Raw genomic sequence first — 57,671 nt, 5'->3', positions numbered from 1 at the left:
ATCAACATCACCTTGAAAATGAATATTTCCTGTTTGTAATGTAACATCTCCACGATGATCCAATTTGGGAATAATAGCAAGCTTGATATGACGACCCTGAGTAATAACTTCTGGCATTCCTGTACGGGTAGCGGTCACTTCTAATCCATCTTGAGACAATTGTATACCTTGCCCTGTTAGTAAAATAACACCGGTGACAGGAGGAGCAGGTACAGATTCTCCAAAAATATTCAATCCATTCGTACCGATAATCGGTGGATGAACGATACCTATCAAATCACCATCATCTACACAAGGAAACTCTTTGATTTCACGATAATCGATCGTTCCATTTTCACGCATTTTAGGCTGTACTTTACGTGTTTTGGTATCGACTTTAATCTCAAAGTGTCCATTTGTTCCTGCTACAGGCGGTTTTCCTTCTCCGATCAGAAATGTACCATTAACTGTAGTCATACAAGCATGTTTAATTTCATCATGATCCAAACCATAGATCACTTTTTGCTCAATCAATTGTTTGCGTACTGCTATCGGTTCGATAGGAATATACTGCTTCTCTTCTTCGGCTCTAAGCACCAATCTTAATGTCGGTTGCGCAGAAATAATTTTTCGGACAATTCGATAACCTACTTCGATATTCAAGTTGACCTTCATCGCTTTATCATCTATATGAAGATGCCATATAGGTTCTACGACTTTGTCTTCCACTTCATATCGTATAATATCGGTAGTAGCTAGCTTTACAGTTTCTCCTGCTATAATAGGCACATCATTAATCCAGAGGTACACATTGTCTGTTGTGCTAATACTGGGTTGCTGGTGCCCTTGTGAATGAAAATATATCATTCCTTCTTTTACCCATATTTTTCCTTCTGTTTCCTCTATAGAAGGTGAATCTAATGGTTGTTCAACATGTAAAGCTAGCATATTATTAATCGTTTCAGCTTCTGCTAATAATATAGGCAATGACTGCTCTGTATCATCAGCCGTCTGCTCGGTGATTTCTTCTGTTTTTAAAGTGACTTTGACGACTGCTTGTTTGGAATACAACCCTAACATGCCTTTGGCTTCACTTTCCATCACTTCAATACTGACTTGTTGCTTGGTTGCATCGAGTAAAGATAGTGCTTGTTCTACCGCTTCTTGTACTGTTTTGGCCCTAGCTATTACACTGCGCTCCATCAGGGTACCTCCTCTATCCCTTGCTTAGGGTAACTCGATCGAAATAATACAAACATCGTCTTTACGATGCTGAATCAAACGTTCTAACTTTACAACAAACGCTTCATTTTCTAAATAGTGTAGACTTTGAGCATAATGCTCTAGCTTTTCGATACCTGCATGAATAGAAACACCTGGCTTTTCGACTAATCCATCGGTATATAAAACAATTCGTGCAGGGGTATCATACGTAACTGTAGCCGTATCTAATTTCATATCATTTTGAATACCGATTGGTACTGTTGTGCCTGTCAATTGTGTAGGGTACTGGTCTTTGAGAAATAATAATCCTGGTGGATGCCCTGCATTAAAATACTCTATTTGTTTGGATTCCAGATCGATAAATAGATAGATTGCTGTAAAGTAAGCAGCTCGACGATTTTTACCAAATAATGCTCTCATTTTCTTATTTAATTCTTCGCACACGAGAAATGGTTCTTTGACCACGCCTACAATACCGTCCAGTAGTGAACGAATCGACATACTGATCAATGCCGCAGATATCCCATGACCAGACACATCGATTAGCAGTACACCACAATGCTGCGGATCGAACATTTTCCAATACAGCATATCGCCGGATACTTCTGTTGATTGAAGATAGCTACTATGCACTCGAATGCCAGGTTCATTGATCGGTGGACTCAGTACACTTCGTTGTAAATGCTTCGCCAATTGGAGTTCTTTGTGTACTTTTTCTTCACGAACTTTACGCGAATCCATTTCTTTTTTGAGTCGGATCGCTGATTGAACTCGTGCTAGCAGTTCATAATCAGGGCCGCCTTTTTCAATAAAATCCATACCGCCTGCATTAAATGCTTCTTTGAAATGAATCCGATCTGCGGTTAGAAAAATGATAGGCAAATCCTGATATACAGTACAACTCTTAATAATGCGACAGGCTTCTATCCCATCAATACCGGGCATCACAATATCCAGTAAAATCAAATCGATAGCTGCTGCTTTACGAGGAGAGAGCTGATCTCGAATACTAAGAATATCGAATGCTTCTTGAGCCGAAGAAGCGGTCTGTATATGCTTGTACCCTGCTGCATCAAGTACATTTTGCAAAAAGACAAGATTAAGTCTGGAGTCATCTACAATCAATATACTCATGATACTTCTCCTTCAGAGTAGGGTTATATGTTTATTTTCGTCAGTTTCTTCCATTTATGTGATAGTTAACGATTACAATTATATGTAGGAAGTAGTTGCATCAGGTAGTTTAAAATGATTTTAACCAAAAAAGCCTACTTTGCTTGCCACAAAGTAGACTTCTGAGAAAAATATAAATGATGATAGAACTGACTTATTTTTAGCTATTTTTATTCAAATTCAAAGGATATTCTGTCTGTGATTGTGGTTGATATTGCTGTTCATATAAATAATTATCAAGAGCTCGATTATTTACAATATACGTATCTGCAATCATATCATGAATGCCTTGCTTGTATTTTGTAAATCCAACTATGATATATCCTATACCCAGTGTGAGATTACATAATAATCTTAACCAATAACGTGCTACTGCTCGTCCAAAACCTATACGCTCCATAGAGCGATTGACCACTTTGATTCCAAGTATCATTTTACCTACAGTTGCCTGGTATTTAGACTTTTCAAATAATCCAAAATATAACCAAGTGGTTAGTCCTGATAATAATTGAAAAATGATAGGAAGTAACGAGCTTACAGATACTTCGCTTTCGAGTGAGTTGTCTGTTAAATGGATAATGCCAACAACGACTATACTTAAAATAAAGCTTATGATTAAATATGAAATACTAAGAATAACGACATCTATACCTATCGCTAAAAATCTTTTCCAAAATCCTGCATATAATATGGTAAACACTCCTCGATAATTTTCTTAGAACTTATCTCCACTCTTGCTGATCTTTTTGCAAATAAGGAGACATCTCCGGTTGATTCCAAGATGCTGCTTGTTGCTGTTGTTGCATATACATATATTGTTCCCAGTCTTTTTTGTTTACTACATACGTACTAGCGATCATATCGTGTAATGCTTGTTTGTATTGTGTCCAACCTGCCATCATATACCCGATACACAAGATCATATACGACAAATTTTTAGCCCAATACCGTCCTGTCGCTCTCCCGAAGCGAAGCGGTTGGAAATAACGATCTACCACTATAATACCAACAGCCATTTTACCTGGTGTTGCATGGTATTTAGATTTCTCGAACAAACTATAATATAGCCATGGCACTACCAATTCAACAATGACATAGAAAATATAGAAAATAATCAGAAACGTGATATCTTCACTGGTATATTCATATTCTTCTTTCAACCATACTCCATTCACAAATCCGAGGATAAACGGAATACCTAGCAAAATAACTAACACAAATCCTATAATAAAACCATCGATCAATGTAGCCGCTGTTCTTTTCCAAAATCCTGCGTACCCATACGTTGCTACTTCATTCATTTCATCTAACTCCTATTCTTCTATGTATATTACTGCTAACTTTGTTATTTTATACGATACCATTTTAAATTACTAGAGAATCATAGATATAAAAAAGAAGCGTACTCTACTCCATGCATGTAGAATACGCTTCTGTGAAATATTGACGATAGATTGTAATAAAACATTATTATTATTTTAGTCTATAAAAATATATATAAGACTTTTGCTTGTTATAAACTTAACGCAGATCGATGCACATTTTCACGTAATGCTTCTACTGTAGTCAATGGCTCATGACAAACAAAGCCTTCACAAATATACGCGGTTGCTTGGCTCTGCTGCATCACTTTGTCTTGCAAATGAGGAAGCAACTCACGAATCGCTTCACCGGATGTGCCATCAGCATGAATAATAAGAGAAGCAAATGGTAAATAAGCTTTTTGCACTTCTGCAATCATTTCTTGAAAATGAATATCTTCTACTTTTCCTGCAAGCACAATTTCTTGATTACCTTGTAATAATTGTAGCCCTGCTAGTAGTAACATCGAATAACCTGCTGGATATTGCTCAGCAGTCCCTGTAAAAGTAGTTACAATTTGCTCAGCATATTGACGCAATTCTATATCTTGCGTAACCGCAGCTAACTTGGCTAACGTCCATGCAGCTACAGAATTACCGGATGGCATTGCTCCATCGTAGATTTCTTTGGTGCGAGTAATCAGTTGCTCTCCATCTTGACCTGTAAAATAAAATCCGCCTTGCTCTTTATCCCAAAATAGTTCGATCAATTGCTCTTTAAGCGTTATCGCATATTGCAGATACTTCGCCATTCCTGTCGCTTCATACAACTCCTGTAAGCCCCAGATGAGATACGCATAATCATCTACATAAGCACTATACGCAGCTTCTCCATCACGATAACGTGCAAGTAGACGACCATCTTCGCGGCGCATATGTTCCCAAATAAAATCAGCCGCTTTGACTGCTGCTTGTGCATATTCAGGTTTTTGCAATGTCTGACTTGCTCTAGCAAAAGCCGCAATCATCATCCCGTTCCATGCGGTTAATACTTTATCATCTTTGGAAGGATGGACACGTTGCTCGCGGTAATCGAACAATTTCTGGCGAGCTTCTTCTAGATCGGTGCGCAAAGCCAGTTCATTGAGGTCACGTTGCTCTGCTATTTCTGCTGTCGAAAAAGGGATAAGATTAGGGATATTTTCACCTTCAAAATTGCCTTCAGGTGTAATATCGTACACATTACAATACTTATGCATTTCTTCTAGCCCTAACACTTCTTCAATCTCATCGCGGGTAAATACGTAAAATTTACCTTCTACCCCTTCGGAGTCTGCATCTTCTGCACTGTAAAAAGCACCTTCAGGTGAAGTCATATCCCGTAACACATACGTAAAAATCGATTCTGCAATATGTGCGTACTTGGTATCACTCGTCAGACGATATCCATCAAGATAAGCTATCGCCAACAGTGAATTATCGTATAACATTTTTTCAAAATGAGGGACTAACCATTTCTCATCGGTCGAATAGCGAGAAAATCCAAATCCAATATGATCATAAATACCTCCACTGTACATATGATCTAACGTTTTGCGCACCATATGTAATGCTTGAGGTTCTTGGTAGACATGAGAGTATGCACTTAGAAACATCAAATGATGGGGTGTTGGGAACTTGGGTGCTCCTCCAAATCCACCATATACTTCATCAAATGAACTTTGAAATGTTTTGTAACCACGATGAACAAGTTCTTCGCTAAATTGTCCAGACTGCGTAATTTTCGTCTGCTGACGGTTCATACGCTCTACAATATCGTCACCAGATCTAACGATATTTTCACGATCTTCTGTCCATTTATCACGAATCTGAGAGAGCATATCTATCATACCGATTCGACCGTATTTAGTATCTTTGGGAAAATACGTGCCTGCATAAAAAGGCTTCTGATCCGGGGTAAGCAATACCGTTAAAGGCCATCCACCTTGTCCAGTAAGTGCCTGGCAGTATGCCATATATAAATTATCAATATCCGGCCGTTCTTCACGATCGACTTTGATCGAAATATAAGATTCATTGAGAAGTTCAGCTACTTCGTCGTTTTCAAAAGATTCTTTTTCCATTACATGACACCAATGACAAGTGGAATATCCGACAGATAAGAATATGGGTTTATTCTCACGCTTTGCTGTTTCAAATGCTTCTTCTCCCCAGGGGAACCAATTCACAGGGTTATGAGCATGTTGGAGCAAGTAAGGTGATTTTTCTTTCGCTAATCTATTGGATGTATTGCTTGTTGACATAGGACACCACCACTTCTGAAATTAGATTTTACACTTGATATTATTTTACCCTAAATAGATGTGAGCAATCGGCAGGGTATAAAAAAAGATAATGGCTACTTATTATAGCGTTAACCATATTTGGATTGATAGACCTGTTACACTTTCTATGATGAATAAAGAAGTAATAGTCAGAATCTTACTTTTGATGCACATTATTTTGTTTGGACTCTTCGTATCTTTTGTCAGACTTGATTCGTCTACACAATGAATCGTAGATGATATCTTTCTCGAATATGAAGTTAAGATTAAGTAGTAAGAGTATTAATATGTATATTTTAATTTGACGGAGGTCTGAGATGATGGAAATTTCAAAAGGGGTAGACATGTTAGAACTTGATTTTCAGGGAAATATTATTCATCCTATTCTTCTATGGGACGCGGAAATGACTATTTTGATAGATACCGGATTCCCCGGACAACTAGAAGATTTACGTGTAGCTATGCAACAAGTAGGCGTGTCATTAGATCAACTAAACGTTGTGATTTTAACACATCAGGATGTGGATCATATTGGTAGTCTTCCAGATATTTTGCATCAATGCAGTCAACCGATTAAAGTATATGCACATGAGCTGGATCAACCATATATTCAAGGTGAACTCCCTCTTTTAAAAGATAGCCATCTTCAAAATCCGCCTATTGGAAAAGTAGACCATATCTTAATAGATGGTCAAGAACTTCCTTTTTGTGGTGGAATTCATGTTGTTCATACACCAGGGCATACTCCCGGTCATATCAGCCTTTACTTAAAGCAGAGCAAGACTCTTATTGCGGGTGATTCGATGTATAGTATAAACGGAAGTATACAGGGAATTCATATCCCGACAACACCAGATATCAACACAGCTACGCTGTCATTACAAAAGTACTTGGATCTTGATATTGCATCTGTCGTTTGTTATCACGGAGGATTGAGTACTACCGATGTAAGTGAACAAATACTACAACTGACTCGCAAATTTTAACATTTCTTTTTTAATCTATATAACTATTATTAATAAAAAATATATCTCTATTCCTATACATTTACTTCCCTATAAAAATATTACAATTTTGTATATTAAATGTTATATTTTAGTTGAAATTAAATATTTTTCTAGAGGAGAATGATACATATGAAAAAGGTAGTCAGAAAAACAACTTTGATTGTACTCGCTGTTTTTATGCTTCAGCTTTGTCTGGTTTCAGCCGCTTTTGCTAAAAATTCTTTAAGTCCGGGAGAAACACTTGCTAAAGATCAGAAATTAACTTCGACCAATGGCAGATTTAATCTAGTGATGCAATCGGATGGTAATTTAGTACTGTATAGAGATGGTGGTATATCTATGTGGTCTACCAATACAGATGGTAAGCGGTATAGATGGCAAGATCCAATTAGTGGTTATGTCATTACAAGAATGCCACAAGCCCTTACTTTCAATGCAAGTAGTATTCGCGTAACAGATCAATTCAGAGATTATACTTTCTGGTCTGCTAATCCTCAAGCATGGAGTAATAATTACTATCAGGGTAAAGTTCCAGCAGGTATGGTTGGAGAAATACTTGTTGTTCAAGATGATGGTAATTTAGTGATGTATTCTAGTGGTGGTAAAGGTCCAATGTGGGCATCTGATACAGGTGGACATTAATATCAATATTCTAAAATAAAAAAATCCCTTGAGCTTGTAAACTAAAAGACATGATTGAATGACTTTTAGGTTGCATTCCTCGAGGGATTTTTTATATAGTGTATCAAATAATCTTAGCTACTTTTTGCGCCTGAATATCTAATATCTGAGCAGAGTAAGCGATATCTGTAAAAGCTTTCATTGCCGTATTGACTTGTTCTTCCCCTTGTTGCACACTTTGCCTTACATCGTCTGTGCCATTAGAAATTTTCTGCACTTCTAGACTCATCGAATCTACGCTTTTTTTCACTTCGATAATCGAATCTTGTACCATCGAAGATAGCTTACGTACTTCTCTAGCCACTACATTAAACCCTCGTCCAAATTCACCTGCATGAGTAGCCTCTATCGCTGCATTTAGAGCTAGCATATGTGTTTGTGAAGCTATTTTACGAATCGTCTGTACAATGCCTTGAATCTCTAATGCTTGTTCTTGCAAATTAATCAGTGTGGTTGTATTCGTCTTCGATGATTCTACAATTCTGTTCATGCTATTGAGTAGTTCTTGACTCTGCTCGATGCCTGCGGATGAACGAATGTTAAGGGCTTGTGCTGTTTTTTGGAGATCATCCACAACACAAGAGAGATCACTTTGACGCTTTGTAATATCGGTAGCTACCTTTGTCACGCCAATGACTTCATTTCTATTTTTGTTCCATACGGGCATATAAGTTGCTTCTAGCCAGATTGCATTACCTTGTGCATCTTTGCGTTCTATTTTATCGTGAAAGGTTTCGCCAGATAGTAGACTATCCCAGAACTTCTCATACTGTATACTATTTGCAAATTCAGGAAAACATAAATTTTTATGGTGCATACCAACCATTTGACTTGGTGAATATTTAACGACTTCTGCAAAAATAGGATTAACATAAGCAATTTTACGATTCGTACCAAAACGGATAATAGCCAAATTATCTTGCAAAGTACGTATCACCAGTTCGTCCGTCACCATCTCAAGCTGACTCATTTCGTTCATGATTTCCCTCCAATGTATGTGTACAAGCATGTTACTTATTATTGTATAAATTTTTTATTTTATTTCATAGCAAATATTAATTGAATGTACAAAATTAACCAAATTAGTTCTAATTATGTATATCGGATAAAAGTCGAAAATAATAAATGTACAAAGCAAAATAAAAAAGCAATAAAGTTAAGTTTATATCTAACTTTTATTGCTTTTTTCATATGATTGATAGCTTTGCTTTTATAGACAACTTTATTCAATAAGTCCGTATTTCTGAAAGCTCAGGAATAGACCATCTTCTTCTACAGTCGCTGTAATATCGTCTGCAATGTCTTTGAGGGCGGGCTTGGCATTTCCCATTGCTATCCCGATCGCGCAGAACTCTAACATTTCCGCATCGTTCATTCCATCCCCGATAGCAATCGTATCTTCACGGGACATGCCTAGATGTTCGAGCAAGTCTGCTATCGCTAAAGCTTTATGTATTCCGGGAATCATCAGCTCTCCACTACCTTCTCCAAATATAGGCACAGTACATTGCATCACTTGGAACTTTCCTTCAAATTCTTGCTTAATCTGTTCAAAAGGAATCGTCGGACTTTCTAAAAAACAGACTTTATTCACATCGTCTTTGTACAGATTGGCTTCCCCATACGTTAGTCCTGTGATAAAAGGATGCGGTTGAGATTCTTTTTTTGCCCGTGCTACTGGATCATTTTCGATATCTCCATAGATGCGTCGTTCTAAATGCGGTTGAAGATTGCTACTGGCATACAGCGCCGAATTAGATTCCAAATAAAAGTCGATCTGATGAGTATTGAAAAAATCAACCATGTGTCTTACATCTTCTGCGGTTACTTTTTTGTGGTACAAAATTTCTTCTCCAAACTCCACATAACCCCCACCGGCTCCAATCAGTCCATCAAATCCAATATTCCAGATACCATCATAAATTTCCGCTTTCGATCGTCCTGTACATAGATAAAGCAAATGTCCATTATGACGTGCTTGCTGACAAGCTTGTTGTGCAGAAAAAGGAATATTGCCATCATCGTCTACCAATGTGCCATCAATATCAATAAAGACTATTTTTGGACGAGTGCTTTCTGTCATGATTTAACCTCCATACTATATAAAGAAATGTATTAAAAAGTATATTAAGAATAAAGTTCATATACCTTGTAATTCTAGTATCGCTCCTCTTTCATTGTTTTTTTCTGATCACTCTACTTTAAGCTTATTTAGCATATCGGGTATTTTGCCTATGTTATAGTGATTTTCCAATCTTTTCGGTATTATTTGTTGGCTTGGACGTATTACCTCACCTTTTTAGTATTCTGAAGCTAGACGATTATTAGAAACAACGATCAAACTTCCACCTACTTTTAGTGAAGCACAACAATTTGTAGAAAAATTCAAAGATTTTGCTAATCAGCAACATCGTTTGATGTTTACTATTGATACACTCGATGGGGAACATGTTGGCGCACTTAATATGAACAGATGAACGTAATGGAACATTTAGTATTGGGTAAAGATCATCGTGGTCAAGGCTATGGTACGAGAGCTATTAAAATTCTGTTTATTTATGCTTTTTTGGAACGAAGATTAAATAAGTTTAATGACTATGTATTAGAAGGCAATGAAGGCTCTATTCAGATGATGAAGAAATTAGGATGTGTTCAAGAAGGCATAAGACGTGAAGTCATTTATAAAACGGAAGATAGCAAGATTTAATATTATTTGGTTTAACAAAAGCTGAATTTATTGCACATAATACTATCCAATTATTTATAACATACCGCTAAAGGAAAGTAAGATTGTGAGCTGATCCTTTAGTGGTATGTAATATTGTAAACTATTTTTTACTTTGCTAAAACTTTCTCTTTAGGCAAATCATAGTCTGTTTCATTCATTTCTTCTGGCATTTTTTTCAAATTAATTAATGGTGAATAAAGAACCCAAATTAGTGCAGTTAACGTACCAATTGCCCCTACTAATAGCGTCATACGTAAACCAATAACACTTCCTAGAGCTCCTCCTAAGAGTGCTCCTATGGGAGTAACACCAGTTACGACAAAGCGATAACTAGCATTCATTTTACCTAACATTTCATTGGGTGTAATCGTTTGTCTTATACTAACTACATAAATATTTGAAATTACCACTCCCATGCTACCAAAAAAATAAGAAACAATTAATAAAGGCACTGTAACATACAAAGGTCCACTTGCAAGCGGAATAAGCAATGGAGCACTACAACCTAAAATCATCGTTACCAGTACAATTGTTCCTAGATTGTATTTCTTCCCTATATAATTAGCGATAAGCGATCCAATGATTGATCCAATACTAGCTGTTGATAAAATAATCCCTAACAAAGTAGGTGTTATACCTAATTCTCTTGTAATATACAAAATAGAAACTGCTGCCATCACTTGACCAAACATATTATACGTAGAAGCTTCTCCTGCAATAGCACGTAAATATTTATTACCAAAAACGAATCTAAGCCCTTTGCTGATCTCTTTAAAAATAGGCTTTGGCTTGATATGCTTAGGCTGTTCTGGTTCTGATTTCGTTATCAGTATCATAGAAAATGCAGAACACAACAAAGTTATACTATGGATAAGCATGACTATAGGTGCTGCAAAAATACTAATTAATGCTCCTGCTATACCAGGCCCACTAACATCTGCTACAGACCGACTGACTTCTAATTTACTATTACCTTCTGTAAGATGTTCTTTTCCTACTAATGAAGGTAAATACGATTGATAGGATAGATCAAATAGTAATGTTAATGAACCTACCAAAAATCCTATAATGTATAGATGATATACTTGTAACATGTCTAACATATATGCAATAGGAATAAGTATTAACAAGATAGCTCTTCCTATATTAGCAATAATCATAATCGGCTTACGACGCAATCGATCAATATACACTCCTGCAAATAAACCTATAATTAAATAAGGAGAAAATTGAAGTGCATTTAATACACCCATTTCCCAAGGAGTTGCTGATAATGTTATTGCTGCGACTAAAGGTAAAGCTAAGCTAGTAACTCTTGAGCCAAACATGGCTAATGTTTCTCCCAACCAAAACTTCAAAAAATCTTTGTTTCTCCAAAGTCCTTTTTGCATAAATTTATTAATTATATAATTTCCCACATTATTTCCTCCATAGTAGTAGCTGTATATGAATAAGTGTGGCGAGTAATAAAAACTTATTTAAATATAAAATTCGACATTAGAAGTATTAGAATCTCCGATTTTTATTAACTGATCCAGAAAAGAATTTCCTTCACACTGTGCAGGTGGGTCTATTTCAAGTATTTCTGCTATTGTGGCTGCTACATCAATCATGTGCAAAGGAATTTCTCTCACTCCATATTTTATACCTTTTCCGGATGCAAAAAATAATGTTCGGATATTATGACTCATTGGAGAGGATGTATCGTGTTCACCTGTAAATTCCTGAAACAAGTTTGTTTTTTTATAAATATTTAATTTATTTATTCGGATTCTATTGTTAATCCATCCATTTGTAGGAATTTTGATAGTACTGCGAGTTTGATATCCAGGAGACATTGCTATAATAAGGTCTCCCATTGATTCTCCATACAAACCAAATAATTTTGCTTCTGCACGATTCATAACATTTGTAATCGGATACGACTCATCTAATTCATTATAAATTTTTCGTAATTCTTTTGTTAAGTGATTTATTAAATATTCATATTCTGATTTCTCTACAATTCCTTCTGGATCTCTATCTTTCATATTTATATATATGCGATAACCATTTGCATATACTTTTGTTTTACTCCAGTCTACAGTAAATTTTCCATTTTTAGGATCTTTTTTGACGGTAAGCAAATTTTCTTTTAGCAAATAATGATTCATCATAAAAGTAGTATGATATACATCTTGACCATGATCTCCTAAAACGAAAACTTTAGTATGTTCATCAAGTAAAGGTAAAATTGCTCCTAAATACTTGTCAGCTATTTCATGTGCCGTCCCAAGTATATTCCAATAATAGTTCGCTTTTTCTTCTACAAAATCAGGATGTCTTGGATCTATAGCACCCCAGTAAATATGATAAGCCATATCTAAAAAATGTAATTGTGTCATGAAAAGATCATATTCGTAATTTTTCATTAAATAAGTAGTTGCTTTGATCATCCATTCTACATGCTGTTCATAAATTTCTAACTGAGTAGTATCATCTATCCATCCTTGTAGCAGATCATAAGATTCAGTCCATTCTACAAATGGCCCTGCAACATTATAAAGTTCTTTAGCAATATGAGAAGGTGAAGTATAATTTTCATCGTCATGAATTTGAGATTGATATAACTTCAGTTTCTTTTTAGCTATATCCAAATCCATAACTTTAAAGCGTACACTTCCTTTTCGAATGTTATTATCTTTAGTTTTAACTTCTATTTGTAGCCACTGACTCCAATTATGAATAGCAATAAGTTGATAATTTTGTTCTTTTTTGGTAGTAGAGAAAATGACCTTGTTGTTACTAAGCCCTGCGAGATAAACAACAATAATATCTACAGATTTTTTAATTTTGAGATGAAGCTCTGTCTCCCATACAATATATGCTTCGGATGAAACAAAATTCCAAATAGAAGGCTCTTGGATATGGATAGGAAGCGCTGATTCCTCATTTAAATTATCTGCATCACGAGTCATCCAAGCACCTTGATCTTCTTCACTATGTTCACTTTGAATAGATGAATCCCAACAAGCAGTATGTGCCAAGTCCCACACGCATTTAAGTCCACCCCATCCTCCTGCACCATCTATCTGAATAACATTTTCATTTGCTAACGGTGGCCACGACATTGGATATTTTAATAGTATTGATTTTTTATTTTGTTTTTCTGCGGCTTGCCATATTGTTTCAGCTTTGATCGTTTCACTATTAGTAGTATGAATTTTTTGATCGAATGTTGATCCTATGTGGTGTCTAGAAAACCCTTCTATACCATGACTACTAGGATAAGCACCCGTTGCAATTGTTGTCCATGCTACAGGTGTGGTTGGAGGCATTGTAGATATCATTTCTGAATGGAATCCATTAAGCATCAATTTAGATAAATTAGGCATTTTACCTTCATTTATAAAATGTTTAGTCAGCGGATTTATACTATCTAAACCTATTACAACCATTTTATTTTCCATATACCCTCCTAAGATCATTATAATTTATTTCAAGTTGAATAAAGTTATTTTTTTCCAAATATTCTATAACGTGATCTGCACATTGCTCTGGTGTATAGTTCATAGTATCCATAATTAGATCTGGTTGATCTGGTTCTTCATAAGGAGAACTAAGTCCTGTAAATTCTTTAATTTCTCCCTTTAGTGCTTTTTCGTACAACCCTTTAGGATCTCGCTTAATACACTCTTCAATCGGTGTATTAACATAAATTTCTACGAAATTTTCAATATGTTCGCGTGCATATTCTCTAATATTTTTGAAAGGAGCAATAACAGGCACGATAGTAATAATACGGTTCTTTGATAATAATTTTGCTAGATAAATAATTCTATAATTATGCTTTTCACGATCTTCTTTACTAAATCCCAAATCAGGTGATAACTCCTTTCTTACAACATCTCCATCCAAAATTTCATGATTTTTATTAAATGATTTTAATTTTTCACTTAAAATATCAGAAATTGTTGTTTTTCCAGAGCCTGACAAACCAGTAAACCATACTACTACATTACCTTCTCGATTGTTGTACAATATCGTTTCCCTCCATATCAATAGGTTTTTCTATTCCAAACAACTCAAGAATAGTAGGCGCTATATCGTAAATCGAAGTCCCCTCTAACTTTTGTGATACTGATTTTTGATCTGCACGATATAATATAAAACAGCCTTCTTTGGCATGTACTGCATCATCAGGGCCCAAATCATTCTCAAATAAATATAAACTGTCCCATCCTACTGTTCCTGCTGATCTCCATGATAAATTATCAAAATAGACCATTAAATCTGGAGCATCTCCTCTTGATTGTCGGTATAGCTCCTCAGGTTTAAACACTTTCGTGTCCATTAAATTTCCTTTATGATCCTTAATAGTGCATAAAGCTTCTGATAGTTCATTTCGAACTTTTTCATACTGTTCCTGTAATACGATTCCATGCTGTTCTCTATCTTTTACATTAATAAAAATTCGTGCATAATAACCTCCCCATGCCCAGGCTGTCGTTTTTTCCCAATCAATTTTGCATTTTTCAATAGAAGTTCCTTGAATAGGATTTTCTTCGAATACAAGATATCCTTGTTCGCACAACCATTGATTAATACAAAATGCACCTTTCATTCCTTTCGCTCCATGATCTGAGACAATCATAACAGCGGTCTCATGGTCTATAAGCTGAAGTAAACTTCCAATTTCTTCATCAATATATTTATAGTAATCACGTATCACATATTGATAACGATTTCCCTCTTCATAAAAAGGATGTTCAGCATCAATATATTTCCAAAAAGCATGATGAATTCGATCAGTACCAATCTCTACAAACCAAAATAATTCCCATGGTTTATTCTTAATTAAATACCTTAACACTTTAAAACGCTCTTTCGTCATACTATATAATTCAGCAAGCAGATCATCACGAGAATCTGTTCTAAAATTAACATCAAATAAATAGTTAGGTGCTATCTCTAATACTTCTTTAGCAAGTTGTTCAGGATATGTGAATTTACTTTTAATACCAGGTGTTAAAAAGCAGCCTATACGCCATCCATTTATAGGTTTGGGAGGATAAGAAGGAGGTAATCCAACAAGACAAGTTTTTTTGTTGTGGTCGGCTATATGATCCCATACCGTCTCTTCTTTAAAAGATTGACTATTTGCAATCCAAGCCTTGTCATAAGAAAAATTCTGACGATGACGAAAACCGTAAGCACCTAACATGCCAGGATCTTTGCTAGTAGCCATAACCATCCATGCTGGAATAGTAATAGGAGGATCTGTACTCTCAAGTTCACCCCATAATCCATGTTCTTTCAAGTATTTCAAATTGGGCATTTCATCAATATATTCTTCAAAAGCAAGTTGAGGAGCAAGGCAATCCAGACCAATCACAAGCACTTTATTATAATTCATGGCAACCTCCATTTTTTAATCTATATATCCTAATGCTTGTAAACGTTGTGTAATTTCCTCCTCATCTTCTGCTGAAAAAACATCTTGATTTGATTCTATTAATTCATTTGATAAATTTTCTAGCCCCAACTTCAGAATTTGAATAGCTAGTTCATATTCTTTTAGTTCCAAATGTTCGTTGGGCGTATGGTCTAACATTGAATCTCCTGGACCATAAGCAATCATAGGTATATTTGACCACTTTGTATTGACAATATTCATATCTGAGGTTCCTGTTTTTACTTTCACTTTGGGTTGTAAAGAAAATTCACGAATAGCTGACAATAAAGCTCTAGCCACAGTAGAATCTCTCTTTTTCAAAACTGCTGGTGTTACCTCTGAGAAACTAATAGTAGCTTGATCTTGTATCGAAAACACAAATTGTTTTAAGGCTTCTATATCATACTCAGGGGGGATACGTATCGAAATATCCATGCTACATTTTTCCATTGTACCCTCGATATTTGTGATTGTTGCTGTTGGATCATAAAAAGCGCTAGAAGCATTTTTATTTATAAATTCATTTAATTGATTCCAAAAATTATAAGCTAGCATTGTTGATTTATCTCCGTTACCAGCTGAGTGAGAAGACAAATTTTCAATAGAGTAATGAATACCTATTTTTCCTTTATACCCAACAACAATATTAGAGCATCCACTAGGTTCGCCAATAATTACAGCATCAGGATTATAGTGATGAAGAATATAATTTGCTCCTTTAGAACTAGATACTTCTTCTTCAACAGCACCGACAATAATTAACCTACAGTCCATTTCTACTTGATGAAATGCAGAGATGAATGTAGCAAGTGCACCTTTGGCATCAACTGATCCTCTACCATATAATTTCCCATCTTTTTCTTGTACATTTGTATATGGAGCAACTGTATCCATATGTCCAAGTAAAAGGATTAATGGAGCATCTAAATCTCCTTTTTCAACAATTAAATTCCCCGCTTCATCAAGCGTACTGTTATACCCCAAAGAACTCATATATTGTTGTAGAAAATCTGCAAGTACTTCTTCTTGTCCCGAAATAGAAGGGATCTCTACTATTCGTTTAAGTAAATCAATGTGAGTATAGTTATTGTTCATATATTCTTGTCTCCTTTTCAACTGCTCTCTCAATAATTGTGCCTTGTCCATTCAACGCTTTTTGTATAGCATCATATTGCCTACCATCAGCTATAATCACTTTTTTTAAATGTTGATTAAGAAATGCTTCAGCAGAAGCAATGAGTTTAAGTTTCATTCTTCCTTTGGCATATTTCATATTTTTTTCAATATCATGATGAGTAAAATAATGAATAATACTTTCCACATCATTGCAATCCGTCATTAAACCAGGAATATTGGACATTAATAATAAACATTCGGCATTTATAGCTTGAGCAATAGCTGCTGCTGTTCGATCAGCATCCACATTGATCGCCCCATAATTAGGATCATAAGCAGGTGGTGAGATGACAGGAATATAACCTAAATCAAGTAACATCGTTATTAATTCACTGTTTATCTTTGTAATTTTGCCTGTCAAATCATCACGTATAATTTGTGTCTTACCGTTAAAAACTGCTTTGATCGCTGACTTTTTTTGAGCTTGTATAAGCATACCGTCTATCCCAGATAACCCTATAGCTTTGACTTCATATTTTAATAATTGTTCAACAATTAGAGGATTTAATCTTCCCTTCATAGCCAAATTGAGAATATCTAAAGAATCACTATTTGTGTATCTACTGGTGACTCCACTAGTAGAAGTAATATATACAGGTGGAACTCCTAATTGCTCTCCAAGATTATTGGCTATATCAGATCCTCCATGCACAACAACAACCTTAAATCCTTCTTTAACTAAATATGATATATTTTTACAGCAAGAGGCATAATCAATTCCTACCGCGCCACCAAGTTTGATTACAATCATCATATTCCTCATTTTTAACTGTATTTTTCTATCTATTCATATTAATTTCGCTTTAATTTTGCAATAAATTTTTCACATCTGCTTCAGACATTCCTTCTAATATTGATAATAATTCCAATTGTTCTTCAATATCAGGCTCAATTTCTATTAAAGCTTGTATCAAATCATCTAGACTGGGATTGCTAAATAATATTTGCAAAGAAATATCAATTTGAAGCAAATTACGTAAACGAGATATACATTGTGTAGCTTGTAAAGAGTCACCTCCTAAGTCAAAAAAGTTATCTGTCATTATAATATTTTGTACACCTAGAATTTTCTCAAAAATAGAAGCTACTTCTTTTTCTATTTTTTTCGATGGTTTGATATCTGTACTAGTATTTCTTTTATTAAAATCAGGTAAAGGAAGCTGTCTAAAATCTATCTTCCCACTTGGATTAACTGGTAAATATTCTAAAAATTCGAAGTACTGTGGAATCATATAGTTAGGAAGGTCTTTAGCAAGATAGCTTCTTAATGCACTATTAGTCGGAGATTCTTGTTGAGGATATTTAGAAACAAGATAAGCAACCAAGCCTTTTCCATTGGGTAAATCTTCTCTGACTGCAATATGAACATTTTTAATTTGAGAATGCTTATAAAGAACAGCAGCAATTTCGCCTAATTCAATTCTAAATCCTTTAATTTTAACTTGATTATCTATCCTTCCAAGATATTCTAAACTCCCTTGAGGTAACCATTTAACCAAATCACCCGTTTTGTACATTTTGTTGTAACTTGAAAATGGATTATCTATGAATAATTTTTGATTTAAATTTTCTTGATTTACGTATCCTTGAGATAAGCCTTTACCGCTAATATATAATTCTCCAGGTACACCAATAGGTACAAGTTGCATAGATTTATTTAATACATATAGTTCTTGATTAGCCATAGGCTTTCCAATTGGTGGAGAATATTTATATGTTCCATGACATTCTTCAAATGTTACTGCACAAGTCGCTTCTGTTGGACCGTATGCATTAATAAATCTTCGATTAGGAGATTGCCAACGAGTAACAAGTTCACCCGAAAATGCTTCTGTACCAATAAACATCAATCTTAAATCTGGAAAATGTTGAGGCTCTAAATAAGTTAACATTACAGGAGGTAAATCCACTATAGTGATTTTTTGCTTTATCATAATTTCGGTTAAATGCTCGGGTTGAATCAAATGATCTCGATGATCTACATACAATTCAGCACCAGATAATAAAGCAGAAAATATTTCAAATACAGATACATCGAAGCTTAACGAAGCAAATTGCAAAATATGATCTTCTGGCGTTATATCCATCATATCAATACAAGAGAATATAAAATTGACTAGAGCATCTTGACCAATTTTTACGCCTTTCGGTGTACCAGTAGAACCAGAAGTGAAAATAATGTAAGCTAGATTATCATCATTAACAGAGAAATTAGGATTATTTGTATTTAAATTTTCAAAAAAATGCTGTTTATATTCTATAGTATGAATGTCTATTCCGTTTAATTTATTTAAATGCTCGGATTGAGTTAAAATCATTTTCATATCCGAATCCTCAATCACACGTTGAATTCGATCAATCGGATAACTAGAATCAATCGGAACATACCCTGCACCTGATTTAAGAATAGCTATAATGCTTACAATCATATCTATTGAACGATCCATACAGATACCTACAGAAGAAGTATTTAAACCTTGTTCATGTATAAAATAAGCCAATTGGTTCGCACGGTTATTTAAGTCTTCATAACTGATCTGCTCGTCTTGAAATCGAACAGCTATTTGATGTGGATAAGTACTAACAATGTTTTCAAAAATATGATGAACAGCTTGATCACTATTTAAATATTGCTTTTCATTCTGACCTAAATTATGAATAATATTATTTTCTTCTTGTGCTGGTAAGATAGATAGTTCACTAATCGGACTATGTGGACGATCAATAATAGCTTCAATTAATGTTTCAAAATGTAACAGCATTTTTTTTATTTTTTCAGCTAAAAAAATATCAGTATTGTAGCTAGCAAACATTCGCAGACCTTCTTTTTCTACGCTTAAATCCATGCTAAGATCAAATTTAGACGTAGGAATAACAAATTCTTTATATTCGAACTCTGCTTCACCCAGTGTTGTAGGAATATGATTTGCTGATTGTAACGAGAACGTTACTTGTACGAGAGGAGCACGACTTGCATCACGCTGCACATTAGATAATTTCACTAGCTGTTCAAATGGAATATCTTGATTTGCAAAAGCACCTAAACAATTAATTCGTACTTGTTGCAAAATAGTATGAAAACTCATGGTACTGTCTAATTTTGTACGTATAGGTAACATATTCACAAAAAAGCCTATAAGTGGCTCTATTTCTACTCGATTACGATTTGCATTTACAGAACCAATAATAATATCTTCTTGATCTGTATATTTATTCATCAAAATCGTAAACATAGCTAGTAACGTGGTGAAAAGAGTTGTATTTTCCTCTTTGCCTAATTGTTGGATACCTTGAAGTAATTTATTATTTATTATTTTTTTTTCATGTGATCCATTAAATGACCATTGATTCGGTCTTGATTCATCCAGTGGAAACTCTAAAGTTGTATTAGCGTCTTTCAAGTATTCTTTCCAATATTTGATTTGATTTTCCATTTTATTTCCTTGAAATAATTGACGTTGCCAGATCGAAAAGTCAGCATATTGAATTTCTAACTCTTGAAGTGGGATAGATTGTTCAATTATCAATGCTTCATAAATTGTTTTAAGTTCTTTTAAAAAATTAGATAATGTCCAACCATCAAAAATAATATGATGAATTGAGATTTGTAAAACATGATGTTCTGGCTCAAATTCGATATAACTTATTCGTACTAAAGGTCCTTTTTGCAGATCAAACGAAGCTAGTGCCTCATCATAGATAATCTGTGTTGATTTGTGATCACGATCTTTTGCAGACAACATTTTTAGATCATAAGATTTAAATTTGATTTCTAAATGATCTTTAATCACTTGGATAGGTTCTTCATTAGCATCTGTAGTAAATGTAGTACGTAATACTTCATGACGTTTGATAATATGATTGATAGCTGATTCCAAAGTATTTTTGTTGATTTTCCCTTTTAAATCAAAAATTAAAGGATCATTGTATGCAGAATTACCTGGTGCTAATTGATCAAAAAACCATAATCTTTGTTGAGCAAAAGATAGTGGGATAGGAGTGTCTACATTCCTTTTAGAAATACGGTCTTCATTGATTCGACTCATTCTGTTTTGCAAAAATGCAGCTAATTTTTTCTTTTGCTCTGCTGTCTGATCATTAGTCATATTGAATAGCACCTTTCTTAATCAAATGTATTTTCATATGCATTTGTCCATAACAATGATTGAATCATCGTTTGCGTATAATATTTTTGACTTGAAGAAGAAAACGTCATCCCGTATGCGCCATGAAAATGTGTACATTCTTTTACTGTTTTTTGAGCTTGATTAGCATTCAAATTAAAAATACTTTGAACATTTGTTAAGCTATATGATTGATTGACTAACGAAGCTATATAGATTAGCAATTTATTCATAGCCAATGCTTCCGTTTGTAGTAAGGCTAGACGATGTGATAAAGTTTGAAGTTGAAGCAAAGGTTTACCAAACTGATATCGACTACGTGTATATTTAATAGTGGTTTGGATCATCCCAATACAGATCCCATTAAAATAAGCAGCTTTTCTCAAAAAAGATTTCATGTATTGTTCATCCAAACTATCTTTAGAAAGAGGGAAAGTCATTACTGGAGTAAATAAATTAGCCATAAATTCTAGACGAAAAAGATAAGATTCTTTCATATATTTTTCTACATGATATTGTATATATTCAGGATTGTTACAAATTAAACTAATTTGATTTTGTTCAATAATCAAAAAATAATCTGCTTGATCAGCAAAAGGAATATAATTACACTCTCCTTTTATTTTCATTTGTTGTTCAATCCAAGAAACATGTAATTTAGCATCAGATAGAACGATTATTTTTTTATTTAACCAATCCAGAGGAACATTCTCTTTTAAATGGTCAATGATAAGTCCTCGACTAAAAGCATTTTCTAAATAAAGATCAGGATATGCGAACTCTCCAAATGTTTGCGCACATAATAGTTCTGCTTCAAAACCCAACTCAGCTCCATTCAAATAGGCAGGTAATCCTATTTCTAAAGCACCCGTTTCTTCTACTGCTCTCCATAATTCATCGATTTTATTTTCAGCGTTTGATTGTACTATTTCGTAAAATAAATTTTTCAACATATTTTCTTCTTCATTTAGCAAAACTTTCATCATTGTTCACATCCCTTCGTCAAAAAAGGAAGCTGAAATAATTTGCAACATGATTTCTGATGTTCCTGCTGCAATAGTGAGTCCAGGAATTTCGCTCAATATCTTATCCAATAAGTGAAGAGCATGAGGATGATCGAATGTATTATTTATTTTTATATCTAGCATAAGTTCATACATGTCTTGACTTAATTCACTATTATATAATTTGGACATAGCAGAAGAAACTTCATCATATTGATGTATTTTATTTTGATAAATAATAGACCATGCCATAAGTTGCCCTGCACGAGCTTTCAATTTAATTGCTTCTAATTTTTGTAAGTTGTTCACATTTTTGAAAATGGTTAGATCACTATTGCGTATACAGCTCTCTAATTGATAGATCCATTTTCGAATTTTCACATTAAAATCCAGCCCAGTTCTTTCTATCATTAGTGCTTTATTTAACAATGTCCAACCTTGATGTAAATTACCAATCAAATCATCAAACCCAACTTTGACCCCTTCTAAAATAACTTCACAAAACTCTTCTTCACTGATAGTTGAGATAGTTTTCACTTGAACATTAGGATCATGTAGTGGAACGATAAAGAGTGATATGCCATCATATTTAGATACACTTTCTTTTGTTCTAACCACACATATAGCATAATCGCTATGTTCGCTATGAATGCTATACACTTTTGTTCCGTAAATTTTAAAAGACTGCGTACTTTCGTTATACTCAGCTTTTGTTTTCAAAGAAGCTAAATCCGATCCTGCTTCTTTTTCTGAATATAAAATCGAAAAAAAGATGTTTCCGGTTGCCATTTCGTGTAAATATTTATTTTTTTGATGATTGTTTCCTTCTTGAAAAATAAATTGTCCCGCAATGTCTATTGTCAAATTATGCGGACGATCTGCAAAATTACTAATCCCTAATTCTTCTGTAACTATTGCAGCATCAATCTGTGTTTTTCCTAGCCCGCCATATTGACTAGGCCAATTAATAGCCAACCATCCTTTCTCACCGAGTTTTTTATAAAATTTTTTATAATTGTATTCGTTCTCTAAAATGTTATAGTTATATCCATCATATTGAGAAATAAATGTTCTTATTTCTTTTCTTAACTGTTGTTGTTCTGCTGTAAATATAGCATCCAACTCCATCCATGCTTTTTGATTTTAGATAGGATGTAATCCTATAAAATTCAATCCTAATGTTTCGTCCCAACCTGCTACGATGTTTAGTACTTGTACTGCATTACCAGCTCCACCTTTTACTAAATTATCAATAGCAGAAATAATAACTGCATGTTTACCGGTTTCTTGATCCAAACTAAAACCAATATCACAATAGTTAGTGCCTGATAAAATTTTAGGTTCAGGATATCTATACAGTCCTTTTTTTTGTTTAATAATTCTTATAAAAGGTTCATCATTATAGTATTTGCGATAGATACTCCATAATTCTTTTTCTTGTATTTCACGATTAAATGTTACATGTGCACTGATTTGTATACCTCTTACAAGTTCCACACTGGTTACCGTGAGCTGAACATCTTTATTAATTTCTTGTTTTAGCTCAGCTTCATGTCGATGACCCATTGATTTAAATAATCTTACAGTTCCAGAGCGCTGAGCATGTAGATTAGATAGATTAGGAGTAGCACCTGAGCCACTAGAACCCGTTTTTGCATCTATTATAATTCGATGATTTCCCAACACATTTTCTTTCTCTAAAGGCATTAATGCCATCAAACTTGCATTTGCCATACATCCAGGTATTGCAATATAATTCGCCTTTTCAATAGACTCACGATAAAATTCTGGTATACCCGACACAAATTTAGGTAACCACGTAGGCTGTTCATGCTTCTTTTTATACCATTTGTAATATTGATTGATATCTTTGATTCTAAAATCAGAACTTAAATCAATAATATATTTAGCTTTTTGGCTATAACTATCAATATGGCTCATCGCTATTCCATGAGGAAGGCATAAAAAAATGACATCGCTAGATAATATTTCATCATGTCCACTAAATTTTAGACTTGTGTAACCTCGCAAATTAGGATGAACATTAAAAATATAGTCTCCTTTATATTGATTAGAAGTTGCTGCAATGACTTCAATATTTGGATGTTGCAACAACAGCCTTAATAACTCGCCTCCAATATAGCCAGATGCTCCGATCACTGATACTTTCATGAATCACACACCTTTATCAGATAGTCTACAATGTGATCAGCAATATTAATATCTGTTGCTTGTTCCATTCCTTTAAACTCCATTGTTGGATTGATTTCATTAACAAATAATTCGCCATGTTGATTCTCAATCAAATCAATAGCTAATAACCCTTCTCCTACTACTTCAATACATGCTTTAGTTAAGCGAATCATATCTTCGGTTAATTGACATGCTTCTGGTATCGCATCTCTCGCTGTATTCGTAATCCAATGATTAGATCTACGGTACATGGAACCTATGATTTCATTACCAGCTACTAAAATACGAATATCTCGATCTGGTTTTTGCATAAATTCTTGAATATAAAAAATATGATGGATAGGAGAACCCAGTACTTTTTTATGCTCTAATATACTTTCAGCAGCATAGCGATCACTTATTTTAGCAAGCAATCTTCCCCAAGAACCAACAATAGGTTTAATCACAACCGGATATCCTATTTCTTCAATTAATTCCAATGCAGAATCGTAATCAAAAGCAACTGCTGTTTTTGGTGTAGCAATATTATGCTTACTTAATACAACAGATGTTTTCAACTTATCTCCACACAAATCAATAATCGAGCTGTGATTTACTGTTAGTAAGCCTTGACTTTCAAAACACTGCATAGCATACAAACTTGTATAATAAGAAATGCATCTGTTTAATACAGCACGGTAAGGTGATAAAGAATGATTATTGTACAAATGAAATTTAACTTTCCCGCTATCAATGTAGTCATAAGAAATCTTTCTTTTTTCGAGACAAAGAAAAATATCTTTTTCTTCTTTCCTAATTTTTGAAGCACATATAGCAAGCTTATGTTTCTCCAATAGTTTACTCTCCCCAATCCTCTTCAATTTCTGGCGCGACTGCTAAAATAATAGGTTGGGTACTCAATACTTCTAATTCAGTCTGACAACTTTCACATTCTACAACCTCATTGACACGCGTATCTTCAGCAACAACAATTAAAGCATCACATTCTGGACAATTCATTATAAAAACCTCCTTTTAATGGGTACACATGTGGACAGCTGTTTTAACAATATGATTTACATCAAAATGATAATGATCGTAAATTTCTTGATGATTCCCTGCTTTTTCACAAAATATATCTTCAAAGCCAAGTCGTATCACTTGAATAGGACAATATTGTGAAGTGACTTCTGTTACAGCACTTCCTAATCCACCGATAATATTATGCTCTTCAATCGTCACTATAGATTTTGTTTCATTTGCAGCTTGGATAATCATATTCTGATCAATAGGCTTGATCGTATGCATATTAATCACTCTAGCTTCGATACCTAAATCGGCTAATATATTGTGTGCTTTGAGCGCCATATTTACAGGCTTCATACCTGTAGCAATCAACGATATATCTTTGCCAGGTTTGAGCATCATACTTTGACCAATAGTAAATGTATAATCTTCTTTATAAATATATTCTTCTTCATCTCTACCTAGCCTAATATATACAGGTGCATTGATATGCACAGCTTCTTCTATGGCCTTAGCCGTTTCGTAAGAATCTGCGGGAACCATGATCTGCATATTCGGTAAAGCACGCATAATAGCGATATCTTCTAAAGCATGATGAGTAGGACCCAAATAACCTGCTGATACACCAGAATGGGTAGCAATAATTTTTACAGGCAAGTTATTATAAGCAATATCAACTTTGATTTGTTCACAGGCACGCGTAGTAGCAAAAGTAGCCATCGTGTTAACGAAAGGAATATTTCCTTGAGCTGCCATACCGGCAGCGATAGACATCATATTTGCTTCAGCAATCCCTACTTGTATAAACCGATCTGGAAATTGTAAGCCAAATGTACTCTCTAGTCCGCCCATATCGCTGTCTAAGCAATAAATATGATCGTATCGGCTTGCAAGTTCTTGTAATTTTAGTCGATATACTGCTCTAGAAGACCCTTTATAATGCTCTCTCCATTCATCAATAGATTGGATATGCAACTTATCTTTAAGGATAGTATTCACATCTCCCAATTTTTATTTAATTCAACCACCGCTTTTTGATATAATTTAGAAGATAATTTTACATAATGGCTTTTTTTGTTATTTTCCATAAAACTCACACCTTTTCCTTTGATTGTGTTTGCAATAATGAGTGAAGGTTTACACGATTCAAAAGGAGTTTTAGCGAATGTATTCATTAATGTATCAATACAATGTCCATCAATTTCTTGGACATTCCATCCAAAAGATATCCAGCGATCTTGAAGTGGCTCTAATCCCATAACTTCTGTTGTTTGATCACTGATTTGAAGACGGTTTCTATCTACAATTGCTATCAGACCATCTAATTGATATTGTGAAGCACTCATTGCTGCTTCCCATACTGATCCTTCTTGTAACTCACCATCACCCATCAATACATAGACTTTATTTGATTTCTTTTGCTTTTTCAGTGCTAATGCTGTACCTACTGCTAGAGATAATCCATGTCCTAGTGATCCAGTAGGAAATTCTATTCCAGGTAATCCTTTTTTAGGATGACCGGCTAGGCGTGTATTCGGTTGACAATACGTAGATAATTCATCTGTTGAAAAAAAACCTTTTTCTGCTAATACAGAGTAAAGTGCTGAACAAGCATGTCCTTTACTCAAAATAAAATAATCACGTTCTATCCATTTCGGTTCTGATGGTCGCATAGATAAAGTATGAAAAAAAAGAACCGCTAATATATCTGTAGACGACAGTGATCCTCCAATATGTGCTCCTGTACGACTACTGCCCATACCTAAAATATGCTTTCTGATGCTATATGCTTTTTCCTTAATCATATAAGAATCCATCAAAAAACTCCTTTGATTTCATGCTGAGAGAATGCAGTCCAAGGTGGAAAAGCTTCTATATTTTTTCCTATACTTTCCACAATATTTAAATACTCAAACAATTTATAAAAAGCATCTGCATAATTTTTTAATAATAAATCACTATTCGGATTAAGATGCATTTTTTGGAGCGTAAGAGTATTTTCAATAACATCTAATGTATTAGGTGTATCTTCTATTTGATAATCATACGTTTGATTTGAAATTTTCCAAGGATACTCATCACCGTATCCTTTTTTATATTGAAATACTTGGTGACCTTGCAAAGGAATTTTTTGATACTCGGATAAAGGTACTCCTTCAGCAGCTAATACTTTTTTGATAACTTCACGAAACTGTCCATTTTTCAGTTCAAACAATCCAGCAAGTTGGGAATCGAATCTAATTCTTAATATATGCCATACATGGGTACGATCAGAATAGATTTGAGGAACAATAACACCAGGTAATTCTGAAATACTTTTTAAAAATTGAATAATATTGTGATTGCGTATTTCTTGCTCTTCTTCAAAACGCTCTAATTGACTTCTAGTAAAAGCAGCTTGAATCGAATTTAATTTGTAGTTCCATCCCATTGTCTGATGAATATATTCCCTTTTTTCACCTTCTTTTACTAATTCCCCAAACTGACGATTCATCAGCATTTTCTCATACAACTCATAATTATTAGTTGTAATTAACCCCCCTTCTCCACAAGTTGGTAAGTTTTTGCTCACGTTAAGGCTAAATGTAGTAATATCCCCTATTGTTCCAATATTCTTAGAATCATAAGTCGCACCGTGTGCCTGTGCCGCATCTTCTACAACTTTTAGATTATACTTTTGAGAGAATATAAGAATTTCATTCATATCTGCGGGTAATCCATGAAGATGTACTACAATAACAGCTTTTGTTCGTTCACTCCTTTTACGTTGCATATCATCTAAGGATATATTAAAAGTAATAGGATCAATATCTACAAAAACGGGAATTAGTAAATGATATAAAGGAGCAAGAGCAGTTGCAATAAAGCTAAGTGCAGGAACAAGTACTTCATCCCCTGGCTTAAGGTCTAAAGCACTTAAAGCTAAATGAAGTGCAGTGGTTCCGTTAGAAACAGCAACACAATATTGTGCTCCTACAAAATTAGCCCATTCCTTTTCCAAGTTACTTACTTCAGATTCTCCAGCAGACATTGAAGTAAATTTGCCACTTTCTAATACACGATTTACTGCTTCATGATCCTGATTTGTGACTATGGGCCATTCTACTTTTCTTGCCGAAAGTGGAACAGCAGCCTTTCCCCCTAAAATAGCTAATTTATTCATATAAATCCTCCTTTAATCTAAATATAATGCTTTAAGGCGATTTACAAGTTCTTCTTCGTCTTCTGCTGAATATATTTCATCTTCTACAGCATGAAGGATTCTTCCCTCGAAATGATTAGGAACAGGAACTTGGAATAAATTTAGAATTGTTGGAGCGATATCATATAAATTCATATCATCATAAACACCGTTTTGTTTAATCTGTGGTCCTGCGAAGGCTATAAATCCGTTTATAGCATGTGCCCCTCCATCTTTACCTAATTTTTTTGATTCTGTAAATAAATCAGGATTTCCTATACGATCTGATGTTAATGTCCGATAATCATCTATTTGTAAACATAAGTCTGGACATTTATCTTTCTGATCTCCTGTAAATAATTCAGAGCCTGTGTATAATTCGATATCTATATTCATATCATTAAAATAGTTAATTAATTGTTCGGATATTTGTTCTAAATACATATTGTATTGCTCGTTATCTGTAGTCCCAAATCCACCTAACTCTCTAGTATTCAAATAAATTTGCCCACCATAGCCAGAAGCCCAAGCAATCGTCTTCTCCCAATCGATAGAAGCTTGTGCTAATGAAGTTATAGTATTCGTATTTTGATTGAGAACCAGATAGCCCTTTTGAATTAGCCAATCATTAATATTAAATTTGCGCTCTAACTTCTGCATACCATGATCGCTCAAAATCATTATATTAGTCTGATCATCTAATTGATCAAGTAACTCTCCGATACGCTGATCACAGTATTTATAATGCTCCCAAATAACATTTTTATACTCATTATTTTTATCATAGCGCGGATGTTGGTCATCTTGAAATTCAACAAAATAATGTCCAATGCGATCAGTACCCATAAAAACTGTGAACAACAAATCCCATTCTTTATGTTTAAAAATATAATCCAAAGTATTGAATCGTTGTTCATCCATATGAAGTATATCTTTTTGCAATTGATGATAATCTACTGCTTTTTCATCAATCACTACATCTAATACGATATCTTCTTGAAGATACTCGATTATCTCTTTTTTCAGTTCTTCTGGAGAAGTAATTTTCCCTGAACTTTGTGGAGCCATAAAGCATGAGAGACTTCCTCCATTAGGTATATATACAGGTGGATAAGAAACAGGTACACCTAAAGTCCATACTTTTTTGTGATGTTGGGATAACATATTAAAAATAGTTGGTATTGTTATCTTTTTAGAATGGACAAATCCAATATCATTATAAGAAGTTCCTTTGCGATAAATAAAATCTGTAAATCCAAAATGTCCTTGATCTTTGCCTGTAATGATAGAAGTCCAGGCTGCTGGCGTAACAGGTTGTATAATACTTTTCAATTTTCCAGAAATCCCGTTATTTATAATCTTTTTAAGATTTGGCAAATCGTCTATCCATTGATTCACCCATTCTGCACTAAGACCATCAAGACCTATTACTATTAGTTTTTGCAAGATAACACCCCTAGCTTATGAGATTACAGATCTCATTTTTTGAAAAACCTTTTGATAATCAAATATCAATTGTTGTCCACTACTTTCTATTTGACTGGCTATTTCACTACTATGATTGCGATAGTGTGCACCTAACATACGAAGATTAGACCATGAATGCGCTAAGCGGTTTACATCTCTACCTATTTCTGCGACTTGAAATAAATTCATCTGTAATCCTATTGAAGTCAAAAAATCACCATGAAGTCCTGTTTGCTGTTGTATAGTCCATCCGACTACGTAAAGTTCATCCATTGCTGTAGGATCATTTAATGTACTCCTTATATGCAATTGATTAAGCAATTTCTCAATGCCATCAATACCAAGCCATATATCATTTTCAGAATTTACTTGCCACCCATCCAAATTACTATGGATAACTTGATATAACCATTCTTGATTTAATTCTGGAACAAATTGTTCAATGACAACATCTAACCAGCGATTTTTAATAGGATTATCTGTATAAAAATAAAGACTACGATCATTACCAGGATTAAGAGAATTTCTTGCTTTCCTCAACACTTCTATAGGTATAGCACCTTTAAATTGTGGTGGTTTATTGTCTAACACATATACTAATTCTTGTTCAAAATCGACACCATAAACAACAACAAGGTGATTGGTGTGTACATCATTATATGCCGGACGAAATGGTAAATAAAAATTATCTACTGCAACAATAACTGGCTTGCCTGCATGGAGCTGTTCAAGCAGTTGTTCCCATCCTTGTTCTTCATTCTGTGGTATATTCCAATTAGAATGAATAGGAAAAAAGGTACTTAAAGATTCTGCTGGATTATTATTATCTTGGCATGGATAATAATATTCTTCTTTTCGATAATCACCTTTGGGATAAAAAAAATTCCATTTTGCACCCAGTACTGGTAATGGATCTATACCTGCATGAATAAGAGACGTCGCGATACTATCTTGTAAACAACTCGTAAGATCATGTCTCCAAATCTCTATAGGCTCCAAAATCGTTCTCATGATTTTACATCTCCTATTACTATTTAATGTTATTTTACTAATGTTATTGCAAAAATATGGATCGCCTTATTTTTTGGAAATGAAATTTTACTTAAACGTGAATTGATTCTAGGTACAGGAATACGTTGTAACCAAATTGTTGGTTGATGATTGTGTTGAATATGATGTGGATAATGCATATTTTGGGTTCGGATACCTATCGGTTCTCCAAAAAAAGAATCTCCTGGCCAAAAATCAGATACTCTAATCCATTCTTGATCTATCTCGCCATTTTCGTAATACAAATAGACTGTATCTTCTGCTCTTCGTTCCCCAGCGGCTAAGATATAAATCCAATCATAAAAAGCTGATTCTATCTCTATAAGTTGACCATCAACAATCATGTTATTCATTTCTCCATCTTCCTTCGACGGAAAGAGAAAAGGAATACCTTCAATTTCAATTTCAGTATTACTTGGTGGTAATTCTTCTGCTGGGAATGTGTTCCACCATACATTAAATCTACCGTCTGATAAATTATTAGCATAACTTATCGCATCATTATTAAAAAAAGAGGAAATATCTACAATTTTAGTTTTTTTCTCGCTTTCAACAGAATAGGAAGGCAATTGTATTCACTCCTTTAAATGAATGTAGTCATTCTATTGTAATAATTCAGCAATACTATGCAATTACTCATATGAGGGGTTTATTTATTTTTTTAAATCGCATATCCTATGTCTATTGCTTTGATCACACATTGTACGCGATTAGATACATTTAATTTCGAGTAAATTCTAGAGATGTATTCGCGTGAAGTATGGGGACTGATAGCAAGAAGATTGGCAATCTCCCTATGGTTCAAGCCGCTGATTAATAATTTAAGTACTTCATCTTCTCTACCTGTTAATTGATATTTTACTGTTTCATCAGATTTCATTATTCATTCTCCTTTGATTTATAGTCGTTTGAATTCACACGACAATAATATTTATTTCAAAAAAAAAGATTTGAATAGATAAAAATGGATTAATAGTATAAAAATACAATTAAAGGAGCAATTATAATGAATATGAAAGAATTGATTTTGTTTCAATTAGCAAATAGTTATTACGAAAGCGGCTGGTTTGTATGTGCAACTCAGTCACTTGCACATTTAACGGAAGAACAAACAATATGGCGTAGCAATAACGATACTAATAGTATTCGAGGTATTGTAGAACATCTTATTTTCTACAATACGCAGTACTTACGTGAATTTCTAAATGAAGATACTCTCCCAGAACCGAAGCAAAACTCAGATACTTTTAATACTGATTCTAGTTCCTCTTGGAATGAATTATTACAACAATTAGATCAAATAATGTCCAATTGGAAACAAGTCATCGAACAAGCTTCTGACGAAACGATAGAGAAATGGATTGAGAATTTAAGTCACCTTAATATGCATACTTCTTATCATGTAGGGCAAATCATTCAAATACGGAAACAGCAACAATCATGGGATCCTAAATGGGGAGTTCATTAATGTTCAACTCAAATCTATACTTACGATTTGATAATTTAAAAGCTCGTATATTTTATAAATACGAGCTTTTTACACATAATCTGATGATTCAGCAGAATCGATATCAGCGATTAATTTATTAATATGATCTGCTATCTGATGAATACCAGGCGGTTGTAAAATAGTATAATGATCCCCTACAATTGTTTTCACATCTATTTCTTTTTCTGACCATATTCTCCATCCATGTGTATCGTCATTGCTTTGCAGTTCAGAAGCACTTAACAATACAATTTGTCCGGGATATTTTTGCTGCGGATTGTATTGGTGCAGCGCAATAAGATTAGCCTTATAAATATTAAAATATGTTTCTATTTGAGACATTTGGATTATATTTTTTTCGTTTTTAGATTCTTGTAAAAGTTGATAAAGTTCTGACAGTGATTGTATTTTTTTTGTAATTAATGATTTAGAAGCGTTTATGCTTTTCAAAAAGTCCATAATGAATTGTTGTACAATTTCTTGTTCGGACATCAATTCAGACATTATATTTTCGCTCCAACTATCAATCATTATTAGTAAGGGCGCTTTTCCAAATTCCTCAAATAACTGCATCCCTATTTCAAATCCAACAATTCCTCCCATTGACCATCCCACTATTATTTCTGGTGACTTTTGTATAGCATTAAGATCGTCTTTGTATCGTTTTGCCATTTTATAAATTGAAGATAGTACAGGTTCCTCGTTATCTAATCCAGGTGCTTTACATCCGTATATAGATTGATTTGTATGAATTAGCTGAACAAGCTTAGCGTAGCAGAATATATCTCCGCCAATAGGATGAACAAATACGACACTATTTGAATTACTACTTTTTCTTAATTCAATTAATGCACTACTTTGTATCTGAGGAATATCATTCTCTAAAGCTTCAACCAAACTAGATATTGTCGGATTTTGAAATATAACAGATACAGCCACAGAATATCCTACCACTTTTTCAATTTGCCGTATTAATTGTATAGATGTAAACGAATGCCCCCCTAACTCAAAAAAATTATGTTCTGTGCTAATCACACTTATATTTAAAATATTTTTCCAAATCTCAAGCATCTTCCTTTCCAGATCGTTTTTTGGTGCCACAATTTGTTTATTTGTAAAACTATTTATTATTGTAGGATGCGGTAAATGCTTTCTATCCACTTTTCCATTTGAAGTCAATGAGAATTGTTCAACAGGTATAAACCAACTTGGTATCATATAAGCCGGTAAATGTTTTTTCAAATAATTCCGTAAATCCTCAGCATGTACGATTTTATGATCCAAAGTAACATAATAAGCCAAAATTTCTGACTCAGCTGCTTCATTTTTTCGTACTACTACCAATGCTTGATGGATATCAGGATAACCATTTATATTTTTTTGGATTTCTTCTAGTTCTATTCGATAACCTCGAATCTTTACTTGTTCGTCTTTTCTACCAATGTATTCTATATCATCTTTTCGAAATCGAGCTAAATCTCCTGTACGATATAATCGAGCATTTTTTTGAGAAGCAAAAGGGTGAGAAATAAATTTTTCGTCTGTTAATTCAGGTAAATGATTATAACCAATCGCCAGTCCAGCCCCACCAATATGAATCTCTCCAATTACTCCTTCGGGAACAGGCTGCAAATATTCATCCAAAATATAAAGTTCTAAATCATCTATTTTTTGCCCGATCATACTATCATTCATCAAATCTGATTTTTTTATTTGCCGATATGTCACATGAACAGTTGTTTCAGTAATACCATACATATTGATAAGTATAGGATGGTAGTCTGAATATTTTTCAAGCCACAAATTTAATTTAGATAGCTCAAGTGCTTCACCACCGAATACAATCACTCTTAGAGATAAAGTCAAATTCAAAATACGATCTGACTCAATAAACTGATAAAATGCTGAAGGGGTCTGATTAAGAATAGTTACCTGCTTAGCATGAATATAATGATAAAATTCGTCTATTGAGCGACTAATCCAATAAGGAATAATAATGAGTTCACCACCGTAAAATAAGGCCCCCCACATTTCCCAGACTGAAAAATCAAAAGCAAAAGAATGAAATAAACACCATTTATCTTTAGATTGAAATTCAAATATACGATCTGTACTATCGAATAACCTAACAACATTAGAATGTGGAATCATTACACCTTTTGGTTGCCCTGTAGTGCCAGATGTGTAAATAATATAAGCAAGATCAGAAGGATCACACAAAATCTCGGGATTATGATTAGACTGATAAGGAAGATACTCTCTGGCTTCATCTAAAAAAAGAATAAATAAAGAATTTGTTTTTTCAAAATCTTTGTTCCATGTACTTTCTGTAATTAAAACTTCACTATCACTATCTTTTAAAATATAGTGTTTACGCTCTTTAGGATAATAAGGATCAATAGGAATATAAGCAGCACCCGTTTTTAAAACAGCTATGATAGAAATCATTATTTCTAACGAACGATCTAAGCAAATACTAACTCTTGATGAACGTGTAACACCATGCTCTATTAAACAAGAAGCTAATTGATTTGCTTTCATATTTAGTTGCTCGTAAGTTAGTTTTTCTTGCTCATAGCTTACTGCTATTTCTTTTGGATATAACCTTACTTGTTGTTCAAACTTTTCATGAATTGTTGAATATAGTTGTATATGTTTTTTTGCTTGTCCTTTCGATATCCATTCATTTTTGTTTTCTTGAGATAAAATAGATAATTTGTATATGTTTTCGAAAGGCGACTGAATAGCATCGGTAAATAAATATCTAAAACTTTCAGCTACTTGCTGTATTCTTTGTTCTGTAAACAGCTCTGTATTGTATCCAAAATAACAAATCAATTGTTCAGCTTCTCTTACAACATAAAGAGACAAATCAAATTTGACTGTATCATAATCCCCTTCTATAGTTTCTACTTGCAAATCGTTTAGTAGCAATACATTTTTATCATTAGTATTATTTTGTAAAACACATATAGCCTGAATGAAAGGAGTATAACTTAAATCTCTTTTTGGATTAAGATGTTCTACTAACATTTCAAATGGAATATGTTGATGAGTATATGCTTCTAGGCAACTATCTCTAATTTGCTGAAGTAAATCAATAAAATTCATATTCTTTGAAAAATGAGTGCGTATAGGTAATGTATTCACAAAAAAACCTATAAGATTTTCGATTTCTACATTACTACGATTGGCAGTTACTGTGCCTACAATAATATCGTCTTGATAGGTATATCTTTGCAACAAGATATTATATAACGTAAATATTCCCATAAATAGTGTAGCCTGATTATGAGTACAGATTTTTTCCAATTGTTCGACTTCTCTTTGAGGTATACGTATTTCAAAAGATTTTCCGTTATAATTCTGTATTGCTGGTCTAGGCAAATCTGAAGGAAGTTCTATTAAATAAGGAGCATCTTGCAACTTTTTTTTCCAATAATCAAATTCTTTTTCTATATTTTTTTCTTGTAACTGCTCTCGCTGCCAAATAGAATAGTCTGCATATTGAATATTCAAATCCTCTAATGGTGAGGGTAAATCATGAATAAAAGCACTATATATTGAATTAAGTTCTGCAAAAAAAATCCCCATAGACCAACCATCTGAAATAATATGATGCATAGATAAAATCAGAATATGTTCCTCTTGATCCAATTGGATCACATTGGTTCGAAATAATGCAGTAGTAAAATCAAAGGGTTGATCAAAATCTTTTTTTATAAATTGTTCAATGGCTACTTTTTGTTGTTCTTTGGGTAGTGAAGTCCATTCTAAAAATGAATACATCAAATTTGGTTGAGAAGAAATAATTTGCATTGGTTGTCCATTTTTTTCTTCAAAAGTAGTTCTTAAAATTTCATGTCTTCTTATTATTTCTAATAACGATTTTTTTAATGCGTTTAAATTAAGTGGGCCTTTAATTAATCGAATATCTTGAATATTATAAAAAGAACTTTCAGGTTGTAATTGCTCCATGAACCAAAGTCGCTGTTGTGCAAATGATAGTGGAATAGGAAAGTTTCTATTTTGAGGAGAAATATTTGAAATGTTAGAAGTATAATTTCTTTGAGAAGTATTTTTGAGTAAATTCCAAATTTTATCTTTATGTTCTTCAAAGCTATATTGCAAATCACTTGGCAAGTCTTTTCCATATTTTAGTTGGTCATCTTCTATCCAAATTTTCACATTTTGTTCCCTTAGCTTTTCGAGTAATTCAAGTACTCTCATCATAATCCTCCCTTAATATTAAAATTTAATGCTCGTAAGGTAGTTCATTTATTGAATGAGGAGGAGTGACATTCGCTATGGGAGGAGTAGTCAAATAGCTAAAATTAAAAAGAAAAGTGCTACAAAGTATAAAAATGTATTTTTTCAAAAAAATCATCCTTTCTTTGAATAGATGCTATTTAATATTATGTTATACCATAATATTAGTTGTATATTTTTAACAAAATATAGATAATATCTATAAAAAGATTGAATATAATGCTTTTTAAAACTATTATTAACATAAATGATTAAAATAATAATCAAAGGAGTTATTTTATAAATATGGAATTAATTTCAAACAATTTAGCTTACCTTATTCGTACGCTTCGGCAAAGCAAAGGGATAAGCCAAAGAGAGTTGGCACAAGACATATGTAGTCAATCTGAAATAAGTCATATTGAAAATGGAAAGGTAATTCCATGTGTGTATACTTTAATTTCTATCTCCAAAAAGCTAGGAATAAATCCTAATTATTTTATTGATCGTATTACTATCTCAAAATATGAGCTTGTAGATATTGTCAAAAAACAAGCTCGTGAATATATACATACTAAAGAATATAATAAATTAAATACACTTATTAAAAATTATGAGCTTCATTCTTCATTTCAACTTTTAGAAGAAAAACAATTTATTTTATGGCATAAAGGTATTACAGAGTATTACATTTCACATCATCCTAAAATTGCATATCAATGTTTCGAAAATGCAATTACGTTAAAAAATTCTGCTTATAAAACTGAACAAGATATTCATATTTTAAATAGTTACGCCATTATTAAAAGTGAAGAATGTGATTATCATCAAGCTATAGATATATTTAAAAACGCATTAGAACTCTACAAACAATCTGATATTATTTCCAATTTCAAATTATATGTTAGATTACTGTATAATATTAGCAAAACTTATACACGATTAAATGAATATATACTTGCTGATGAGTTTTGCGATATAGGAATTGAAAGTTGCAAACAAGAATATAGTGGATTTTTATACGGAGAATTATTTTATCAAAAAGCGTATATCAAAAAAAATACACAAGATTATAATAGCGCAGAAAAACTCTTCAATAAATCGTTATTTATATTTAAAGAGTATGATCGATCAGATTATATTGAAATAACTTTGCAACAAATAAAACAAATCAGACAATTACAAAATAAGCGCGTCGATTGATCTACACGCTTATTGTAAGCCATTATTATTCTACTATTTTTTTTCTATCACTTCTTTGACCAATAGTGGCAACTGCTTGCCGATCACTTTACGAATCTCTTTCAGATCGAATGAAGCAATTTGTTCGCCTTCTTCTTGCACGATATCGTCTACAATTCGTGGGGTGATTCGCTTCAAAATCATTGCCATATCTTGCATACCAAAATTGGCTTGAAGTACACCTTCATCGACTAATTTATAGACCCACTTTTCAACTCGTGCTCTGGTTAGCACTGATTGTACTGCTTCGATTTCAGCAGATTGAAAGTTAGGATCTTTGGGCTTTTTGATACGTTGCACTTCTTTAAATGCATCAATCACCAGCTTTACAAACAATTGCTTGCCATAGACATCTTGATAATCTACATTTTTGACAACAATGCCTTCCCCTTTTTTGACACCAAGCGCTGTCTGTCCGATAAAAGATTCTAGATGTTCCAGTGATTGATATTCCCCTTCATAAAATACAGGAATCAGATTCAATTTCAATCGTTCTGCTTCTTTTTTCACTTCTGTAAAATGGATATACTTCTCTTTCTCTATATCATATAGATCAAACAGAAAAAACTGTTTGGTCAAGTCTCCATAATTGATTTTATGCTTGGTCAGCCATTCACCGAAATAAACGACATCGCTTCGTAGTTGGTTAGCATCTAACGTCTGTGTCCATTCATAAAAGCCTTGTAGATTATTTTGCTCGGTCAATCGTTCATTGCGTGAAAAAGCTACTATTTCGCCTTCTTCTAGCTTAAATGATCCATTGGCTCCAGCGAGTTTTTCTTGAATAATAATAGGATCACCCGGTTGAAGAACATTCTCAGTCGTTTTGTGTCCCAGTCTTACGACACTCATATACTTCTTCATCTCGCTCATTATGTAATCTCCTTTGGGGTCAATCTAGTCTACATAGCCTACTCATTTTCGTGAGATATTGTTCGTATTACTGAAATGCTTTTGCTATACTGAGTACAATTCATACATTCTATATTTATACACGAAAGGATAAAATGATGCTACCTCAAGTTGGAGATATCTATTGTGTTTTTTCTCAAAAGCTACAGCAATATGTAGCCTGTCAGGTCACTCATCTTAAAGATGGATCATCTCCAAAAGAACCTCCACTAGCCGCTATTCTAGAATTAGACTGGACAGGAGATACATTGCCTGATGAAGATACATTACATACGATGAAGCCGTTAGTGTGCAACTTTTATTTTTGGAATGATCGATTCGATCATAACTATGTGAGTGCCAACGTGCCTCCGGAATACTCATTTGTAGGGAATATTCCTCCTCTAGTGGATCAAGAAGTAACAAGCTACGCTGGCGGTTGGTATAACGGCAATAGCATCCATAACCAACGTCGCTGGGAACGTATTGATGCGACGAAAAGAAACCTATTCAAATCAGCTTCTCCAGATATCGAAGTAGTGGTAGGTGGTCAGACATTACCTCAAAATACGACAAGAATTAACGATCTCATATTGCAAAAGATAGAAGACTTCTCTGAATTGGACAAGCTTCCTTGCCTAATATCGATCCAGACTGAACAAGGTACGCTAGAATTAGCACACTATATCAACCAGAACCCTCTTATTCACGAATTGCAATGGAAATCTTCGATAGTGACTGAACTTGATCTGAGACAGAGCCATTTAAATCGTTTGATGCTAGAACCAGATCATCTTATTACCCTTTATCTTAATGATGATCTTGTACATTTTATGCTCAATAGTGAACCTTCTCCTGATCTGCATATTCATAGTGAATCTGATGGACGATTTATTGATTTACAATGTTGGAACTATTTTTTCCAGTTTCATGGTCTAGATCATTTAGCTGGATTATCTCTAGTTCGTATACAAGAGATAGATATCAATACTATAGTGGAGCGCTTTCCTTATTTGACCGAACTACGAATATCAGGCAAGCCAGGTGTTGTACATCATATACAAAATCTAGCAAAACTACCTTATTTGCAAACTTTGAACACAGATGATCTATTCGGATTCGAAGCAGATGAGTTCCCATCTCCTGAGCAGTTACCCAAGTTATCGACATTATGGATGAGCAGTATTCCAGCCAATGTAGCCAAATCGGTCAAAACGAAATACAAAAAAGCTGCTACTCTAGGACTGGATCTCTCCATCACCCAACCTCGCAAACCGGAATGGCTAGCTGAAAATCTACTTAACCCTTTTCGCGATTGGGATGGACGTGAACATATTTCGGCTACTAATGCCAAAAAAGCTGCTCAATCTTATAAAAAAATGCTGACTACAACACGGATGATTGATGCCTCTATCCATGCAGATACAGTGTATTCCATGTTGGAAAAGATGGTCACTGAATATACCGAAACGTTTAACAAAATGGATCGGGGTCGTGGCATTATTGACACGATTGAACGCGAAGAAATCTATACTGTGTTAGACGAACTATTAACAGAACTACAAGAACAATTAGGTGAACAAGGCAAATTGCTTGTATATAAAGACAGTTTATACGAACTTTTTGATGAACTTCGAGATTTTTAAGTATACACAACTATGACTGCTTATACGTTTTGACATAACCTAATTTGATCCCTTTCGTTACTGCTTCTAATGCTGAATTGACATGTAATTTATCAAAAATATGTTGAATATGATTCGATACAGTCCGTTTACTAATAAACAGGCTATCTGCTACTTCTTCTCTTTTGTATCCATCGCTTAACATTTGCAAAATTTTGGTCTCCTGCTCGGTGAGTTGCTCAATCTCGTCTTCTTCATCTGGAAAATACGTACAACCTGCATGAATCTGAAGCAAGATATGTAACAACTGATCAGGAGATACATTTTTGTTGATAAATCCACGTGCACCTGCTTTTTTGGCTTCGTAACGATAGACGGGAAGGTCAAATCCTGTCAAAATCACAATATTCAAATCAGGGTAGGCGTTAGAGATCGATTGGGCTACAATCAAGCCATCTTCTTCACTAATATTGCTTAAATTAATATCTACCAACAAAATATCTGGTCGCTTTTCCTCTATCCTTTTTATCACTTCTGCCACTTCTTGCACCGATCGAAAGCTACTCACTTCTGTGTAATCTTCAAAAGCAATTTCCAAACTTTTGGCAAATAATACATGATCATCGATTAATAAAATATTCATAAGATTGTTCTCCTTTCATAGGGAGTATGATTTGAATACTCAATCCATGAGGCTTACGTATATTAAAGCTCATCGTTCCTTCTAATAATGCAATCTGCTCTTGAATCGAATACAGTCCGCGTTGTCCATGCTTATGCTTATATTCAGTAGGATCCAGACCTACTCCATCATCTTCAACAGTTAGCTGAATCTGCTCCATATGCTGGGTTAATTTGATCCATATCTGACTTCCATGTGAATGTTTGAATGCATTTGTTGTAAGTTCTTTGATCAGACGGTACAAAATAAAATGATACGGCTCGACTAAAAATAGATCATCTTTACAGGTGAATAAAACAGCTATTTGTTTATGAGCATAGGTTTTTTTAATAATCTGCAACAGATTCTCGTAATTTTGCTTGAGTGTTAATGAACTCAATAAAGTAGGGTGATATTCTTGCATCTGGTTACGAATCGATGTGTTCAATTGAGTTAATGTTTCTGTAATCATCTGTTGTACTTCTGCTTTATTGGATTTGTTCATCATATTTTTGACAGCTAATAAGTCTTGTAATATTTCATCGTGCAAGTAATTGGAAAATTCTTTTTTGATCTGTTCTTCTTTAGCAATCTGTGTCACTCTACTCACATATGAATCATATTGCTTCTGCTGTGTAGCTTGTTTCACTTCTAAAGACTGCTTAATTTGTTTGTACAATAAAAGATAATAAAAGATCAACAACCAGACGATAGAATGAAAAACAATCATATAAAATAAAGGAGCGACTTTGAATACTTGACCAAGTATACCGACACCCACCACAGATACTACCATTAGTATCCATTTGTTCAATGTACTGAGCTGGGTGAGTTGTATAAATCCTTTGACATTATTTTGCACAATACTGTAAACCGCATATAACGGAAAAATAAAAATAAAATAGAATACCATATTGGTAAATACATTTTTCGCTTTATCCATAAATAAAATATAGGTTCCAAAAGGAATAGCCGTTATCATCAGGGCATACGTTAGACTTTTCGATTGTTTATTAAGAAAAAATTGAATTCGTTTTTTATTTTTAAATACTGTAATAACAATTAAAATTCCACTAATGACCCATTGCCAGAAAAACATAATCGAATATAATTGCTTACTATAAATCGAGATCAACGTTAATAATGAGATCACTTTTAATATCCAATCCACTTGCTTTTTGTGCATATAAGCAGAATCTTGAAAAATAAAACGCAACAAAAAACGCAATAATGTATAAGACACAATCACATTCAAAAAAACCACTATATAATAAAAGAAAGGATCTTTTCCAAACATTAAAAGAATTTGCCATGAATATAATAACAATAGATTCGCAAATTGATTTAAAATCACACTACCATTCAAATTCGTCATTTTAATATAAGACAACACATAAATAGCGATAGATATAACAACCAGTGACATTATGTTTGAGATATTACTATTCAAATGTTGAATATATTGATAATACAAAAAACTAATTACTAACGTCTGATTAAAAAGGATGAATATCTGTTGCTTTATGTATTTATCATGCATATAGAATACCTTTCTGTGCTATGTCATCAATAGTTATAGTCCCTTGTATAATATACCACTTTTTTGTAAAAAAAAGTAAAGCCGATATCCTTAGATATCGGCTCTATATTCCATATTATTATTCGATCATTTAGCAACAAACAATAATAGAGTTAGGACAATCATCTGTTAAAGTTGTAATCCATCCATCACCTGGAGCTACTGCTGCTTGTAATTCTGCTTCTGTAATATCCTCAACAGCCGACAAATCTACAAATAATTCTTTCATATTCAAACACTCCTTCAGATTGTATTGGTGAATCACTTTGAGCCATATTGATTTCAAGTGTGTAAGTATGCAGTAAACTGCTATGTTCCTTTAAGTTCCTCGCCTGACAACATCAAATTAACAGCACACAATAATGGAGTTCGGGCAATCGTCCGTCAAAGTTGTAATCCATCCATCGCCTGGAGCTACTGCTGCTTGTAACTCAGCTTCTGTAATATCTTCCACCGCCGACAAATCTACAAATAATTCTTTCATATAGCACGCCTCCTCCCTGCATCATTTGTAGCAATTAATAACTACACACTAAAAATACCAATAATTACATATTTTAGAGTGAGTAAAAAGCGCAATTTTATGATTTTATGTGAAAATAATAAATAGGATCGAGATCATTTATACAAATAAAACAAAAAAAGAAATACACTTGTATTGTGTATTTCTTTTCTGTAGTGAATCCATAATGAAACCAAAGTTGTAACAACTATACTATTTATAACTACGTGCACGACGTTTTCCGAAAGAAGACACATACCCTTTAGAATTGGGAGGTGGAGATGCATTAGCAACTTTAACTTTACGACCCCAGATCACTTTATACGACGAATACTGAGTGATTAGATAATACACTCCATAGATCACAGTAAATATACCGATCGCTACAATCTCCGGTAACCAGAATGCACTGGAATCTCCAATCAAGTTAGGCATCAATGTTTTGAAACATTCTAAAGCAAAAATGCTATGCAGACTGCCTAGAATATATGGAATAATCAGTGTAATAAAAATTTGATAGTTGACGATTTTTTTGATTTTTGATTTACGATATCCTAACTTTTCTAAAATTCTAAAATCATTGATTTTGGAGTACGTATTCGAAATATTAGTAAAGTACAAAATACTTCCTGTCGAGATTAAAAAGATCGTACTTGCAAAAATACTAATCAATAAGGATGAACTGTTCGCTTGTAAAAAGGTAGTTCGTTTTCCTATCGCACTTTGAAAATAAACATTGTCTGCAAAAAGTGGAATTAACTGCGCATGAACAACCGAGTTACTACGCAACCCCTCACCATAAATACTCATAATCTGACGTGAAGGTACTCCTGTTGCTTGAATCTGCTGATATAGAGTATCCGGCACTACTAATGTACCTACACTGTTGGCAAAAGAGATAGTATTTTCAAGTGTGGTGTACTTAATATCTATATCTATAGGTTTACCTTGTGGAGGTATTAATGTGTAGACTTTACCACGTTCATCTACATTATTTTGATTGTATTTGATAAAAATAGCTTGATTACCTGTTAGATCATTCATACTCTGAGCATCGCCTTGCAATACTAATGAGCTTTGATAATCAGAGGCTGAGATCAGATCAAAACCAGCTTTTTCTTTAGCACTATACTCAAAAGGTAGATTTTTTGAAGATGATTGTACTTCCAGTATAGTGGTTTGTTTGGATTGAATATGATCTGCATCAACATTCTGCTTCACAATACCTAACGCTTTCTGAGTTAATCCTTCACCTTGTATCGGAAATTCAAACGCAGCCGGATTAGTACGTTCAATCGCTTTGACCGGATAATAAAATGTAATCACTCCAGCCCCTAATAATCCTAATGCTGTAGCAGAGATCAAAGTAGAAACAATCAGTGTTCTCGAATTGCTAGTAATCCGCTGTACAAATTGAGGAATAGTGATAATCATCGTATCCCGATAAAAAGAATGTTTAGCGGCTTTTATTTTATTTAAAGCATACGGTAAAAAAGAATGAATAGACAGAATCGTTCCAACCACAATCAGGATAAATGTCAACATGGATAGCGGAGCAAATCCGACCGTCACCCATAAAGAATCGGCTCCTCTTTTAATATCAAGTGCCAGTATATAGCCAGCGACAAGAGAAACAAAACCAACCATCGCTTTCCATAATTTAAGTTGAATAGGTTTCTCGCGTGTCCCCTCAACTTTGACCAGATCAAGTAACGTATGCTTACGAATAAATCGATAATTAGAAAATAATAAAACGATTAATGCCAATGCAACAAAAGAAACAGTAATCAGCACTGCATCGCTGTTGAACCATACAATACTAGACTCATCTAACGAAATACTAAGCCATTGAATCACGATCTGAATCAATGCTATATACACAATACCACCGACTATAATGCCAATACCAAGTGCCAGCAAACAAATAAAAATATTTTCTAAAAATAAAATCAAAATTACTTTACGTTTATTAAAACCAAGCAATGCATAAATACTCAATTCTTTCATTCTTCGCTTCATAAAAAATGTGTTGGAGTAGGACATATAAAACAATACAAAAGCCATAAGTAGAGGTAACACGACTTTAATCATCGCTTGTAACTTGTTATCCCCCATTAAACGAGACACGATCAGATCATTGCTTCCAAAAGAAATAGAGAAATAAAAAATCATCAGTACAAAAGCAACTGAACCTAAATATAAAGAGTAAAAAGATAGATTTTTTTTCAAATTCTTTTGTACAATACGGAACAAACTCACATATAGACCTCCTTTAACGATTCTTTATCCTACGCTTATATACTGGTAGAAAGAGTTCGATTTGAAAGAGCTGCAATTTCTTCTAATATCTCTTCAAAAAACGTTTGGCGACTTTTTTGAGCTTTGTGCAATTGCTTGATCGTCTGTCCATCTTTTAAAATAATAATTCGGTTCGCATAACTTGCTGAATATGCATCATGAGTGACCATCAGAATCGTAGTGTATAACTCTTCGTTAATTTCTTTAAGTTTCTCTAACAGTTCTTGAGCAGAATTAGAATCAAGTGCACCTGTCGGCTCGTCTGCAAATAAAATACTTGGATTTTTAATCATCGCTCTGGCTGCGGCAGCTCTTTGGCGTTGTCCACCAGATAATTCATTTGGATATTTGTGTAACTGATTTTCGATACCAAAACGTTTGGCTAATGCTTGAATAGAAGCTTCAATGTCAGCCGGCTTTTTTTTGAGTAATGTTAACGGTACAGCTATATTTTCTTGAATCGTTAAGCTATCTAATAACAGATACTCTTGGAAAATAAATCCCAAGTAGTCTTTGCGAAAATCACTTGTCTGATTATCGTTCAATCGGCTGATCTCTATTCCATTGATAAAGATTTCGCCGTCTGAAATATGATCTATGGTAGATAATACGTTCAATAATGTTGTTTTCCCTGAGCCAGAGGAACCCATAATACCTACAAATTCTCCTTTTTGAACATCAATCGATATCTCATTTAACGCTTTGACATGATCATAAGATTTGACAATATTTTTAGCGGTCAGCACAGTATCATTTGTCATTATCTATTCTCCTTTACGTTTGAAATGAACGTCTTTACCTATTGATCTTTATGATAGATGAGGTAATTCCAGTGTGAGTATTGATGGAATACGATAAGGATCAACAGTACGTAATAATTGATAACCAATCCCTGCTAAGCCAATCATCAGCGTCGGTACTTGAGCTGTCTGCGGGATACCACTGTACCATTGATCCGCTTGAGCACTCTGAACCAGATCCCCGACAATACGTTGCGCGATATCTAAATGTTCAGGCTGACCTAGATGTTGGGCAGATAACAATAGCAGGTCTATATTCCCCATTGATCCATGACACAGACAGTCGCTACCTCCTAATCCTTCTTGTAGTGTTTTTTCAATCGCTCGCTCAATCTCATTACCTGTCTGTTGTTCAGCAATAATATTAAATACTTTGATTCTTGCCATACCGATGCCTGGTGCTCCATGGCACCAATTCACAGGTTCTGGAAAGTTTTTTTGGATACGATTCTGGCGATTACGTAGATCAAACCAGTTATTTTCTTGCGGTGAATACATTTCCCTTTCATAAGCAAGAGCTTGAATCGCACAATGTCGAAATGTGTCTATACGGGTCTCTTCATACAACTCCGCTAACGCCCATGCTATACCTGCATTGCCATGTGACATACCTGTAAGTACACTGCCATCGCCGATTGCATTTTTCCAGCCTATACTATGATCATTTATTTGATTAGCATGCTTGATCAGATGTTCTCCGCATTGGATCGCTATTGATAACACTTCATCTTTAACACAATCTTGATATATTTGTAGCGCTACAAGCAATGTTCCGGCACAACCTGCCATCAGATCATATTGATCATCTTCTGCTATTTGTTTGCCACAATGTAAAATATGCTGTATGCCTTGCTCTTTAAGATCTTGACGCTGTAACAATAGACCTAAATAGTAATAGCAATAGGCATAACTGGCTTCTCCTGTAAACGCAGATAACGATTGCGGTTTGTTATAAAGCATCTTGTCCAGATTAACAGCGACAAGAATTTTTTCAACTACATCCAGATAACGAGCTTGTTCGGTCATCTGATATATAATAGCGAAAAATAGGGCATTTCCAAGTAATCCTTCATATAAAGAATTATCTAACGGATTAATAATCCACTGTTCATCATTACCAATCGTTATATTTTTCCAACTAATATCAGCAAAATCTGTGGTAGTAGTACTGAGAGCAATAAGTTGATCTGCAATTCGGATCGCTTCTTCAATAAAATAAGATGCTGGCTTCTGTTCCAAATGATCATAAGAACGATAATCTTTTTTATATTGTTTGAGATCCCACTTTTTGATAGGTGTAGCTAATGCGGTCTGAATCATCTGCACTTGAAATGATTGATCGATATGCTGATCATCCATAGCTTCTATACGTTGTATGACTCGATCTAACAAAGTTTGTTGATGGAAAAATTCGTATTCGTTATCACGACTATCATAGATCGATGTATGATCGACATACGAATAAAAATACGGAATATCCATATGCAACAAATCATAAATTTCGGCTGGAATAATAGGTAACAGACGATGATTACGACTAGAAATCGCCCACATCTGGTCAAATAAACGATTACGATATAACGCATCTATCAAATAATTCGGGTTGGTCGAAGCATTTAATAATGTACTGTAATCACTGGTATTACGCACAATCGTACGTACTTTATCTTTAGCAAAATTCCGAATCCATCCATGCTGTCCGATAAAATCCGGCTTGTGCTGAGCGATAATCTGATATGCTTTTTCAAATCCTTTGACGATTGAAGTGACATAGTGTCTCGGGTCTACTCTTATCCCATTAAGCAAAGGGATATTCTTTTTGTAGGTAGTAGTATAGCTGGTACGAACTAGCTTGATCTGATCCGTATAGTTATGTTCAAATGCAAATTTTCCTTTGGCGATAGTTTTGTCTCCAGCTCCGGTCAGACCACTGATATCCAGATTCGACTGTTTATCCAATTTGGCAGGAAACAAGCAGGTGCGAATCACTGAATCTTTAATGTTATAAAGTACTTTTTTATAAGCAGTCTCTTCATGCAAATCTTGACTATCATAGCCTTGAAATAAAGATTCCAAATCTACAAAATATGGATTATTGCCTGACATAATTACATTTTCAGCATGCATATCACTTCCCATCAGCACATGTAATAAGCAGATATATACGCCTACTTTGTAATACAATTCTTCAATCTCTGCTTCTGATGTACTACTGACTTGTTCGATATAAGCTTGCCATCCATAATCTTCATAAGCGATTACAGGCAAAGGCTTAATGGGATATTCTAGTCCTTGATTATTCATATATTCGATAATCTGATTCACATGAATATTCACTTGCAAAGGCTTAGGCTTGTATACCACTTTGCCATGTTCAAATCCGCAGATCAGCACCGTTTTCTTACCACAATGACTGTCTCCTTTATTCATTTCTATCGCGGTCAAAGCTCCTAATACTCCAAATCGATCTTGAATCTGATTAAAATCTGAAATCAAATGTTCTACTGCTTCAAGTAAAAAGTTTTTCTGCTGTATACTTTCTTCAATAATCATGCGAAACATCGTTGGATACTCATAAACTAACTGTGTAAAGTACTGCCGTTGTTGCAACTTACTACAAAAATTCTGATATCTTGCTTCAGGAGTATTTCCTATTAACAACGAATGCTTACTAAGTTTGTTAATCTCTACTGTTAAGACTTTCACAGATAATTTCAGTACTGTCTGTAACGTTGCTTCCAAAATTGCAGATACAACTGCTTGTTGATCCACTTTAGAAGTCTGAGGAATATCGGTATCAATAATCTGTTGCATCCAGCGTAAAAAAGGATATGTAAAACACAAATAAGGGTGATCTGTAGGAATATGCCCTTTTACCGCATATAACACACTTTCATTAGCATCAAAATTACTCATCAATTGCTGTAGATCATCGATCCATTTCTGTTGATCTGCCAACTTTATATCTGGAGCCAGATGATCGGTTAAGGAGTTGAATTCTTGTTCAGACTTACTGTAACTTTCCAAAAAAGCGTGTCTATACTGTGCAGGTAATTGAATATATTCTGTCCATTGTTCCAATGCTTCATTCGTTGTAGATATAGGTTCCGTGATTACTCGTTCTTGTAGATAAGTGGCTGTTTTTAATTTACAAATATCTAATAAGGTCATGACGTACTTGTCCCCTTTGCATTGGATTATATGTAGTACTGACTATTATTATAATGGTGATCTTCTAGATTGAATTGAGTATTGAACGCACACTTACACATACGATACTTTGTATATTTTTCTAACGATTACTTGCTGTATTACAAGACAAACCTGTTTATAGCGCATGACCAAACATACGCAAAAAAGACTTTCCTCTTCTAACGGAAAGTCTTGCGCATGATCATATGATTCTATTGTGTATGGTGATATTTTTCGATTTTGTAAGGCTGTCGATATCCTCTGACTAAGATACGCGATTATAATACTTCAGCATATCTTACTATATCTACAATGCTTTACATTTATTTATCAAATATCTGCACCAAATGAAATAGTATACCAACAATATTGAGATGAATTTTTTTATACTGAAATGCCCAGATTAGCAAATTCTTCTCGCAATTCTCGTTTTAATTTAGCTTTTTCACTTTCTTCTAAAAAAGCAGCCTGAGCTCCATTCATAGCGATTTTACCTAATTCAGACGGAGTAAAGCCAAAGCGCTCTGCTAGAATACGATATTCTTTGGTCATACTTGTGCCCGATACACCTGGATTATCTGTATTGACTGTAATCATCAATCCACGTTCAAAATAATCTCGAATCGGATAGCTTTCCCAGTTGGATACCGCTTTGGTCTGAATATTGCTCACCGGACACATTTCAAGCGGAATCTGACGGGCAATCATCATATCCATAATCGCCGGAGCTTCTTGCAAACGTACACCATGACCGATGCGTGTAGCTCCTAGATTGGATACCGCTTCATGAATATTAGCAGCTCCTGCCGCTTCTCCTGCATGAATAGTGACTGGAATATCTCTACGATGAGAAGCTGCAAAAATCTCACGAAATAATTCAGGTGGATATGATGCTTCGTCACCGGCTAGATCGACAGCGACCAGACCTTTTCCTATATATTTTGAAGCAGCATGAATCACTTCCATATTTTGTTGATGATCATGATGACGCATGCAGATCGCAATCCCACGCGCCCGTACACCGAACTGTTGTTCACCACGCTTCAGACCTGCAAGCACATAATGAATCACTTCTTCTGTATACAATCCACGTTCACGATGCAATTGAGGAGCAAAGCGAATCTCGATATATTTACAGTGATGCCTGTTTGCTTTTTCCACAATTTCAAAAGCTACCCGTTCTAAAGCAACAGCCGTTTGTAAAAAGCGAGTTGTAAAATGAAATTTGCTTAAATAGTCTTGCAGACTACTACAATCTTCATTCACCTGCATATGGGAGAGTAATGCATGCTTATCTGTCGTCGGCAATAGAACCCCATGACTTTCCGCTAAATCAAGTACTGTCTGCGGGCGTAAACTTCCATCCAGATGAACATGTAAATCTATTTTAGGCAAAGAAGATATATCAATACCGTTCAGATGACTATTCATTATTAATCCCTCCTCTTATGACATGACCCATTTGAAATTACGTCATTTAAATGTTCATTAATATAACATAAATAAATTAAAAAGTACATAATTTAATTTTAATGTTATATTAAATGACATAATAGAGGATTTTTATCCAATTTAGCAATAATGATGTTAGACATACAGCATTAATCTATATCTTCATCATCGTCTATGTATTCATCTTCTTCAGATTCACCTAATTCCAGGCCTTGATTCACCCAACGTACAAAATGATCCGTTACATGCATTCCGTCATCTGGACTCATACTTCCACCATCTACAATCCATACATCTTTGGCTCCAGCTTCAGCCAGCATAATCAATACTCTGCCTCCGCTATCGTCACCAATAGCTACATACCCTTCTGCATACAGATCAGTCTCCCATGTCTGATTGCGTTCTGCAATTTGTTCTGCTCCATAGATCAATACGCCTTCATCTGTATATAATCCATCACTTTTTTTCCATAATTGTTTTAGAGCTTTGGGAAATGTGGTATTCATCCATTTCTCTGCATCACGAATCGTACTATTTTCAGCCGGTGGATAAAATTCACATGATCCTAATTGAGACAATTCTAATTCCATCTTCAACACTCCTTATTTGGACAACGGATATAAGCGATATGCTCTATTATAGTATAACTATACAGATCCTTGCATCTACACATCAGCACTACTAGAATTTTGAATACGATATGTTCTAGATTGCTTATTTATACTACCTATACTAGGGTATCATTCTCTATACATTCTATAGACTACTTTCTACAGGCAAGGATATTCTACCTGTCACTGGTGTCATGTCATAGCAATCTGAACCTTTGATCATATAGAAGTCTGTTATAGTAACGATCTGCTTGCGTGGAACAATGTCTGTTATACTGTTTGCATTAGTGACATTGTTGTATACTATGTGCAATATGATGATGAACGATCTCAACCAGGAGAGGGTTATACTTATGTCCAAAAAAATACTAATCGCAGACGATGAAGAAAGTATTCGTAACTCGATTGCTTATGCTTTGAAAAGAGAACATTTTATTGTAGAAACTGCTATAGATGGTGAAGATGCACTTGCCAAAACAGCTATATTTCAACCGGATGTGATTGTACTTGATGTGATGATGCCTAAGCTTGACGGGTATGGAGTGTGTCGTGAACTGAATCATCGTAAAGGAATCGGTATTTTGTTGCTGACTGCCAAGTCAGATATTATTGATAAGATATTAGGGCTAGAAATGGGAGCAGATGATTACCTCTCCAAGCCTTTCGATATTCGTGAATTAATTGCTCGCATTAAAGCTTTGGCACGTCTTATGGAACGTGAAAGTACACCTACAGTTAATGATCTACCTGCTACCTTAGGGGCTGTAGAAGTGTATAGTAGTAGCCGTAATGTATTGGTCGATCAACAACCGATTGAACTTACACCGAAAGAATTTGACTTATTAGCTCTATTGGCTACCCATCCTAATCGAGTGTATACACGCGAAGAATTATTAGAATTGGTCTGGGGAATGGATTATCTAGGAGAAACACGCACGATCGATATTCATATTCAACGATTACGCAAAAAAATAGAACCTCATCAAGCTTTACTTCAAACCGTCTACGGTGTTGGATACAAAGCAGAACCGTTATCGTGAAAGGTGCTCTAAGTAGCAATACTCCACAGGATCGCAAAACACCGTTATTTGGGTCACGCGGACTTAGTCTACGTTGGAAGTTCCCGTTACTTTTGGCAGGATTACTTCTATGTACTGTAGGTGTATTAAGTACACTTGTGCTTATCGGAATTCAATCCAATCAGAAAAACCAGATCGAAAATACACTCAAACGACAAAGTGAACTTATAGGTCTTACCATACGTCAGGAATATCTAGCCGGTAATCAAAAAGACCCGCAACAATTTATGAAATTGCGAGCTACCGAACTTGCGGGTCAACTGGGAATATCCAGCAATATGCGTATTATTCTATATGATGCTACAGGGCAATTATCTGGTGATTCATTACCTGTGGCTCCTCAAGTAAATGTCAAGCAGGCACTTACTTATGCTTTGAAAGGTCAGATCGCTTATATTACAGCAGGTTCTTCTGTGATCTACTTGTCTCCGATTCAAGGATCAGATGGTCTGCTTGGCGTCGTTCAACTTCATCTTTCGATTGCAGAACAACAAGCCTTTTATCAAGATATTGTTCACTTACTGCTAGGTATAGGGTTGTCTGTGTTAATCATCAGTTTTGTAGTCGGTTGGTTATATATTCGCAAGCAGACGACAGATATCGGGCGACTGACACAAGAGACTCACTTTATATCTCAAGGACAATATCCACCGCCTCATACTACCCTTTTTACCCGTAAAGACGAATTAGGGCAATTGGGAGACGGCATCGTACAGATGGGACAGATGATTGCTCAAAGTATGAACGATCTGGAAAATGAAAAACAACAACTGGAACAAGCGGTTACCAAATTAACAGCGCTAGAACAATTGCAAAAAGCATTTATCGGCAATATCAGTCATGAACTCAAAACACCGATCACATCGATTCAAGCGTATGCCGATCTACTGAATATGTATGGTGATGATCCTACACTGGTGCATGAAGCCAGTGAAAGCATTGCCAAAGAAACCAAACGTCTGATAGAACTGATCGAAGATTCGATTCGCTTGTCGCTGTTAGAAAAATACGACTTTGAATTGCAAGTCACGTCTGTACCATTAGATAAACTGTTACAGGATGTCGCCAAGCGTACACAGGGTAAAGCATCCACTTCAGGTATAGATCTACAAGTACAGACGGTTGCTGTAACACTCACTACCGATCCCAAACATCTCATGCATATTTTATTAAATTTGCTAGATAATGCAGTGAAATATAATCGTAGTGATCATGGATGGATTCACCTCTCTAACGAACTGTACGATCACAAAACGATAATTCGTATCTCCAATTCAGGTGCTATCATTCCAGAAGATCAATGGGAAAATGTATTCGAGCCTTATGCTACATTAAGCAGTGATCGCGCACGTACAGGTAGCGGAACAGGTCTAGGGCTTCCACTTGCCCGCCGTCTAGCAGAGCGTCTACAAGGCAAGTTGTATATTAAGCAATCGGATCTCTCGGGTACAGAATTTGTTTTGGAACTTCCTTTGTAATATACGTTAAAAAAACATATTTTTTAAACGTTTATATCACAACAAAAAAACCTATCAGATATTAACTGATAGGTTTTAAATTATAACATTATGAAGCAGAATATTCGCTTACTTCAAAAGTCAGGATTTTATTAAAAATCACATAATCTTTACGACTACTGAATGGGCCTTTATTGTTGTTATGTTTATCAATAGCATAAGTTGCTTTACCTGAACCAGCTTGTTTATTTTCATACCATGAAATAAAAGCTTCTACTTCACTCATACTTAAATCAAACTCTTTTTCCAAACCAGTATCCATAGTAACAACCAAAATAGCACGATCTCCACTTGGTTGTGGTGTAGGAGTTGGCTCTGGTGTAGGAGTCGGTGTAGGTTCTGGTGTAACTACTTTTGTTGGAATATAAAACATTTGCATCTCGCCTAAAGTTACATAAGAAGTGTTACCATTATTTTTAGTAATATTTAATCTATATTTTTTATAAGCAGTATCATTAGTAAATGTAAATTCTTTACTTACCTTTTTAACCCAACCTGTAATATCTGCTCTTGTATCTAGTACAACCCAATTAGCACCATCCCAACCTTCAAAAGTCCAAGCTTTAGCAGCTTCTGTTGAAAAGTCAGTATCATTATTACGAGGTTTTAAAGTATATTTATTTACAGCTACAGGCTTATCAAATTCATAAGCTATCCATCCTGTAAGTTGACCTGCGGCAGTAGACCAACCGTAATCCGAATCTTTACCGTCAAATACTTGAAAAGGTTGATGATTGGCAGCACTCCATATACTACTTGCACTAGCTATTCCAGAAGGAGCTGTGTTAGAAGTCATAGCAGGAATAAGATTCACAGGTGTCTCTGATTCAGCTGCGCTGGTTACTTGTGATGATAAAATCATAACTAAAATTAACATACTCATTAAAACACTTAATTTAACTTTAAACTTTGTTTTCATTTAATTACCCCTTTTACTTCTAATTTGTGTATTTTTTTCTAGAGATTTTATAATATCATTAAAAACTTTCAATTAAAAAACAATATATTACTTTAATTAGATTTAATACCAAAAAAAGTTATTCATTTCGCATATATGAACTATTTGTATATCTATATTATTTACAACTTGGATACAATTATCTATATTTATGAAACGTCTACTAAGTATAGTAAAGACATCGATCATATAAGGGAGATGTTCTTTTGTGAAAAAAATAATTTCATTCTGCCAGTTCACTCGTCTCTACTGGCTAGGTATCGGCATAGGTTGCATCCTGTTGCTTAGTGCGTGTAGTACGTTAACGAGTACCGGTGGACTACGTTCGTCAGAACCTCAACTGACTGTATTACCTCTGGATACTTCTATGCAAAAACAGGCTGACGAAGTGATACTTTCCTCGGTAGAACCATTAAAAAATGGATATGGACGAACATGGTTATCGGATACGGAATTGATTATCAACAAAAAAGATCGACTCTACATTTACAATATCGAAAATAGTACCGAAACCGCGTTAACACCTAAACGCACATCACCCCAATACCTTGCTCTGACTTCACAAGATGGTCAGCATGTGTTTTTTACAGAAGGTGTAGACGGTGATCCTTATCAGATTCTAGGATGTATCTGGAATGTGTCGACAGGTAAAGTCACATCTATCGGTCAACTGGATATTACCAACACAGTGAGTTGGGCAGATAACGAGCACTTGATTACTACTAAAATAGGTGGCGGTATACGCTTGATCGATCTGAACGGGCACTCTTCCGATGTGGTTCTGCCAGATGCGGTGCAACAACAAGACAATCTGGATTCGGTGCAGAAAGTTGGCAAAATTATTTACTATTTGAGTCCAGATACCAATGTCTATCGGCTGATACACTATGCGAATCAATCCAAGCCTACGATCACCGCTATCGCCAACAATGTTAGAGCCTTCACGGTATCTCCAGATGGTCAGCGCATCGCTATCGAACAACGTGTATGGAATACAACTGAACCTGCCAAATTGATAATGATCGATACAGACGGTTATGTAGAAGGCACCTTAGGTCAAGGAAGCTTGATCGGTCGTAGTGTATGGTCTCCCGATAGTTGGATGCTTGCGTTTTCTATCAATCAGGTGAATCAACAAGGGATGAACGGGCTATATATTTTCGATCAACATACGGGTAAAACAACGCCTGTTTTTGCCAAAATTCAAGATGCGAATACCTCGATTCAGTGGAACCCATCAGGTGACCGTTTGTCGATGTATGATGAGAGTCGCGGAGTCATGACGTATATTATAGGAATCGAAAAATAAGCTAAAGCCAACATGATCGTAATCGATGTGTGGCTTTAGCTTATTTGTGTAATAATCAAGGATGAATCTAACCTTCTTCTATTTCACCCAAACATCCTTATAATCTTCAGCTTAAAGATTGTAGCTTTCATGAGTTCCAAATACAATAACACTTCTAAAGTGTCACGATTTTACTTCTACGTCTTTGGAAGTAAATAATTGATACTCTCCATTCAATTGCTTGATCAACAAATGATGATTTAGAGTCTCGAACACTTCTGTCCCTTTGTCTACCGCATTAGACATAAGATGTGCTGACGGATAGACCTCTTCATCGACTCGCTGTACTATTTCACCGACTGGCTGAATATCTGTATACTGCTTGGTATCTACAGATTGTCCGCCTATATATTGCTGATTATTATAATTGATGATCGCTGCATAAGAATTAGTATGATCTGTACTGGTATTACACCCTACAAGAAACAATAAATAGCCAAGAATCCAACAAGTCATGATAAATAGTCTCATGCTTCACCTCTTTTGTTGTGAATAGATCGCTGTTTTATATGCACTACATTTGATTTCTTTATGTCATTCCTTTACGCTACATAAAAGGATAAGAGCGTTTATATTGTAAAATGATAACATAAAAGTAATACATCTATTCTACATATCTTTATACATAAGGAGTACCTAATCATGAGCGAACAATTATATAGTCTTTTTCAAAGCAAACAGATTCCTTACGAATATGATCTAACATTTGTCGACCAGTTACTTCGGACTACATATGGTGCTATCGAAGTTAGCAAAAGTACGGTAGAAGATTTGAAAAAAGATCCGATGTGTGATTTTGATACGATTTATAAATGTTATGTGATTACAGATACAAAGATTCTTAACTCTTTATTTACACCAGAAGAACGTTCGATTCAAGCAGAAATGTCAAAAAAACATGCTACATATCCACAAACAGAAGATGATAACGTATGGAGAGATATTCAAGAAGGTCGAATGATTCGAGTGATTATAGATTCAACTAATGGTACCACGATGACAGGCTTTAACTTACAAGGTTTATGTGAAGTGTTAATGTATGAACTCTATGTACTTAAAGGAATTAAACCTGAAGCTTGTACCAATCCTAACGATCCATACTTTGCCCATTATTTAGAGTGTTTGGAC

At 34.5% G+C, this 57,671-nt stretch carries 49 protein-coding genes (2 of these 49 only partly in view); 10 read left to right on the top strand and 39 right to left on the bottom strand.

Translation table 11 applies throughout. The features are described 5' to 3' along the window. From ACFSGI_RS08545 to ACFSGI_RS08525, 5 genes are all read right to left on the bottom strand, one after another. On the bottom strand, window positions 1-1,182 hold the 5' portion of the coding sequence (locus ACFSGI_RS08545) for a flagellar assembly protein A (RefSeq protein WP_204823716.1). The gene continues 879 nt to the left of window position 1, outside the view; the window shows 1,182 of its 2,061 coding nt (coding positions 1-1,182); it begins with the start codon at window positions 1,180-1,182; its stop codon lies beyond the left edge, outside the window. A gap of 24 nt (window positions 1,183-1,206) precedes the next feature. Then, window positions 1,207-2,337 (bottom strand): PP2C family protein-serine/threonine phosphatase, encoded by a 1,131-nt coding sequence (locus ACFSGI_RS08540; protein ID WP_379282954.1) that lies wholly within the window; start codon window positions 2,335-2,337, stop codon window positions 1,207-1,209. Window positions 2,338-2,536: 199 nt separating this feature from the next. After that, window positions 2,537-3,076, bottom strand: coding sequence for an RDD family protein (locus ACFSGI_RS08535; protein ID WP_379282952.1), 540 nt, complete (start codon window positions 3,074-3,076; stop codon window positions 2,537-2,539). A 22-nt stretch (window positions 3,077-3,098) separates the two neighbouring features. Continuing rightward, window positions 3,099-3,677 (bottom strand): RDD family protein, encoded by a 579-nt coding sequence (locus tag ACFSGI_RS08530; protein ID WP_204823715.1) that lies wholly within the window; start codon window positions 3,675-3,677, stop codon window positions 3,099-3,101. 212 nt (window positions 3,678-3,889) lie between these two features. Then, window positions 3,890-5,980: a thioredoxin domain-containing protein gene (locus ACFSGI_RS08525; RefSeq protein ID WP_204823714.1), complete on the bottom strand. Its 2,091-nt coding sequence runs from the start codon at window positions 5,978-5,980 to the stop codon at window positions 3,890-3,892. Window positions 5,981-6,321: 341 nt separating this feature from the next. Here ACFSGI_RS08525 and ACFSGI_RS08520 point away from each other — a divergent pair, with 341 nt between their 5' ends. Next, window positions 6,322-6,987, top strand: a complete 666-nt coding sequence (locus tag ACFSGI_RS08520) for an MBL fold metallo-hydrolase (protein WP_204824958.1) — start codon at window positions 6,322-6,324, stop codon at window positions 6,985-6,987. 150 nt (window positions 6,988-7,137) lie between these two features. Next, window positions 7,138-7,650: a hypothetical protein gene (locus ACFSGI_RS08515; protein ID WP_204823713.1), complete on the top strand. Its 513-nt coding sequence runs from the start codon at window positions 7,138-7,140 to the stop codon at window positions 7,648-7,650. A gap of 103 nt (window positions 7,651-7,753) precedes the next feature. Here the strand turns inward: ACFSGI_RS08515 and ACFSGI_RS08510 are convergent, their stop codons facing one another. Both ACFSGI_RS08510 and ACFSGI_RS08505 read right to left on the bottom strand, forming a co-directional pair. Continuing rightward, complete coding sequence (locus tag ACFSGI_RS08510) at window positions 7,754-8,668, bottom strand: methyl-accepting chemotaxis protein (protein ID WP_204823712.1); 915 nt, start codon at window positions 8,666-8,668, stop codon at window positions 7,754-7,756. 243 nt (window positions 8,669-8,911) lie between these two features. Then, window positions 8,912-9,772, bottom strand: coding sequence for a Cof-type HAD-IIB family hydrolase (locus ACFSGI_RS08505; protein WP_204823711.1), 861 nt, complete (start codon window positions 9,770-9,772; stop codon window positions 8,912-8,914). Between the two features lie 390 nt (window positions 9,773-10,162). Here ACFSGI_RS08505 and ACFSGI_RS08500 point away from each other — a divergent pair, with 390 nt between their 5' ends. Next, entirely contained in the window at window positions 10,163-10,396 is a 234-nt protein-coding gene (locus ACFSGI_RS08500; RefSeq protein ID WP_379282947.1) for a GNAT family N-acetyltransferase, read from the top strand. Window positions 10,397-10,524: 128 nt separating this feature from the next. Here ACFSGI_RS08500 and ACFSGI_RS08495 read toward each other — a convergent pair whose 3' ends face one another. From ACFSGI_RS08495 to ACFSGI_RS08405, 19 genes are all read right to left on the bottom strand, one after another. Continuing rightward, a complete protein-coding gene (locus ACFSGI_RS08495) occupies window positions 10,525-11,835 on the bottom strand; it encodes an MFS transporter (protein ID WP_204823710.1) in 1,311 nt (436 codons plus the stop codon). Window positions 11,836-11,895: 60 nt separating this feature from the next. Continuing rightward, complete coding sequence (locus tag ACFSGI_RS08490) at window positions 11,896-13,866, bottom strand: alkaline phosphatase family protein (protein WP_204823709.1); 1,971 nt, start codon at window positions 13,864-13,866, stop codon at window positions 11,896-11,898. After that, window positions 13,856-14,437: an adenylyl-sulfate kinase gene (gene cysC / locus ACFSGI_RS08485; protein ID WP_204823708.1), complete on the bottom strand. Its 582-nt coding sequence runs from the start codon at window positions 14,435-14,437 to the stop codon at window positions 13,856-13,858. The genes ACFSGI_RS08490 and cysC overlap by 11 nt, the downstream gene beginning before the upstream one ends. Then, window positions 14,415-15,812, bottom strand: coding sequence for an alkaline phosphatase family protein (locus tag ACFSGI_RS08480; RefSeq protein WP_204823707.1), 1,398 nt, complete (start codon window positions 15,810-15,812; stop codon window positions 14,415-14,417). Before ACFSGI_RS08480 ends, cysC begins: the two co-directional genes overlap by 23 nt. Before the next feature lie 15 nt (window positions 15,813-15,827). Further along, the gene (locus tag ACFSGI_RS08475; protein ID WP_379282943.1) at window positions 15,828-16,997 is read right to left on the bottom strand and encodes a M20/M25/M40 family metallo-hydrolase; all 1,170 of its coding nucleotides are present in this window, start codon (window positions 16,995-16,997) and stop codon (window positions 15,828-15,830) included. Further along, a complete protein-coding gene (locus tag ACFSGI_RS08470) occupies window positions 16,936-17,778 on the bottom strand; it encodes a [LysW]-aminoadipate kinase (protein ID WP_204823705.1) in 843 nt (280 codons plus the stop codon). The genes ACFSGI_RS08475 and ACFSGI_RS08470 overlap by 62 nt, the downstream gene beginning before the upstream one ends. 52 nt (window positions 17,779-17,830) lie before the next feature. After that, the gene (locus tag ACFSGI_RS08465) at window positions 17,831-21,133 is read right to left on the bottom strand and encodes a non-ribosomal peptide synthetase (protein ID WP_204823704.1); all 3,303 of its coding nucleotides are present in this window, start codon (window positions 21,131-21,133) and stop codon (window positions 17,831-17,833) included. Between the two features lie 17 nt (window positions 21,134-21,150). Then, window positions 21,151-22,137 (bottom strand): acyl-CoA dehydrogenase family protein, encoded by a 987-nt coding sequence (locus ACFSGI_RS08460; protein ID WP_204823703.1) that lies wholly within the window; start codon window positions 22,135-22,137, stop codon window positions 21,151-21,153. A gap of 3 nt (window positions 22,138-22,140) precedes the next feature. Then, on the bottom strand, window positions 22,141-23,283 hold the full coding sequence (locus ACFSGI_RS08455; RefSeq protein ID WP_204823702.1) for an acyl-CoA dehydrogenase family protein: 1,143 nt from the start codon (window positions 23,281-23,283) through the stop codon (window positions 22,141-22,143). A 15-nt stretch (window positions 23,284-23,298) separates the two neighbouring features. Then, entirely contained in the window at window positions 23,299-24,327 is a 1,029-nt protein-coding gene (gene argC, locus ACFSGI_RS08450) for an N-acetyl-gamma-glutamyl-phosphate reductase (RefSeq protein ID WP_204823701.1), read from the bottom strand. Continuing rightward, window positions 24,324-25,181, bottom strand: a complete 858-nt coding sequence (lysX, locus tag ACFSGI_RS08445; protein WP_204823700.1) for a lysine biosynthesis protein LysX — start codon at window positions 25,179-25,181, stop codon at window positions 24,324-24,326. The genes argC and lysX overlap by 4 nt, the downstream gene beginning before the upstream one ends. A 4-nt stretch (window positions 25,182-25,185) precedes the next feature. Then, window positions 25,186-25,347, bottom strand: a complete 162-nt coding sequence (locus tag ACFSGI_RS08440; RefSeq protein ID WP_379282938.1) for a lysine biosynthesis protein LysW — start codon at window positions 25,345-25,347, stop codon at window positions 25,186-25,188. A gap of 15 nt (window positions 25,348-25,362) precedes the next feature. Further along, window positions 25,363-26,352 (bottom strand): transketolase family protein, encoded by a 990-nt coding sequence (locus tag ACFSGI_RS08435; protein WP_204823699.1) that lies wholly within the window; start codon window positions 26,350-26,352, stop codon window positions 25,363-25,365. After that, a complete protein-coding gene (locus ACFSGI_RS08430; protein WP_379283937.1) occupies window positions 26,349-27,158 on the bottom strand; it encodes a transketolase in 810 nt (269 codons plus the stop codon). Before ACFSGI_RS08430 ends, ACFSGI_RS08435 begins: the two co-directional genes overlap by 4 nt. An 11-nt stretch (window positions 27,159-27,169) precedes the next feature. After that, on the bottom strand, window positions 27,170-28,516 hold the full coding sequence (locus tag ACFSGI_RS08425; protein ID WP_204823697.1) for a DegT/DnrJ/EryC1/StrS family aminotransferase: 1,347 nt from the start codon (window positions 28,514-28,516) through the stop codon (window positions 27,170-27,172). Window positions 28,517-28,528: 12 nt separating this feature from the next. After that, window positions 28,529-29,980, bottom strand: coding sequence for an alkaline phosphatase family protein (locus tag ACFSGI_RS08420; RefSeq protein WP_204823696.1), 1,452 nt, complete (start codon window positions 29,978-29,980; stop codon window positions 28,529-28,531). Window positions 29,981-29,995: 15 nt separating this feature from the next. Continuing rightward, window positions 29,996-31,012 carry a BtrH N-terminal domain-containing protein gene (locus ACFSGI_RS08415; RefSeq protein WP_204823695.1) on the bottom strand — a complete coding sequence of 339 codons (1,017 nt, stop codon included), beginning with the start codon at window positions 31,010-31,012 and terminating at the stop codon, window positions 29,996-29,998. A gap of 29 nt (window positions 31,013-31,041) precedes the next feature. Further along, window positions 31,042-31,620 (bottom strand): hypothetical protein, encoded by a 579-nt coding sequence (locus ACFSGI_RS08410; protein WP_204823694.1) that lies wholly within the window; start codon window positions 31,618-31,620, stop codon window positions 31,042-31,044. A 92-nt stretch (window positions 31,621-31,712) separates the two neighbouring features. Further along, window positions 31,713-31,931 carry a response regulator transcription factor gene (locus ACFSGI_RS08405; RefSeq protein WP_204823693.1) on the bottom strand — a complete coding sequence of 73 codons (219 nt, stop codon included), beginning with the start codon at window positions 31,929-31,931 and terminating at the stop codon, window positions 31,713-31,715. 126 nt (window positions 31,932-32,057) lie between these two features. Here ACFSGI_RS08405 and ACFSGI_RS08400 point away from each other — a divergent pair, with 126 nt between their 5' ends. Next, window positions 32,058-32,519 (top strand): DinB family protein, encoded by a 462-nt coding sequence (locus tag ACFSGI_RS08400; protein WP_204823692.1) that lies wholly within the window; start codon window positions 32,058-32,060, stop codon window positions 32,517-32,519. A 69-nt stretch (window positions 32,520-32,588) separates the two neighbouring features. Here ACFSGI_RS08400 and ACFSGI_RS08395 read toward each other — a convergent pair whose 3' ends face one another. Beyond that, entirely contained in the window at window positions 32,589-36,770 is a 4,182-nt protein-coding gene (locus tag ACFSGI_RS08395) for a non-ribosomal peptide synthetase (RefSeq protein ID WP_204823691.1), read from the bottom strand. Window positions 36,771-37,094: 324 nt separating this feature from the next. Between ACFSGI_RS08395 and ACFSGI_RS08390 the strand changes: the two genes are divergently transcribed. Next, window positions 37,095-37,991 (top strand): helix-turn-helix domain-containing protein, encoded by an 897-nt coding sequence (locus ACFSGI_RS08390; RefSeq protein ID WP_204823690.1) that lies wholly within the window; start codon window positions 37,095-37,097, stop codon window positions 37,989-37,991. 33 nt (window positions 37,992-38,024) lie between these two features. On the opposite strand, the gene ACFSGI_RS08385 is transcribed toward ACFSGI_RS08390, so the two are convergent. Then, window positions 38,025-38,903: an RNA ligase family protein gene (locus ACFSGI_RS08385; RefSeq protein ID WP_204823689.1), complete on the bottom strand. Its 879-nt coding sequence runs from the start codon at window positions 38,901-38,903 to the stop codon at window positions 38,025-38,027. A 134-nt stretch (window positions 38,904-39,037) separates the two neighbouring features. Between ACFSGI_RS08385 and ACFSGI_RS08380 the strand changes: the two genes are divergently transcribed. After that, complete coding sequence (locus ACFSGI_RS08380; RefSeq protein WP_379282932.1) at window positions 39,038-40,567, top strand: hypothetical protein; 1,530 nt, start codon at window positions 39,038-39,040, stop codon at window positions 40,565-40,567. Window positions 40,568-40,577: 10 nt separating this feature from the next. On the opposite strand, the gene ACFSGI_RS08375 is transcribed toward ACFSGI_RS08380, so the two are convergent. The 9 genes from ACFSGI_RS08375 to ACFSGI_RS08335 form a co-directional block, all read right to left on the bottom strand. Beyond that, window positions 40,578-41,189 carry a response regulator transcription factor gene (locus tag ACFSGI_RS08375; RefSeq protein ID WP_204823687.1) on the bottom strand — a complete coding sequence of 204 codons (612 nt, stop codon included), beginning with the start codon at window positions 41,187-41,189 and terminating at the stop codon, window positions 40,578-40,580. Further along, the gene (locus ACFSGI_RS08370; RefSeq protein WP_204823686.1) at window positions 41,167-42,633 is read right to left on the bottom strand and encodes a sensor histidine kinase; all 1,467 of its coding nucleotides are present in this window, start codon (window positions 42,631-42,633) and stop codon (window positions 41,167-41,169) included. Before ACFSGI_RS08370 ends, ACFSGI_RS08375 begins: the two co-directional genes overlap by 23 nt. Window positions 42,634-42,877: 244 nt before the next feature. Continuing rightward, complete coding sequence (locus tag ACFSGI_RS08365; protein WP_379282930.1) at window positions 42,878-43,072, bottom strand: type A2 lanthipeptide; 195 nt, start codon at window positions 43,070-43,072, stop codon at window positions 42,878-42,880. Between the two features lie 60 nt (window positions 43,073-43,132). Continuing rightward, the gene (locus ACFSGI_RS08360; protein WP_083243493.1) at window positions 43,133-43,270 is read right to left on the bottom strand and encodes a type A2 lanthipeptide; all 138 of its coding nucleotides are present in this window, start codon (window positions 43,268-43,270) and stop codon (window positions 43,133-43,135) included. Window positions 43,271-43,501: 231 nt separating this feature from the next. After that, on the bottom strand, window positions 43,502-45,547 hold the full coding sequence (locus ACFSGI_RS08355; protein WP_204823685.1) for an FtsX-like permease family protein: 2,046 nt from the start codon (window positions 45,545-45,547) through the stop codon (window positions 43,502-43,504). Between the two features lie 35 nt (window positions 45,548-45,582). Next, complete coding sequence (locus ACFSGI_RS08350) at window positions 45,583-46,347, bottom strand: ABC transporter ATP-binding protein (protein WP_204823684.1); 765 nt, start codon at window positions 46,345-46,347, stop codon at window positions 45,583-45,585. Between the two features lie 48 nt (window positions 46,348-46,395). After that, the gene (locus ACFSGI_RS08345; protein ID WP_204823683.1) at window positions 46,396-49,557 is read right to left on the bottom strand and encodes a type 2 lanthipeptide synthetase LanM family protein; all 3,162 of its coding nucleotides are present in this window, start codon (window positions 49,555-49,557) and stop codon (window positions 46,396-46,398) included. A gap of 405 nt (window positions 49,558-49,962) precedes the next feature. Beyond that, the gene (gene add, locus ACFSGI_RS08340) at window positions 49,963-51,009 is read right to left on the bottom strand and encodes an adenosine deaminase (protein ID WP_204823682.1); all 1,047 of its coding nucleotides are present in this window, start codon (window positions 51,007-51,009) and stop codon (window positions 49,963-49,965) included. 170 nt (window positions 51,010-51,179) lie between these two features. Beyond that, the gene (locus tag ACFSGI_RS08335) at window positions 51,180-51,620 is read right to left on the bottom strand and encodes an SMI1/KNR4 family protein (RefSeq protein WP_204823681.1); all 441 of its coding nucleotides are present in this window, start codon (window positions 51,618-51,620) and stop codon (window positions 51,180-51,182) included. Window positions 51,621-51,994: 374 nt separating this feature from the next. On the opposite strand from ACFSGI_RS08335, the gene ACFSGI_RS08330 reads away from it, so the two are divergent. Next, window positions 51,995-52,681, top strand: coding sequence for a response regulator transcription factor (locus ACFSGI_RS08330; RefSeq protein WP_204823680.1), 687 nt, complete (start codon window positions 51,995-51,997; stop codon window positions 52,679-52,681). Beyond that, complete coding sequence (locus tag ACFSGI_RS08325) at window positions 52,678-54,198, top strand: sensor histidine kinase (protein ID WP_379282924.1); 1,521 nt, start codon at window positions 52,678-52,680, stop codon at window positions 54,196-54,198. The genes ACFSGI_RS08330 and ACFSGI_RS08325 overlap by 4 nt, the downstream gene beginning before the upstream one ends. 88 nt (window positions 54,199-54,286) lie before the next feature. Here the strand turns inward: ACFSGI_RS08325 and ACFSGI_RS08320 are convergent, their stop codons facing one another. Further along, the gene (locus ACFSGI_RS08320) at window positions 54,287-55,120 is read right to left on the bottom strand and encodes a discoidin domain-containing protein (RefSeq protein WP_379282922.1); all 834 of its coding nucleotides are present in this window, start codon (window positions 55,118-55,120) and stop codon (window positions 54,287-54,289) included. A gap of 283 nt (window positions 55,121-55,403) precedes the next feature. Between ACFSGI_RS08320 and ACFSGI_RS08315 the strand changes: the two genes are divergently transcribed. Beyond that, window positions 55,404-56,504, top strand: coding sequence for a WD40 repeat domain-containing protein (locus ACFSGI_RS08315; protein ID WP_204823679.1), 1,101 nt, complete (start codon window positions 55,404-55,406; stop codon window positions 56,502-56,504). A 162-nt stretch (window positions 56,505-56,666) separates the two neighbouring features. Here ACFSGI_RS08315 and ACFSGI_RS08310 read toward each other — a convergent pair whose 3' ends face one another. Beyond that, on the bottom strand, window positions 56,667-57,014 hold the full coding sequence (locus ACFSGI_RS08310) for a hypothetical protein (protein WP_204823678.1): 348 nt from the start codon (window positions 57,012-57,014) through the stop codon (window positions 56,667-56,669). Window positions 57,015-57,185: 171 nt separating this feature from the next. On the opposite strand from ACFSGI_RS08310, the gene ACFSGI_RS08305 reads away from it, so the two are divergent. Beyond that, on the top strand, window positions 57,186-57,671 hold the 5' portion of the coding sequence (locus ACFSGI_RS08305) for a hypothetical protein (RefSeq protein WP_204823677.1). The gene runs 18 nt beyond the window's last position; the window shows 486 of its 504 coding nt (coding positions 1-486); its start codon is at window positions 57,186-57,188; its stop codon lies beyond the right edge, outside the window.

The organism is Paenibacillus nicotianae (assembly GCF_042681745.1).
Taxonomy (GTDB): domain Bacteria; phylum Bacillota; class Bacilli; order Paenibacillales; family Paenibacillaceae; genus Saccharibacillus; species Saccharibacillus nicotianae.
This window is presented reverse-complemented; position numbering and strand designations above follow the sequence as displayed.

What these genes read in the sequence shown, in the direction of transcription:
- ACFSGI_RS08335 (WP_204823681.1), bottom strand. Translation starts at nt 51,620, where the DNA reads ATGGAATTAGAATTGTCTCAATTAGGATCATGTGAATTTTATCCACCG.
- ACFSGI_RS08385 (WP_204823689.1), bottom strand. Translation starts at nt 38,903, where the DNA reads ATGAGCGAGATGAAGAAGTATATGAGTGTCGTAAGACTGGGACACAAA.
- ACFSGI_RS08515 (WP_204823713.1), top strand. Translation starts at nt 7,138, where the DNA reads ATGAAAAAGGTAGTCAGAAAAACAACTTTGATTGTACTCGCTGTTTTT.
- ACFSGI_RS08470 (WP_204823705.1), bottom strand. Translation starts at nt 17,778, where the DNA reads ATGATTGTAATCAAACTTGGTGGCGCGGTAGGAATTGATTATGCCTCT.
- ACFSGI_RS08505 (WP_204823711.1), bottom strand. Translation starts at nt 9,772, where the DNA reads ATGACAGAAAGCACTCGTCCAAAAATAGTCTTTATTGATATTGATGGC.
- ACFSGI_RS08460 (WP_204823703.1), bottom strand. Translation starts at nt 22,137, where the DNA reads ATGATGAAAGTTTTGCTAAATGAAGAAGAAAATATGTTGAAAAATTTA.
- ACFSGI_RS08345 (WP_204823683.1), bottom strand. Translation starts at nt 49,557, where the DNA reads ATGACCTTATTAGATATTTGTAAATTAAAAACAGCCACTTATCTACAA.
- ACFSGI_RS08405 (WP_204823693.1), bottom strand. Translation starts at nt 31,931, where the DNA reads ATGAAATCTGATGAAACAGTAAAATATCAATTAACAGGTAGAGAAGAT.
- ACFSGI_RS08425 (WP_204823697.1), bottom strand. Translation starts at nt 28,516, where the DNA reads ATGAATAAATTAGCTATTTTAGGGGGAAAGGCTGCTGTTCCACTTTCG.
- ACFSGI_RS08530 (WP_204823715.1), bottom strand. Translation starts at nt 3,677, where the DNA reads ATGAATGAAGTAGCAACGTATGGGTACGCAGGATTTTGGAAAAGAACA.
- ACFSGI_RS08440 (WP_379282938.1), bottom strand. Translation starts at nt 25,347, where the DNA reads ATGAATTGTCCAGAATGTGATGCTTTAATTGTTGTTGCTGAAGATACG.
- ACFSGI_RS08320 (WP_379282922.1), bottom strand. Translation starts at nt 55,120, where the DNA reads ATGAGTATGTTAATTTTAGTTATGATTTTATCATCACAAGTAACCAGC.
- ACFSGI_RS08370 (WP_204823686.1), bottom strand. Translation starts at nt 42,633, where the DNA reads ATGTCACTGGTTGTTATATCTATCGCTATTTATGTGTTGTCTTATATT.
- ACFSGI_RS08475 (WP_379282943.1), bottom strand. Translation starts at nt 16,997, where the DNA reads ATGGACAAGGCACAATTATTGAGAGAGCAGTTGAAAAGGAGACAAGAA.
- ACFSGI_RS08455 (WP_204823702.1), bottom strand. Translation starts at nt 23,283, where the DNA reads ATGGAGTTGGATGCTATATTTACAGCAGAACAACAACAGTTAAGAAAA.
- ACFSGI_RS08310 (WP_204823678.1), bottom strand. Translation starts at nt 57,014, where the DNA reads ATGAGACTATTTATCATGACTTGTTGGATTCTTGGCTATTTATTGTTT.
- ACFSGI_RS08490 (WP_204823709.1), bottom strand. Translation starts at nt 13,866, where the DNA reads ATGGAAAATAAAATGGTTGTAATAGGTTTAGATAGTATAAATCCGCTG.
- ACFSGI_RS08400 (WP_204823692.1), top strand. Translation starts at nt 32,058, where the DNA reads ATGAATATGAAAGAATTGATTTTGTTTCAATTAGCAAATAGTTATTAC.
- ACFSGI_RS08330 (WP_204823680.1), top strand. Translation starts at nt 51,995, where the DNA reads ATGTCCAAAAAAATACTAATCGCAGACGATGAAGAAAGTATTCGTAAC.
- ACFSGI_RS08395 (WP_204823691.1), bottom strand. Translation starts at nt 36,770, where the DNA reads ATGAGAGTACTTGAATTACTCGAAAAGCTAAGGGAACAAAATGTGAAA.
- ACFSGI_RS08430 (WP_379283937.1), bottom strand. Translation starts at nt 27,158, where the DNA reads ATGATTAAGGAAAAAGCATATAGCATCAGAAAGCATATTTTAGGTATG.
- ACFSGI_RS08360 (WP_083243493.1), bottom strand. Translation starts at nt 43,270, where the DNA reads ATGAAAGAATTATTTGTAGATTTGTCGGCGGTGGAAGATATTACAGAA.
- ACFSGI_RS08375 (WP_204823687.1), bottom strand. Translation starts at nt 41,189, where the DNA reads ATGAATATTTTATTAATCGATGATCATGTATTATTTGCCAAAAGTTTG.
- ACFSGI_RS08415 (WP_204823695.1), bottom strand. Translation starts at nt 31,012, where the DNA reads ATGAGAACGATTTTGGAGCCTATAGAGATTTGGAGACATGATCTTACG.
- ACFSGI_RS08465 (WP_204823704.1), bottom strand. Translation starts at nt 21,133, where the DNA reads ATGACTAATGATCAGACAGCAGAGCAAAAGAAAAAATTAGCTGCATTT.
- ACFSGI_RS08525 (WP_204823714.1), bottom strand. Translation starts at nt 5,980, where the DNA reads ATGTCAACAAGCAATACATCCAATAGATTAGCGAAAGAAAAATCACCT.
- ACFSGI_RS08350 (WP_204823684.1), bottom strand. Translation starts at nt 46,347, where the DNA reads ATGACAAATGATACTGTGCTGACCGCTAAAAATATTGTCAAATCTTAT.
- ACFSGI_RS08510 (WP_204823712.1), bottom strand. Translation starts at nt 8,668, where the DNA reads ATGAACGAAATGAGTCAGCTTGAGATGGTGACGGACGAACTGGTGATA.
- ACFSGI_RS08520 (WP_204824958.1), top strand. Translation starts at nt 6,322, where the DNA reads ATGGAAATTTCAAAAGGGGTAGACATGTTAGAACTTGATTTTCAGGGA.
- ACFSGI_RS08480 (WP_204823707.1), bottom strand. Translation starts at nt 15,812, where the DNA reads ATGAATTATAATAAAGTGCTTGTGATTGGTCTGGATTGCCTTGCTCCT.
- ACFSGI_RS08540 (WP_379282954.1), bottom strand. Translation starts at nt 2,337, where the DNA reads ATGAGTATATTGATTGTAGATGACTCCAGACTTAATCTTGTCTTTTTG.
- argC (WP_204823701.1), bottom strand. Translation starts at nt 24,327, where the DNA reads ATGAAAGTATCAGTGATCGGAGCATCTGGCTATATTGGAGGCGAGTTA.
- add (WP_204823682.1), bottom strand. Translation starts at nt 51,009, where the DNA reads ATGAATAGTCATCTGAACGGTATTGATATATCTTCTTTGCCTAAAATA.
- ACFSGI_RS08500 (WP_379282947.1), top strand. Translation starts at nt 10,163, where the DNA reads ATGAACGTAATGGAACATTTAGTATTGGGTAAAGATCATCGTGGTCAA.
- ACFSGI_RS08380 (WP_379282932.1), top strand. Translation starts at nt 39,038, where the DNA reads ATGATGCTACCTCAAGTTGGAGATATCTATTGTGTTTTTTCTCAAAAG.
- ACFSGI_RS08390 (WP_204823690.1), top strand. Translation starts at nt 37,095, where the DNA reads ATGGAATTAATTTCAAACAATTTAGCTTACCTTATTCGTACGCTTCGG.